The sequence below is a fragment of the Nostoc sp. C117 genome (genome assembly GCF_043099735.1).
GTDB lineage: Bacteria > Cyanobacteriota > Cyanobacteriia > Cyanobacteriales > Nostocaceae > Nostoc.
The window spans coordinates 172,401-230,071 of the sequence record NZ_CP170989.1; the positions used below are offsets into that span (position 1 = coordinate 172,401).

Here is a 57,671-nt window from a genome sequence, read left to right on the forward strand (position 1 = left end):
TGCTCAAATTCCGGCTTTAATCCGCTTCTGGTCAGTTGAACCATTGTTAGAAGATTTGGGTGATATCACTCACTACTTGAATGATGTTCAGTTAGTAATTGTTGGTGGTGAGTCTGGCCCAAATTCAAGACCATGCCACATCGAATGGATTAATTCAATTGTCCAACAATGCCAACAATCGAAAACACCCGTATTTGTGAAACAGTTGGGGGCAAATGCGAAATTTGGGGGACAGCGATTCAAAACCCGTGACAAAAAAGGGGGAAAAATTGAAGAGTTTCCTCTTCATCTGCAAGTTAGACAATTTCCGTTTGATGCGTGAATAAAGCAAAACCCCCGCCTGTAGCGCAGTGCGGGGGAAGAATAAACTCACAATTTTTGAGGAATGGAGATTATAACCATGATTTTAGCAGAAAACATGATTTTTGGAGGTCTAGAAAGATGAATTGGCTCTCTGATCAAAACAGTTTTCTAGCCTGGGAATCGCGTTCTAGGGACACGATAGAAGTCAAACGTTGTTATGTAGACGTGGCTGGTGGTGACTTAATCGCTGGAATTTTACTTAGTCAGATCATCTACTGGCATTTACCGGATCATGAAGGGCAATCCCGACTCAAAATTGAACGTGATGGGTACAATTGGCTGGCTAAAAAGCGTGATGATTGGTGGAAGGAGTGCAGAATTACACCCAGACAGTTTGATTTAGCTACTAAGCTTTTGCAGTCCAAAAATCTGATTAAAACTGCAACTTATAAATTTGGAAATAGCCCCATAAAACACATCCGCATTGACTGGGAAAACTTCTTGAATGAACTACAAGCTGTTGTACAAGCTCCTCCTAATGCTCCTGAGCGGATTAAGACAACATTTGCCCGTTCTGACCAAAATGGTAACTTAACAAAATGTCAAAGTCCAAGTTTACAAAATGGTGAGTTAGAACTTAACAAAATGTCAAATTTAAAATTAACATTTTGTCAAGATGATCTAATAGATACAGAGATTACTTCAAAGATTACTTCAGAGATTACACACAATGCGCCCCTGGCTTCGCCACCCGCGCCCCCCACCCAAGAAAGTGTATGTGAAAAAGAAGAACTTGATTTAACAACGAAAGAAGTTGAACTTGAAGAAGCAACTTCAAAAAAACCAAGCTTAGAAGAACCAACTCCAGAAAAACCAACCCCACAACAACCCACTTCGTTGTTAAAAAATTCCGGGTCTTTGCAACAAACTAATAACACCTCAAGAGGATCAACTATTGCGGCGGGGTTGTTCGATAAAAAAAACGAACAAGCAAACAAGAAACCAAGCAAACCAAAATTTCAGTCGATTGATGATTTGCTCAATCACATCTTGCTTGACCCCGGCATCTTGGCATCTGAGCCTTTACCCGCAGTTTACAGAAATGAAATCAAGCTCCGTTCTTGGCGTTTCCCCTGGCGTACTTCTTGCAGAGACAATATTTACCAAACTTGCGATCGCCGTTTGGTGGAGTTAATCGCCAAGGAGAGAGCCGAGTGGGACAAGGTTAATTGGCAGCAAAAAGTCCCCACTGTGATCAAATCAATCAGCAATTTGGAGGTGAGTAAAGCTGGTTTAGAAGAACTGTTGGTTTATTGGTCAAAAGTTCTTGAATTATCTACGCCACAAACTGAACAATCAAAAGCCAATGACCAACCCATCGGTTACTACTCAAATCGTTCTCTTGATTGGCATAAAGCGACCTTCAGTGAACTTCTAGACCGCATGGATGAAGTTGGTAAAGACAAAGCGATCGCTTCTTTCAGCAGCCGTTATGACCAACAAGATCCAGGTGCAACGCTCAAATGGTTAGATTGGTTAAAACTTACACATCCTCAAATGTATGTGTACTTACATCCGCAAGCTGCGTGAGCAATATGGAATCTAGATTTTCTAGAAATCAAAATTTTCAAATGAGGTGAACTATGGCACAAGACAAAACAAACTTCACATCCCAACAAGACCGCTTACCCCCACAAAGCATTGAGGCTGAAGAAGTGATACTCGGTGGCATCATGCTCGACCCAAGCGCCATGAGCCGAATCAGCGATCGCTTGGTGATAGATGCTTTTTACATCAATGCCCACAAAGACATTTATCAAGCAGCCCTACGACTGTACAGCCAAGGATTACCAACGGATTTGCTTTGCATCACCAACTGGTTGTCTGATAATGGTTTATTGTTCCGTATCGGTGGACGCAATAAACTGGCCAGTCTGGTTGACCGTACTGTTTCAGCTGTGAACATCGATGTTTTAGCTGACTTGGTAATGGAAAAATACCAAAGGCGGCAGTTAATCCTTGCTGGCACTGAGATTGTTCAACTCGGCTATGCCACCGAAACTGATTTACCTGTAATTCTCGACGAAGCCGAACAAAAAGTCTACTGCATTGCGTCTGAGCATTCTGCCTCTGACTTGGTTCATATTTCTCATGCCTTAGCCGACACTTTTACCGAAATTGAAGCGCGTCATACTGGTAAGGGATCACCAGCAGCAAGCAGTGGATTTTATGACCTGGACAGTATACTCGGCGGTGGTTTTCGCAAAGGACGGTTGTATGTACTGGCTGCTCGTCCTTCTGTTGGTAAATCTGCTTTGGCTGGTAATCTCGCTCTCAATGTTGCCAAAACTGGGAAGATGCCGATCTGCGTTTTCAGCTTGGAAATGTCTACTGATGAGTACGTACAGCGATTTTTAAGCAGTGAATCTGGCATTGAAAATAACTTCTTGGAAACTGGGAATGTCTCTGACAGCCAGTGGGAACCTTTGAGCGTGGCGATCGCGCAGTTAAGCGAACAACAGATTTTCATCAACGACGAATCTTGCCCTTCTCTTAATGAAATCCGTAGCCAAGTCCGCCGAATTTCATCCCATTACGGTGGTGTTGGGCTTGTGATCATTGACTACTTACAACTGATGGCTCTTGATACTGATTCACGGGTGAACATGGCTCAACGAGTCGGTGAAATCAGCCGAGGATTAAAAAGATTAGCCAAAGATTTGGATGTGCCTGTACTGGCTTTGTCCCAACTCAACCGCGAAGTTGAACATCGTAACGATAAACGCCCTGTACTAAGTGATTTAAAAGACAGTGGTGCTGTTGAGCAAGACAGTGATGTTGTGATCATGCTTTACCGCGAAGAAATGTATAACCCCGATACCCCAGATCGTGGCATTGCTGAGTTAGTTGTTCGCAAGCAACGCAATGGCCCCACTGGTACAGTCAAGCTTTTGTTTGACCATCAGTTCACCAGATTCAAGAATTTATCTCGTGGTCGTAGTTTTTAAGGAGCTACTGGAGGATAAACATTGTCTTTTATGCGGGAACTGAGAATGATTAAAACTTACCAACAGCTTTTACAACAGTGGGCGGCTCTTGCCCCTGATGAATGCTCTACCACTGACAGGGATTACAGGTTTAAGGTAAAAATGCTGCCCCAAGTTGAAAAATGTTCTTTCGATAACCCCTGGCGTTCGGTTACTTCCAAAAACCTTACTTGGCGACTTCATGTAGCTGAAGATGTAATTCTCAGACAGTTGAATTTTGTTCTTCTAACAGTTATACATCGCTGTTCTGGCCGTCAGTCCAATATTCATTTCACTTTCATAGAGCTTGGAACTATCGCCACAATCTGTAATGGGCTGAAGTCGCAAATACATCCACATCCAGCACTTGCAGCATTAGACGCATACATTCAACTACTGGAGTTTTAAAACAGATGAAAGCGCTATCCGTCCGTCAGCCTTGGGCATGGGCAATTATTTATGCTCTAAAGGATATTGAAAACCGTGGCTGGCCCATTCATTATCGCGGCGACATTCTGATTCACGCCGCAAAAACCTGCACCAGAAAAGAGTACCAGCTAGCCAGAGAATTTTGCCAAGGGATGGGGGTAGTAATCCCAGAGTTAATCTCTCTACGTCGCGGTCAAGTTATTGGCATTGTCACAATAGTAGATTGCAAGTTTTCACAAGTTGCATCTGGTTGGGGGATGCCTGGGCAATATCACTGGAAGCTGGAAAATCCACGCGAGATTACACCGATTCCTTACATTGGGCGGTTGGGAATTTTTGAAGTACCCGATGATTTGGTTATGGAGGTGGCTGCATGATTAAATCAGTTCCCATGATTCGCACACTACAACACCTTGGGGCAACCAGGGAAGATATTATCGCTTTTATCAAGAGAGCGAAAACCAAAAAGACATCATCAAAATTAGATGTCTGCAAAAATTTTGATAACACAAAATTAAAACCAGTTCTGCCAGATGATGCCCCGATCGCTGTAGTACTTTTCGCGGGTGGCGGTGGGATTGAAGCTGGGATGCTTCAAGCTGGTATTCGCCCAGTCATTGCAGTGGAGTTTGACCCAAGTAAACCAGACTTGAGCAGGGCGATCGCTCTCAATCATCACCGTAACTTTCATGAATATGGCTGTAGAATAATCCAGCTAACAGTCCAAGAAGTAGCGCAGTTAGGATTCATAGGTTTTCCCCGCCGCCCCGACTACCTTCATGCCTCCCCAGTGTGTGCCAACTTCAGCCAAGCTCACACAGCTAAGGCGGGAAAAGGCATGGAAACGGCTGATGATATGACGGCTGCGATCGCTATTACTGAAGCGATCCGACAGTTGCAGCCACGGGTGTTTACTCTCGAAAATGTGCTGCGTTATCAGAACAGTCAGAGTTTTGCCATCATTCTGAATGCTTTGGAGCAAGAGGGGTACTCAGTCGATTACAGCGTGGTCAACATGGCTGACTTTGGGCTACCCCAGGCGCGGCGGCGGTTAGTCCTGATTGCTTGCCGGGATTTGGCTATCTCACTACCACCTACATCTGACCCTATCGGTTGGTATGGGGCGATCGCTCATCTAATCCGCACGATGCCCGACTCTCAACTACTGCTCAAGCAACAGCAAGCTTTGGAGAAATTTTTAGCCGGGAATGCGCCAACACCATTGTTAATAGAAAGAGTTGGGGGGCGTACAGAGTCCAAGTATAAACCCGGACATTTACCTTGCAACACGATACTGCGATCGCATTTTACAGATCACAAAGGTTGCAACCGAAGCAAATTCGCTGATATCTGGTTGCCGGATGGTACGGTTAAGTCTTTGTCTATTGAGGGGGCTGCAATCTTGCAAGGGTTTCCCGGTTGGTACGAATTTCCCAACGAAACTGCTACGGCGGGGTCAATCATTGGGTATTCCGTGCCTCCCAGTTTCGCCGCGCAGTTATTTACTCACATACAGAAACAATTATCAGGAGCATTTTTATGACAAACCAAGAACAACTCACTTAAAATGTGTTGGTACAGGTAAGGAAGAGGACAACCAACAAGCAGGGGACAAAAAAGAAGAAGCACAGAGGTTGTGCGGTGGGAGCGAATTTCCGCCTGCTTCAATGGTTTTCTTTCCTTAGCGACAGTTCACATCTGGGTTCGCATAATTTTATTAGTGGGATAGATTCATAGCTGCCGCAAGCTCGAACTGCCCTCTGCCTTTCTCAATGAGTTATCTCCAAAAGATTAAAGGTAAGTAATTCAGATTAACTACCAACAGTTTTGAAATCATTTTAGTTAAAATGCCCTAATTAAAGTGCCTAGAGTTGGCGCACCTAAAACTGAAGAGGCTAAATTCCCTGGGATATTCCCATCAATTATCCAGCAGTCAATCCCTAAACTAGAAATAGTCAAAAACTCCTCAACTTTCTTAGCCATCCCGCCAGTAACATCTACTGATTTGCTCTTGCCCAAGAAAGGTTTAATCTGAGAATAGTTAGCTTGAGTAATATTGGAAACTACTTGCCCCTCTTGGTCATATACACCTGCATAATTTCCAACATTTATTAGTCGAATTTTAAACTTACCTTGAAGATAGAAGTATTTCGCTAGTTCTGCAAGCATTGTATCTGTCGAAAAGACAGTACCACCAATAGCCTGATCTAGAACTACATCACCGAAAACTAAAGGAATTAAACCTGCTTGTAGACTACTTTCTATCATACTAAAGTCACTCTTCAATAGTTTTTTGCTATGAGTGATTATCATAGTAATAGGTGGCAAACTTACCACTGGTAAACCTGCCTGTAAAAAATTTTTAGCTAGTAGAGAATTTAAATCTAAAGCATCTTGGTGAACTAAGCAGAACCCTAGTTTTTCTTCATCACCTGAAAAACCGTTAATTGTATTATATTTATTCGCTGATTGGTGGGCGAAAGAACCAGCACCGTTACCAATAATCAGTTTTAGATTAGGATTTTCACGTTTGATTAGGCTCACTTGCTCAACCAGTTGTGTTATAACTTCTCTTCGAGCAGTATAAGGTTTGTCCTTGTCAGTAATTAAGGAACCTCCTAGCTTCACTAATACTAATTCCATAATCAAATATTAAATGAGGAAAGATAAAAACTTATAAAAAACTAATCCTAGACAAAAAAATCAAAATTGCTAATCCAACGAGAATTCCCCAAGATGGTAACTCGCCTGCTCATTGCTAACATCGCTATGATTATCTGATTCAATTGCCGCATGGTCGTAGCATTTATTTGCGGTAGCCAGCATTGTAAAAGTGATAGGATGTCGAATATGGGCGAATTGTAACTTTTGACTTGTCGTTGTGGAAGACAATAACTCTACTACATCAGCCCTTTCCCTTCATACTCTTTTTTTGGCACAGGTATTGCCTGATGTGTTGGGTTTGTTCTAAACGTTTCCTAGAATAGCATCAGATGAGCGCCTGAACTCTCTGAATATCCCGTCTTATTCCTGCATTCGCGCCAATTTCTGCAAGTCAAGTTTTGATATGAATAATACTTACCCAATCACCTCCTTCAGAGCCATTTCCACTAAATCGCTCAGGAACACCAGGCCAAATATTGTTACCATCCAATGCCTGAATTTTGCTAACTGTTAATTTATTGTTATTTAGTTTAAGAATGTAAATTTGACCTGCATCGACTAACCGCCATTTTAAATTTTCTTTTTCCGTAAACAAAGTAATATTTGGGGACAGGGAAATTCGTTTTTGTTGAAATTGCTGACGTAATCCATCAGGAATCATCCCTTTATTTAAATCCCCTTGTAAATTAAACTTTTCGCTCTCAAACAATGGTTCTTCATTCATAATCCAGTCACCATGTAATGAGACAGTAAACTGATAGATATTACTTTGGTAAAAGACAGCTTTTTGCGACCAATCATCAGGTGTAATTAATCTAACAGCTTCTGTATAAGCATTATCTTCACTTGTCAAAGGTTCAACTTCTGTAATTAGATTGATATTACTATCTAATATATCATTGCCCATTGCCCAACGGATAGATTTTATTTCAGTTTTTGTAACTTGAACTGGCTCAACTTTCATTGGCAATATATAAAATACTTCACCTTTCAACACATTATCCGTATGAGCTAAAACAGATATACTACTCTTATGTAAACTATCAATTCTTACTGGTTTTTGAAATTGAATTACTAAACCTAGTTTAGTAAATAAATTTCTAAAATCCTGAGATTTTAAATTAAATAATTGATCCTCTGGGACATTGTTATAATTTTCCTGTGCTTCTGCAATAGTAGCTTCTAAAACTTGATCGTGATGCCAACTAGCATTGATTATGCGATTGAATTCTGTTATGGCTTCTGTAGTGATTTCTTTCTGATTAATAGGTGTTGCAGGATTTTCTTGATAATTCGCTACTACAGGATTATTATTTTTATTACTTATAGGTGGTATAGTGCTTTCTTGACTACCAATCTTTCTTCGGCAATCATAAACTGTTACATTATTAGGATTACCTAAAAATACTGCTAGAGGTGCATAATAATGCGCTATACCGTGCGGTAGTTGAGGTTGAGGCTCTAATTTTCCTTCTTTGTTTTTTTGTTTAGGCCATTCTACATTGCCAGTAGCTGTTCGGACAGGAATTAACCAATAATCACCTACCTGATAAAAGTTATTCTGAGTATCTGCTTTAAATTGAATCTCAATTCCATCTTCAAGGGGAAACCATTTATTCCCCTCTTCAGATAAATTTACTTTGACTTCTTTAGAGTCCCAACGGCGTAATAGAGGGTGCTTTTCTGGAAGCAATGTGTTACTCTTGCTATCTCCTGAGAGAATTACTTGATTCTCAATGCGATCCACTTGCTCAACTTTTAGTAGTTGGCGATCGCTATCTCCAAGTATATAATCATCATTGATGATTTCAACCCAATCACCTGCTGATAAACTAGAATTTTTGTCTTTTCCTAAATGTTCTAGCTTGAATACAAGTACTGAGGAATTTTTCTCAGTAGATGTCACAATAGGAAAAACAATTGAGCTATTCTCGCGTGACCAAACAAATGATAGTTGATTAGTGTTTTTAGCAGTAGAAACTCTAAAAATTTCCGCCCGATAAAGATGGTTTTCAGCACCACGAAATTTGGAATTAAACGGAATAACACATGGATCGTTTATTCCTGTAGAACTAGGCTTTGTAATTCTGGCAATAATTTCGCCTTTTCCAGGCTTCAATAATTCTTGACCTAGCACACTCTGAAAATAATCACGATCCTTACTAACTTGTTTGGCAACCGTTTCAATATCTTGATTATCTTTTAATTGTTTGAGCTTGACTTGCCAAACTAACTTAGAGCGAATTGCTGTATCTGCTCCCCCTAAAGCAACTTCACGAATATTAATTTTGCGATCGTCACGATCTTCAATCGGGGTTATCTGTCGTTCCCAAACATCAAGATAAGCAAGATATGCTGCTCCATTTAATTGAACTTTACAAGTATCTGTGGCTTCCGGCGTAAAATCTGGCTGATGAGGATAAGATACAAGTTCCTCATTTTCACAAAGTATACCATCTACATAATAGTTGCCTTTGCCAATTAAATACTTTTCAGATTGGAGTAGTTGCTTTAGTTCTTGTTTTTTTTCCTCACTGAGATTGTTAATATTATTAATTTGCTCGTCCGTGGCGATAAATTCAAAGCCACAATTCTGCTCTGGGCCACCTTGTAGTCCAAATATATCTTTGGCCAAATTTTGCAGGCGATTTAGTAAAATTGATGTCTGTTCGTTGAAGTCTGCATCTAATTGCACTCTACCTTGTTGCATCAATACTCGAAGGAAGTGCTTGCTTTTGTCGTAGGTATCACGAGTAAAATCGCCTCTAAATTCTCCTTGCATAAAATCCTCTTTAGCTAGCGTAAATAATGCCAATTTCAGTATTAGCGGGTGTATATTCATCTAAATGGATGCGTAGGTTAGCCTCTTTTTGAGGCTGATATAGATTGTGAAAAGCACCCATTTCTGATTCATCATCAGCGCCACGTTTAATTTCTTCAGCACAGGTTGACGCTAACTGACAATAAGTAGGTGTGCCATAATGTATACTGTTGAATTGAGGTTGTACGCGGTATCTAACGATAAGTTGTTCCGCCTCTATTTGTTCTGGCTGTAGTTCTGTTTTTTGTTTAACCATCTGCTCGACTAAATCAGGTTGACAATTATACCGACGTGGTGTGCGTGAGGTAGGCATCACGTAGCAGAAACGGATACAACCTTGTTGGCGACGAGCAACGAATATAATGCCGTTAAAAATACTGTTTTCTGCTAAATCAATTGTATGTACTTGAATCTGACCAAAGACTGTGCAACGTGCAATAGTCAACCGCACATGGGCTATGGAATAACCCACTGCACCGATCGCTTCACCTTCTATACTGATAGCATCTATAATGCTATCGCTAATATTTATGGGTAAAGGGTCAGTCTCTACCTCATCTTGGTTAACCTGAATGGAGCCAATAATACTGTGTGCGATCGTTACGCACGCATTGATATTAAATAACTCCAAACTTGGCTCGCTAGAACGTCGGGGTTCACAGTCACAATGTAATGACCAACCCGGCACTAATGTAGAATGACGGATAATAATCGCAGCTGGTTTTTGCATAATAGAGGTAGAATAATCTCCAAATTGAGTAGGATTACCTTCTATATGCACTCCCCGACCAGTAATCAATAAACCATCGAGAACAAAGCAACTTCCTGACTCTACTGTAACATTTAAAGCATCACCTAAAGAAGTTCTCCAATCGAGAATGCGTATCACCGGACGCTTGTGGTTAGCTGCACGTAATTGCAGACTTTGATTGTTTTCCAGTTCAATATTAATTCGTTCTACATAAACACCACTATCAATAATTTCAATCACAGCATTATGGGGTTTGTCTCGTTGCCACTGTGAGATTGCTTCAGTAATAGTTTGATAATACCCTTGTGAAGTTTGACTAACGCTGTAATGAGCATAATGCTTTCTGATTTGAGATGGAAAAGCTTCTTCTAATAGCAAACGATTACAGCGAATCAGTTCTTTGCCGTGGAGATTTTGCTGAACCAAACGTTTAGTTTTGGCACTCAAGGTGATAGATGCAAAACGTTGTTGATCGTAAAGGCTTTTACCTAAAAGTAGTTGATTTAGCTCTGGAAGCAAAGCTGCAATTAAAGCTGGTTCGGGAGGAGGACTGGTGTAGGCATCCAAAAGCCTTTGGGTATCACTGGAAAATTGCGATCGCAAAAACTCGGATAATGCAGAAGCATCTTGTTGTGAGCTAAAAATTGCTGGCTCTTGAATATCACCAACATCAAGTAAGAAATGTGCTGTAGAATCTAACAAAGTTCGGTCATATTCGCCACCACCAATATCAGCACTGAAACCATAATGATAAGAAACCCAAACACCATTTTTTGGTAACTGGCGGATCGGAAAAATCATTCGGCCTAATTCTGGATCAACTGCTATATAGTCTTGCTCTAGTTGATAATTCCAATCGCCCAGATCGGCAATAATAATTTGCTCTGGAGAGATTAGATGCAGTTTTGAGCCAACACCTTTCCAGACTTGCAAACTTTTGGTAAATTCTTCTGGATTTGGGTTTGAATCAAAATAATCGCTTTTGTGAGATTGCAAAACTTGCCGTTGAATGGGAATAGGTAAATTTAATTCGCAATCAATTTGGGTTCCATCTTTTGCTAATTGGGGACGAGTGTAAAGCGGAGTGTCGTTACCCGTAATACTAAATGTGTAGCAGTTAGAGCTAACTTCTTCCAAACAGAAAGCTGGTGTGACAGTCATAGAATAAGCTTTTAATCGCCAAACAAAAATACCAATATTTGGAGTATTATACTTTCCAGGTTGCTCTTGTGAAGAAATATGGTGGATATCTACTGTATGAGCTAATTCATCGAATGGGCTATTTAATTTTGTGATTCCATCCACCTGGCGCAGATTTAATGTTGTTGAGGTTGACGAACGCAGGTGATTGATATGCTGTGTTTTGCTAACTAGCCGATCAAATTCTACAACTCGTATCGGCCAGCCAGCTATTTTATCAGCCAGCAATTCCAACAAAGCTAGCGTTCCCTTGCGCCGTCGATAGCGAATAGTATTTGCTACTTCCCGACGAGGATTTAAAATCTTGTTATCTTGCTGTTTTGTACCAGAACTATGAACGCTTTGATAACCAATTAAATCACCAATGTATGGTACTACCCAATCTTGGCAAGTTTCAATAAACCAGTTCTCATAGAGTTGAGTAATATCTGCTTCAACAATATCTACTTGTTCAGCAATGACACGTAATAAATCCCGTAGGGGATAGCCAAGTTCTGCATCACGTATGCGGTAAACGGCTGGCAACAGTTCATAAAGACGGTCTGGGGAATTGCTCATGATTTCAACTCCTTCAGAATTAGTGTATCTGGTACTTTCGGGTTGAGAATAGCTAATTGAGCCGGGAAAAGTTGATTTGTTGTTGAATCAAAAACAGCTAAGTTTACAGGAATCCATTGTTTTGGTTGTCCATTTCCACGAGTGCTGCCTACTTTTGCCAATTCTTGAAGTTTTGCATTTAAAATGTCTGGATTTTTGGCTTCAGTTTCGGAAACGCTATCTAAAATATCTACATCCACGTAGTCTACCCCAGGTACTTGTTGAATCGTGCTGATAACTCCACTGAGGACAACATTTTCTCCTAGTTCCTGATTTTCAAAGCTAAATTTATCGAACAAAGCACTGCGAATTATCAATGCTACAGACTCCCATTGATAATTTGCTAAGATTCGCACATTGGCGCTGATAATTAACAGCATTAGTTCCCGCATATCTATTTTTAGTGACTGATAGGGGTCGCCAAACTGGTATAATGCTTGCACAAAACTGCGATATAAATCTGAATTTCTATCAATATAAATATCATCAGCCCCAGCGATGGTAATGTGCAGAATTTGCTCCGAACCATTTGAAAGACGTTGAGCATTTGATTTGCCAATTCCAGTAAAAGTACGCGCAAAATTGGCATAGTCCTGCACGGAAACTGCACGGTTGAGAGATGTTATGCCAACGGGTGCATTACGGCGTATTTCATAATCGCTTTCTGGGTCTGCGCCTCCTGTTGCTGCTATGGGGTTGAGTACGCCACTCAAACCTAGAGGTTGCATTGCCAGTTGCGTAATTTTTTCTGCTGCAACATTACCACTTTTGCCAGTGCCAGCGCGGTAGACTGCTTTGACATTTTCAATCCCACTAGGCAACCTAGCTCCATGTTCACCATTGCCAAAGATAATAGTTGTATTGCCATCACTATCAGTTTGGGTGACATAAGCGCGGTCTGTTGGACTTAACTCAATCAAATTTTCTACTTCTTGCCAACGGACATCATTAACATATACTTCTAAAGTGCTAGCAACGCCACTAGGGATAGGTGCTGGTAGATAGCTAAGGGGCGGTAGTGATAGAGTAAATTGTTGATTTGCTTTAGTACCATCACCACTGCCCAGTATTTCAGTATGAGTCTCGCCATGAGTGGCTTTGACTACGTTGCCATAGATAGTAACAGTCTCTCGTTTGTAAGAATAAGCTAAAGGTCTAGCAAATTTCAGGAATGTATGGGGTTTGTCATTGGATAAATTCGCAGATATATCTTGTCTCACCCCAGCTAACATAACAACTTCGCTAGCCCAGACACCGTTGACATCAGATATATCACTGCGTTCACCGGAGATAATTAACCAACGTCCAGGTTGGAGATTTTCGTAGAGATTGTCTAGTTCAATTTCCATCTGGTCAGATATATAATTTTGAGCGCTTGGTGCATCTTTCAGGTCAACTGGTTTTTCCACCAAATTCAAATCTTCACTCTTGAGATACACTGTGGTTTTACGCATAACATCTAAAGATATATCCTGTTCTTTTAACCAAGGCTTATCTAAAGTGAGTTGGGTAATTCTTCCTACTATGTTATAGGCGATTTTAGAGATATTTTCAACTTTTATTACTTGATAAATCTCAATTTCATTAATATCTACACGTTCAATCGCTAGGTAACTTCCAGGTATAATTCCATCATATTGAGCATCTAAGGCTAAGATATTTCGTAATTCTGATGGTAGTGTGCTAGAGGAGCTTGATATTGACTCATTTACATCTGCAATTTGCCATTCCTCATATTTTTCAATTCGCCCTTGCTGGTCAAAAATCGGCTTTAAAGCTACGTCATGTCCGAAAGGTGCAGCTTTGATTCCTAAAAACTCAATTCGGTTTAACTGATTAGCAGAATTAATTTTATTATTGGTTAAAATTTGATATATTGCTGTGTTTGAAGCGGGATTTAAAGTATTATTAATTAACCGAAAATTCATATCAATATTTTCGGGAGAGAAAATCTGTTGTTTTGTCCGCTCAAGTTCTAGAGCATTGGCAGGTTGTAAGGATGGCAGTTTTATTAATTGTTTTATTCTTTCTTCTATTGTATTTACTAAATTTTTATTAGTTAATTTTTGTGTAACTTTTGGTAGTAATTGTAATGTAATTTTTGTCCGGTTTTCCTCTAGTTGATGCTCAATAATTTGAATTTTGCGAATGAATTGTTTAGCATCACCAAAGATCAGTAAAAGTGGATCATTAGGTTTGAGATTCGCATTTATACCATCTAAATAAATCTTATCAATTTCGGTAACGGTTGTTGAATTAACTTGTTGTGGTTGACTCATCCGGGGCTTGAGTTGATTCAACTGGGCATAAGCTTGCAGTTTTTCGGATGTTTCAAAAAATTCCGGCGATTCGTTAGAATCAGGTATACTCTGGCTACTCAAACCAACAGGAATTTCCAAATTGTAACCATCTTCTAGGGTAAAAGCTAAATAAACGCTGGCGCTGACACCGGGACTATGTGCATAGTCTACTAATCGAGCTAATTCTACTAAGGAACGTCGCTCAATCGCTGTACGTAAGTAACCTTCATTGGCTATGCGTTCCTGATAAAATGTTAGAACGTCTGCGACAGTAGCCCAAGCATCTAGTAGAGCTAAAGACGTGTCTTGAGGATCGCGGGTTTTTAGATGTTTGAGTGAGGGAAACTTGCTTTCACCCAGACGCGCTTTCATTGTCTCGAAAAAGCTTGCATGGGTTCCAACTCGATAAGCTAGGGTAGAAAAACCAGGTTGATTTGCTACTGATGTGGGAGTGATAATTTCGACACCTTCACAGCAACCACAACTAGAGCGATCGCTTGGTTTATAGTTATGACAGTTACAGCTACAACTTAATTTCATCTGCCACCTCGCAAATCGAGTGTAAATTTACCGTTTTCGGGAAAGTTGGGGTTGTTGTCGAGTCGGGCAATTTCCGAAGAACCAATGGGTAAAAAACCTGCTTCAATCTCCTGATTGTCACCTGCAAAAAGACGTTCTAGCTTAGTTATAGAGACGCTTTCAACGCCTGGAACACTATAAGCTTGAGCTACAATCTGACTTAATGCAATTCCTTGCCCAAAAGTCAAGTTATTGGGATGGAAAAAACCACGCCGACCATCAGGTAAAATCCGGTTACTGAAAATATCCAGTAAAGTAGCTTTGACATGACCGCGCAAATAGTCAAATTTGACATCAACTCTCATCGCTATATCTAAACAGACGTATGCTGCTCGTTGAACGATGACATCATGACCAATGCGACGATATTTTTCTAGGTCTGTGGTAATATTTTCCAGTAATTTGCGATCTACCGTTTCTTTGTTGAAGGGATCTACTGTCACCCAGACTTCATACCCACTGCCCGTCCAGCGTAAGGTGGCTGTTGCTTGTTGAACTTTTGTTGGGAAATGTTGCATTACTAATTGTGCGTAGTCATCAGCAGTAATGGCACGCTCTAATTTTTTGTGAGATAGGTGCGGTGCATATAATTTCACCTGAGATAGAGGTTCGGGTGCTGTCCCACCTTGAGCGGGGAAGGGCTGGTGTGGCTGCAATGTCGAACCACTAATTGGTTCTTTGTGAAAAACAATATAAGAAATCGCTTCAGCACTAATATTACCTGCAAGTCCATTACCTACCCGGTAAGTTGCTTGGAAGTGAGTATTGGGTGCTGGTTTTATTCCTAATTCACCGTCTCCAAAACGCAAGTGAGCTTGTCCATCGTTGTCCATTTCCACAACAAAATGTTGATCTTCGTTGTTGCTGTCTATGAGATCGTATTGGGGAGTCCAAGTAGAGTGATTTCCAGTACTCCTAAGCTGGATTTGGGGTAATGCTTGCTGAGGGTCTTGAATTAAGAGACTTTTAGCATCTTGGGTGAGGTTTTTTCTAGACAGAGGTTGACTGAAAATTAAAGGCGTTTTTTGCAAAGTAGGACGGAAGCGATCGCCAACTACTAAAATTTCTCTAGGTTCGCCTTCCTCTTCGCACTCGTGAATTATCTCTTTTCCCGGTACAGTTCCTAAATCTTCCCGTTCAATAGTGCGTCCATGATCGACTAGAATCACATTGCCTCTGGCAACACTAATATCAACTAGCCGACAATCTGGTGGGACTATTGCCGAAATACAAAGGGGAAAAGGTAATGCGTCTTCTTCTGCCCATTCGATTTCGACAATTGGCTGATTGTAAAGTTCGTCTACACTTGCCTTGACATTTGTCAAGCGTACAGCATGGCGATGCTTCATATCTGCATCTTCTGGGATACCTGTTTTCGGACTTCTAATTTCTTCAAAAATTAGGATGTCACCAATTTTCAGATGCAATTTTCGCTGATGTTCAAGTTGGGAAGAGGAATTTGCCCTCTCTGGCTGTGTGGGATGTATAAATTCATCCAATAATGTAGCGGTTGTGGAACCAGGAGGAAGACAACAGGAGCGATCGCCCCAAGTATAAAATAGGATTTTGTTATGAGCGTTGTAGAGATGAATCGGTAAGGGCGTTAGCGGTTCAAAAACTTCATAACTGTTAGGAGGAACATCATCTAGATGGCGAGTATCTTCTAAGATAGTGCCAAAGGGAGGCGCGTTTTTATGATTAGTAATAAAGTAGAAATTTTTTGTTTCCAGGGAAATATCAATACTTGTCTCCAGCCATAACCAAGTACGTGCATTACAACCCTCATGCATGGGATAATCGATCAGACGGGCATGACGGCGAACAGAAATGCGTTGACGGGCAGTTTCTAGATAAGCTTCAGTGGCTACAGCGTCCTGATAGTAGCTGAGATAATCGCCAACATAAGCGAGGATTTCCACTAAAGTAATTCCTAAATCGGGAACATGACGTTCTTCCCAATCCGGCATTACTAGGGAGAGGCGGTCTAAAATCAACTGGCGAAAACTAGCATAATCTTTAGCCAAATAGTTGATAGCTGGTTCAACTAATTGTGTTGGCGGACAAGTTTGCTCTTGCTTGCAATCCATGTCAGTGTTACAGATCCCATCTCGGAATTTAAATTCTACTTGGGAGTAGCGCGGGTCAAAATTGGGATATGGTTGATCTGTGGGTTTGCCCTGTTCATCTAATGACACCAAGCGCAAAGTATACACAGAGAAATCGCCAGTTTGGTCAAGATTAACTGTTAAGTAACTCTCACAATTTTGAGGACTTTCTACCTGTAAATTAGTCACATGAAGATGGCGGATGCGCTGGCCGCCTTCAATCAAGAGATTCTCTTTTTTCAGGTTTTCTGGTACCGAACCTAAAAAGTAGACATATAGCGATGCTCCGAAGGAGCCGCTACGCGATCGCAAATCATCGCTAACTTCTACATAATCTAGCCCGTTTTTTCTTTGCCTACGGATTTCTTGGCGGCGCTGTTCGTTTTGGAAAGTAAGGGTGTGGCTGTTCATGGTATGGTCGTCCTAAAAGTAGCCGTTTGTGTTTCACCAGAACTTTGCACCAAATACTCCACCACTATGTAAAGACTGGAATCAATGCTTGTTACTTCCAAAGTTTGTAGATCGATTAAATCGCCCAACCATTGCTCAATAGATGCTTGAATAGTAATTTCCATAGCTTTTGCTAGTTCGGGGCTATTGGGTGCAAAAATTAAAGACAATACACCACTGCCGAAATCTGGGCGGTTGACTCGTTCGCCGGGAGTAGTAAAGAGTAGTTGTTCAATTAAGTCACGGATGTGTTTATTTTCATCGCTGGTGCTGGAGGTGTGATAGTTTCTATCGAAATGAAAGGGAAAATCGATGTTGATGACATTCCTTTGCCTGGGCAGATTTACGAGATATTCTGGCATTAAGTTACTTCCAAATCAAAATTGTTAATCGATACCTTATTACCATTCAGCTTCACGGTCGCACTGTTTCCATTGTTGATTTCAATTCCCGAATTATCCATGACTATTTTCATAGTTTGCTTACCGATTTTGGCTTCAATGGTGATGCTCTGCTTACCTTGTTTATCATTGATTTCAATCTTGCCAATGTCAGTTTTAAGTACCTTAGTTTCTGGGTCATAAGGATTAGCTGGTACTATATTGGGAACCTTTTCATCTGCCCAAAAGCAGCCAGTCCAAATTGGGTAGTCTGGATCTCCGTTTTCAAACTCCATCCACACTAAAGCACCTTTGGGTGGAATCAAGAATAACCCAACTCCAATGCCAGCATAAGGAACGCAGGGTAATGCCCAACCACTGGGATCATTGCCAAAAATTTCTTCCACTTTTGCCTGCACGCGACCAATCTTCCAGGGGTCATCATTGTTAAATACTACGCCTCGGTATTTGCCGTAAAAAGAAGGTCTTTGTTGATTTATACTTCCATAAGTATCAAGTTTTGATTGGTTCATACTTTTAACATCTGAATTGTTGCACCTTGTCCCTCACGTTTCAAGGTAAAACTTTGTTTATATTCGCCACGCTTGATGCGATGCGTTACTTGTTTGACGTAGTAATAACCGCCGTAAGTTTTTCCCACACCTCGCACTCCCACCAATTGACGCACTTCTAAGACATAACCGTAGCGAACAGTATCTACTTCCCCAGTAGCAGTTACGGCATTTTCCTGCGAACGGCTGGCTAATAATTCGGTTTCCTTTTGAGCTAGGATTTTTTCGAGTTTATTGGTGCTACGTAGCACTTCTGTTCGTAATGATTTAGCAGGCTTGTTAGCTAAAGCTTGACCGGGCGATTTAGGAACTTGAATCGAAATTGATGTTCCAGTTTTTTCATCGCTAATTGATGCTTGAGGTTTAATAGATTCTAGAGCATTAAAATTGAAACTTATAGATGAATTTACATTAGTAAACGCCCCCATGTTCATTGACAATGCTGGTTGATAAGGGGTAACTTTCTTTTTTTCCTCACCCCAATAAGCAATATTTTTTCCTGGAGTTTTATCGGGCTTGATTTCAAAAATAAAACTATTACGTAGAGCTAGTTTCTGAATAAACTGTAAGTCTGTACTTTGCTGAGTGGTAATTTGTTCTTCTTTTTTGGGTGAAAAATCTCTAGTAGTATCTTGTACATCTAATGTCAGCCCATATTTAACTTTATATTTTTGTAAAATTTGCTTAACAATTTGAGAATCAGATAAGTTTAGGTAAGTTTCATTTTTATCTTCCAGATCGAGCATAAGACTAATATCTTCACCAGTAACTATTAGCCTTGATTCCCCTGGTTGATTACTTGGGGCAATTTGATGATCGGTAATAATGCCATCAATTAATATAGGGCTTTGAAGACTACGGCTTACACCGACTTTTACATTAACTATGATTTGAATAACAACTCGATTGGGAGGATTCAAAATATCTTTTTGAAGTAACCAATAATCTGAAAAGTTTTTTAATTCTTTACTAAGACTAAAGGTCATTTGAAAGGCACTGCGATCGCGGTCTTGTTGAGTCACTTCTAAGTCTATCAGCGCGTCTATTACTTCATAAGGTGCAGGTGTTGGTATGGTGCTACCAATCATGAGTTTTAGGCGAATATCTGAGTCAGGCATAAGTTAACCTTTTTAGATCAGAGGAATACGTAGTCGCCGACCAATTTGGGCAGTCAATTCATCAGGGTGCATAGCGTTGTTAGCATCGCATAGATGCCAAAAAACTTCCGGGTCATGCAGATAATTTGCAGTGATATTATCTAGGCGATCGCCTTCGCTGACTTGATGTTCTTGAAGAATTTCAAACCTTTGTGATGACGGTAAAAATCTGCGTCTGAGGTAATTGATAGTTTGATTTGATGTTGTTTGCCACTTGGCAATTTCTATATCGTAGTAACGACTGCTTTCAGTAAACATTTTACTCTTTTTTATTTTACAACTAAAAACCTATATTTACCGAGATATTTTTGAGAAACTTACAGATGAAATAATTCATGATTAAAGATAGCCAACTTTATAAGAAAGAAGCAACTGTCTTGATAACAATCGCAGCCGTGTTTACCTTAGCTAGAAGCTCTTTTTGCTTGTGATAGACTCTGAACAAGCTGCTGCCTTTATGGTCAAATCTCAAATCATTTGTGCTTAATACTTGCATACCTAAACTGACTTTGGCACGAATGGGATTTAGTTTAGAATCGAATGCTTCTTCGGTAATGCTGAACTCAGAGAGGCGTACTGGCATTACACGATTTAAGCTCCATATAAATACACTTAAATCCGCCTCATTTGGTAAGATTTCTAAAACACCTGTGCGGGCGAGTTGATTGTTTGTCTGAATTTGGCTGCTTTTAGGATAGATCAGGGTTTCTAGGGCTGCTAATTGAGGGTATATGCCAAACAACACTGTATCTGGATTTTTTGCAGGAAACTCCAGTTGATCTGTGGCATCAATTTCCGCCTCTAGTTGAATTGTCTCTAGCGGTGGTGCAACTAGACGCAAAGCTTCTAGGCGATCGCTTCCTTCAGAACCCGCACCTCTTACCTGTAAAGTGCGTCTGAGTGTTTCAGGATTGTATTGCAGTATAATCAATCCTTTGGGTAAAAAGCTAACAGCATCAAGGACGGCGATCGTTGCTTTTAATGTTTTCGGCGCACGGGGGAAGCTGGACATAAAATTATTCCTAAATCATTTGTGCTTTTTGGTACTAATTTTAAGAAAGGCAAACTTTAAAAGAGTGTGATCGCATAGTCAATAAGAGTACAAAAAGTTGTGTCTCTACAAATTTTTATCAAGTACCTTTTGTTGTCATATTTGTAGTAGTAAAGTATCCCGTACCAGGATAGAAAGGAATGGGGTCTGGTATTGCTGGTGTTACTGGTGTTGGCGGTATTTGAGCTGGCACGATAACTTGAAATCTCGCTATGAAGGTAGTACCTTTGAGCAATACTGCTTTTCGGGTAGATTTAACTTTTCTAGCTTTTTGATTGATGGCTAAGGATTGAATGGAAAGTGTTCCTGTACCAGGGGTGATATTTGGCGGACTTATGTAAGAACAACCAGGTACAATAACTTTTTTCTCGTCACCAACAACGCAAATATTTTTTTTGTTAACTGTTGGTATGCCAGTACCTTTTAAGATGAAAGGACGCACTACAACTATTGCTTTGCCAAAGATGGGGTTGAATATGGCTTGATCGCTAGAAATGAGAATAAAGTCTAACATCAGTTTTTTGCTGAGAAAATAAAAGATTAGTCAGATTAGTTCGAGTTTGCTATGGGAGCGATTTACTTGACTTTTAAGACTATCGTTACAAGATTAGCGATCGCACGTTTATCAATATTTATGTGTGGGCGATCGCACTACGGACGAAGCGAGTGGACTGTTTGAGAGATATTAGGGAATGTTTCATTTTGATTGGGTGCGATCGCCTGGTGTCGTCCGTTAGTTGAGATGTTTTCTTGCAGACCATCGTGGTAGATATTGCAAAATGGCTCTTTGGTGCTACCTGTAAAGAGGTTGATAGATTTGCCTGGGATGTTTTGCATAATCAAAAATTCCTGAATGGCAGCCACACATTCGACGCATTCAAACAAATGAAAGCCGTTAGCGATCGCCGTAATTTACCAGCGTTGTTCATCATTGATCTTCAGGAAATCAATTAGTAGCGATCGCTACGCCAAACCCAGGCATCGTACTTTAAAAGCTTCTTGAGAATTGAGTTTACGGGTAGGGCTTGTTAAACCAGTTGTCATTTTTCCAATTCTCCTTATCGTAGTCTGCGTGGGTTAAAATGGCACTAATAAAAATGATTTTTGCTTCATAGTCAATTTATAGGAACACTTATCTACTTTGATATCTTTGATTTCCCTTACTTATCATCCCATAACGCCTTCATCATGTGCATGCCAATAATAGAGTTTCTTTTCACTTTCCTTATACTCGTAGATTATGTTCCCATATTTTGAATATCCTTTCGTTATTCCTTCTCCTATCTTCAATATATTATTACTACCTTCTTTTATGTCTGTTTGCTGTTGCTTCAAGTATTCAAGAGCTTTTTTAGGTTTTATGTGTTCTTTGTATCTGCTACCTCTGCCATACACTATGACTTGGTTTCCGTTTATTAAAACCTGTCCTACCTCTTTTAGGATTGAGCTATGCACAGAAGTTGCAGATCCTGTCGATGAAGTGACTGCGGGTTTCGATGAAATTACGTTTTCTTCCTGAGGCATTATTTTTTTCTCGGTTTTTAGATACGAAAATATCTCTTCATTATTTTTAAAATCTTTGGTTGTAGAGTCGTTAAGCGCTGTTCTAATTTCATCAAAATTATTGTTATTATAGAAATCCTTACTGACCTGCGTTGCTATCATAAAGTTACTTTTTTCCTCACCATTAATTTTTACTCGCTGTATGACTTCTGAATGTGATGTCAGTTTATGACTCCATTGCGTATTTTTTGTTGACACTTCTTTTGCAGCTAGCTGCTGCACTGGACTGCTATTCTGCTGCACTACATGCGTCAACTCATGGGCAATCAACTCCTGCCCACCTCGACTTCCAGGATTATATTCCCCCTGCCGAAAGAACAGATCCTGCCCTGTAGTGAAAGCACGAGCCTGAATTGATTGATTCAACTGGTCAGATTGAGTATCCGTGTGAACCTTTACTCTACTGAAATCAGTTCCAAATGCCTGTTCCATCGGTTCCCGGATATTGTTTGCTAGTGGTTGTCCACTACCCCTTGCCTGATTGATGGATGCTTCTATGTCTGGGGTAGCAGCCATCCCACCATCATTAGAACTATCCTGTAAGATTGTTGATCGCATCAGTCTTGCTTCATTATCTTTTGTCTCCATCTCCTCTCGCTGAACAGTTTCATCTTCACCTGACTGCACAGACGCAGGTGTATTTATTCGCTGCACCACCTGCGCCGCTACCCGATCCGCTTCCTGTTCGTATTTATCCCCGACAGGCCCAATCATCAACTTCGCCATAATCTGCTGTGGTTTAGTTGTGCTGATAGGCACTCGGCTAAAGTCTTTGGAAAAAGCTGAATCACTGAATGGCTGTACTTCTTGATCATCTGTTGATTGCACTTCTGACTGCGAAACAGAACGAACGGCTGCACGCTGTAAAATTCCACTTTCTTGGGATGCCTCAAGTTTACGCTGCTGATTAAATTGTGTAATTCTCTTATGATTCATCGTCAAATTCCTCAATTTGATTGATAAGCAACTTGGGCTGTTCGACAATTGATAGCTTACGAACCTTGACTTAAGTTACAAATTAGCGATCGCATTTAAAATCAGTTCTATACTCTATTAGCGATCGCCCGTTCATCAACCTTCATATATGAGCGATCGCATTTAAAATCAGTTTTATACTCTATTAGCAATCACACGTTTATCAATATTTATGCGTGGGCGATCGCTTTGTTTGAGGTTTGTTTGGTGTGTTACACATTCGCTAATGCACCTACTGGCGTGTCAAGGCTAAATTTGTGCATTAGATTCATACTCAACTTCTGCGCCAAAGTGCTACTACGAGTCTTTTCTATCGCATCATTTTAGTCTTGACACGCTACTACAAGATTAAGCGATCTCTAGGTTATTGATGAATACCTATCCTGCTGGGTGTATGAATGGTACACTTTCGCTCCTAATCCCTCGCTTGTCTTCATATCTTCCTCATTTGCGTCCATCCTCTCGTTTTTCTTCAAGTTAGTATTGAGCGGATGGACTTCCGACAGTCCTGTATCATATCGATTGTAAGCCTTGAAGCGTCCCACCACAGATACCACCTCACTCTCACTAATCTCTTTCAAGCTCAAGTCAAGAAAGTTTGTACATCCTTGTGCTCCACTACATGGCGTATGATTCTGGTTTATTTCTATCACCACCAATTGACTACTTACCACATATTGAGATTTCTCCAAAATCTCCTCCAGGTCAGGAACAACAGCATTCCAAAATTTCCTCTCAACGTGATTTTGTTTCCCTATCCCCGGGGTATATGGTCCGTATTGCTTGCTGTGTATATATTTTCCCTCATTATCCATAATAGTATATCCACCCAATAGTTCGTTGTGTAATACATTATCATTTAATACTGGGTGCTGAGGAACGGGAAAATTTCCCCATTTGATATTTAAATTGTCGCTCCAGACCCAGTCACTAAATCCTTCTTTTTTTACGATTTTGTTGTGCAACGCCCTTTGCACAACTTCCATGTTTCTATTTGCTTCGTTCTTTCTTATACCAATTTGCGATAGTGGCTGAACTAAGGGGTAGAGTCGAGGGGAGTGTTCCTTCGCTCCTTCCTTTCCACCTGCTTCTGCTGGTGCATTGATCCTTTGTACTACTTGTGATGCTACCCGATCCGCTTCCTGTTCGTAGCGATCGCCTGGTTCCCGGATAGTCAATTTTGCCTGGATAGGTCGTATCGAATGACTTTGGGGATTTCTTGCCTGAAATTGCTGTAGTTTAGTTGTGCTGATAGGTACTCGACTAAAGTCTTTAGATAAAGCTGAATTACTTAATGGTTGTGCTTCTCGATCATCTGTTGATTGCACCTCTGCGTCCGAAACAGAACGAACGCCAGCACGCTGTAAAATGCCACTCGCCTGGGGTTTCTCACTTTTTTGCCGCTGATTAGTTTGGGCAATTCTTTTACCAGTCATGGTTTCATTCCTTAATATTCAACATGCCGTTCATTGTGCTGCTCAGTCGCTTCAGAAATATCTCGTCAGATTTCATGCTATTGTCTCTTTAAACTTTTCAAACGATGCTTCATCAGGCCAAATCCATTTGGGACAATCAGTTCCGCCAGCCATTGTATCTACTGTACGGTGCGTATGAATGTGAGACTTTTGAATTTTGTACTTATCCACCAAATATCCAATGAGATTCAACGAACACTGTTGTTGCTCTTGTGTCATACCTAAATTATTTTTGTCAGCAACGTGTTCGATTCCGATAGAACGATGATTCATAGCTCTGTCACCTGCGTGCCAAGCGGTATGATCTTCTAACACCATTTGGATGCACGTACCGTCACGAGCAACAATGTAGTGTGCAGAAACTTTCGTTTCACGGTCTTGGAATGTGGCTATAGCAGCTTGTAATGAACAGTCGGTGTTGTGACACACAATAGAATCAATTGTCGATTCACGGTAATCAGTCTGATTTTTAGAGCTTGCAGGAATCCATTTTACGTCTGGTCTACTCATCATTTTTCTCCTAACATTTTGATAACTATTTCTTGTGCAATTTGTTGCCCCATTTGGCTGGGGTTAATTCCAGGCTTTACTTGAATAGCACCACCAGGCACTACCCCACCTGAAAGCAAGTTGTCTGGTAAACCTTCATTAGCCAGCAACTTCGCCAATTCACTCTCTACCTCTGCTTGCAATAACCGCGCCTGACTGGGAGAAATCGGCATTCCCTCTAAAATCAGCTTCTCTATATCAATATTGATATTCATACCCTTACCCCCGTAAGTATTGAAACCCGAAAATCTGTCTCATTCACTGGTCGATCCAATTTGCGAAATTCAGCCCGCGCCGCCGCTAACATCAACTGCATCGTTACAGGCGTACCAGCCCCAGCAGCCAGAAATGCTGCATTCAAAGCAATATTGTGGATACTGCCCCCTGTCATATTCAAACGTGCCAAGCGGTTAAAATCTAAATCCTGTATTGGTGTCTCTGGTGGAAACACCTTTTGCCACATCACCTGACGTTCAGCCACACCCGGAAAGGGAAAATTCACAATAAACCGCAAGCGACGCATAAAGGCATGGTCTAACGAACTCTTGAGATTCGTTGCCAGAATTGCCAAACCGCGATAAGCCTCCAATCGCTGCAACAGGTAATTCACCTCAATATTGGCGTAGCGGTCATGGCTATCCTTCACCTCAGAACGTTTACCAAATAAGGCATCCGCTTCATCAAAAAACAGAATCGCCCCCCCATCTTCCGCCGCATCAAACAAACGCCGCAGATTTTTCTCCGTTTCTCCTATATATTTGTTGACTACAGATGAAAGGTCAATGCGATAAAGATTTAGCTGCAAATCATTAGCTATCACCTCCGCCGCCATCGTCTTCCCTGTCCCACTTTCTCCCGCAAACAAGGCACTAATCCCCATACCCCGATTCATGCGGTTGTGAAAACCCCACTGTTGATAAACTAGGCTGCGCTGCCTGATTTGGTCAGCAATTTGGTGCAGCAAGTTTGTTTCTTCTGCTGGTAGGACAATATTATCCCAAGTTGCTTTCGGCTCGAGGCGTTGAGCTAAAGTATCTAACTGCGGACGAGTACTAGCAAGACAAGCTGACCAAAGCTTACCACGCAAGGTTTTTCTCCAAGCCGATTCGTTGAACCTCTCCCCCAACCCCTCTCCTACAAGGAGAGGGGAGTCCTCTTCCTCCCCCCTTCCCTTGCAGGGAAGGGGGGCTGGGGGGGTTAGGTCTTCTTCCTGCGACGGCATTTCCCCCAACACTTGCTGGGCAATCTGCTCAATCTTGACTAAATTCAGGTTAAACTGAGTCGCCAGAAGTTGCGGACTAGTATCTGCTACTCCTCCTAATGCCTCAGTCCAAGTTGCTTTTTGTTCCGTGAGTGTTGGCTTTTCAACATCTACGACAATTGTCGGCAGACCCAATTGCCTAACTTCACGAGTGCTAAGGAAAAGTAGACCACCACTGCGGGTAATAAATCGCTGCAAGGGAAGTGCTTGTCCTTCTGTAGTCGGTTTACCGTCAACCTCTTGGGCATCTAAATACAGCGCCAGCGGTAATAACAAGCTTTCCCGATGCCACAAACGAGCAACCGTCTCTAATTCTCCCGCTTGGGTGGGCAATAATTCCACTGCCAAACGATAGACATATTTATCTACTTGGGCTGCTACATGTTGGGCTATTAGTTGCTTGCTGAGGGAATCTGCCCCCACTAGCTGAATAATAGGTAAACGTTGTTCTCTCTGCGTTTGGTGCAGTTGCTGAATAATTGTTTCGACAACAGCGTTTTGAGATGGGGGTAATTTTACATTCCATTCAGCTGTTTCCATCGCCATCAGTAACGATACCAAGCGATCATCTAAAGAATTTAATCCTTTAACATAATTTAATATACGTTCATCTACCCGTAAACCACTCGTAGTCAGCGGTTGAACTCCTGACTGATGAATTTCAATTAATCGCCAGTAACGCAAAGGTCGTTCCCAACAAAGGGCATCCCAAGTAGGTTCATCGAATAATGATAAAGCTAAGGCAAAGGTAGGATAAGGCTGGTGAGAATTATCTGAAGCTTTGGCGCAAAGACGCGCTATACCTGGATCTAATTCCATTGCAATGCATAACAGTAAGACCTGTTGTTCAAAGTCAGATAAATCTAACTTTTGGCTTAATAGAACTAGTGCTGTGGATGGATTCATCCCTTCCACTATTGCCATTTCTGTGACTTTAGGCTTTTCAATATCAGGTAACTGTGCAAACTCAGACAAACGCCAGCGTAGCCAAGCCAGTTCATTTGCTAGGTATTCTTCATTGTTTGCTCTCCAAGAATCGAGGTTGTTCATAAAATCACCACCTTCTGGTTCTGGTCGAAAACAGGCGGTGTCACTGTGCGATCCACCAGCAAACTATCTACTCCATCAATCCGCACTCGTACAAAATACTCACCCGGTGTAACACCTGCAATCCGAAACTCCAGCCTATCTGTTTGATTTGGATGTGGTTGAGCTAGCACTTCGCGATCGCCTAACAATAACGCCACCCTTTGTCTTGGTCGCACTTGGGGGCTTAAAATCAAAGTGAGGGTTACTTCGCCATTAGCATCTGCTGTTGCCTGTCGTGGTATAATATATAAGATTTTTGGTGCTAAGGCAAAAGATAATTCATTGGTAGTCCGACTTGGTTCGTTAGTCCGCGTTACTTTGACTACCACGGTATAAAAACCCGCCGCCCAATTTACAGGCTCATCAGGTAATTGAACTCTAATATCTGTTGCTGTTATCTCTGCTAAAGGTGGCAATTCCAGAGAAATTTCTAACCGAATATTTGTCAAAGATATAACTACATTTTCAGCATCTAAGTGAAAACCATTAAGAATCAGAATATCGCCCAATCTGGCGCTAGCTTGCTGGTTAGGTAATTGCAGAGAAACTAATGTGGGTAAGGGTGACGATAGGTTTGATTGCAGAATTGAGCCGCGATCGCTAGACTGACGTTTAATAATTGGTAGTGGAGTTTTTGCAGGCAAGCTACTCTCAATCAGCACTACTGACACTTCATAAGCAGCTGAAACTCGATAGGGTACTTGAAAAGTTGACCAGAGATTAAACACCTCTTCCACAGATAGCGGTTGATAATCAATTCGCAACTGTTCTTCTTGTAAGTCAAGGTCGTATTCAGTCGGATCGGTAGTAGGCAAAGCTGCCCTAATATCCGCAGAAGTAATCATAGGATGGTCATTAAAAACACTCATAGCCACGCCTAATAACCGATGACTCGTAGGTTCTGGAAAGTCATCATTTTGGGCATAAGCAGTCAGTAGGTAGTAGAGGTTCAACGGCAAAAGCTGGTGTCCTGTTTCACCCGGCTTCACTTGAGAAGGAATATCCATATTCCGCCAACTCGCGTTGATCTGAGTATCGTAGAGAAATAAATTAACTTGATCGCCACTACTAACAGTATTATCTCGTACTTTATCCAATGGTCGTGTCGTCACAGTGATTCCCCCCGAACTCTCAACATCAAACCTTTGCTGTAGCAAGTGACGCAATGTAATTGTGACAGCCGCAATAGCTAAAGCGTTGCTCATCGCTTACCTCCTTCTGGCACGTCGCTGCAAGTATTCATTCAAACTCATCACAGATGGTTCTGTCCGGGGCTTTGGTCGAGGCGGAGGTGGTGCTGGGGCTGCGCTGCAAATTTCTAGCCGACCAATTGTGACTTGAATCGCAGGTGGTGTATCCAAACCCACTGGTGATGTCTGCGACGGGCTTCGCCAACGCTTCTGGGCTTTTTTGCTACTAGCTGCAACAACTGACAAATTTTTTACAGTGAGGTCATTGATAGGCTGAGATAGCGGTCTGAAATCAGATTCCTCTAGTTGCGTAAAGTACAAAGACTTCACTTCATCTTTACCTCTATCCGCAGACATAGACAAGTTAGGGGATGTATTCTGAGGTAATATTGAATTTTCAACTGGGCTGGTGAATATACCTTCATTGGGATTAATTTTCTGGCGTTGCATATTTGCGGGATGATGGGCGTAGTTAACGTTCATCTCTGCATCACCTTGTCTCAATTCATCCCACTGTTCGACAACACCAATTTTCTGGCTACCAATATGTTGGCGCTTTTTAAATCTATCCGCAGACATAGAGAGGTTAGGGGATGGGTTCTGGGGTAATATTAAGTTTTCAACTGGGCTGGTGAATATACCTTCATTGGGATTAATTTTCTGGCGTTGCATATTTGCGGGATGATAGGCGTAATTAACGTTCATCTCTGCCCCAGCTTGCCCCAATTCCTCCCACTGTTCGACAACACCAATTTTCTGGATATCAATATGTTTGCGATCGCTCTTATTATAGTTTTGTAAGCCGACTTCCTGAGCAGAAGCTTTTTCTCTACGGAAATCAGACAAGTGAGAGTCAGAAAAGTTGACTTGTGATTGTATGTCAATTCCTAGGGTTGAAGGATGTAAAGCAGGAGTTGGTATTATATCTGAATTAATAGCAGTTAGCTGAGTTATCGGTTGTGAAGCGATAGATGATGATAGATTATTTACGAATGGTGCAGTAGAACTGTTTGTCTCAAGCGAAGATAGTTTAGCAGAAGCATCTGCGACAATTGGCTGTATTGATGAAACATTTTTGTGGACAAACCTCTGCTGATTTTCTGGCACATTAGACGTAAGTTTTTCCTGGGGTTCGGCAATTGTTTCTGTAGCAATTGTAGGTGTTAAGCTCTGTTTGTGTGAATTCGCTAAGGTACTATCAATAGTAGATGCGTTAGCGGAGCTTACCGTACCCCTACGGGGAAGCAAGCTAGGCGTAGCGTCTCGTTGGCGCAGCCTCTCGTAGAGAAGAGAAGGTATCGCTCCATGTTGTACTTGTGGTTGAATTACAGGACTTAAGGCGGAAATGCTAGTGTCCATAGTTGGCACAGGTGTTAAAGATAGTACCCGCTCACTTGCAGATGCGTAGGCGTTGGCGTAGCCTCTCCAAGAGTTACCCGTCGTAGACATCGCCACAGGTTCTTCTAAAAACTGGTTGGAATCTAGTTGTGAATTAATGAGCTTTTTTACTTGCAAAGATAAAACATTTTCATTCCCAATTATTTGCGGTAATTGCTGTTGTACTAATTCACTTGCAGACTGTTTTTGGTGTTGAATTACAGGACTGAAGTCGGCAGTGCTAGTTTCTAGGGTCAACCCAGGTGTTAATGATTTTTGATTTGTGGGCAATATTTGATTAGCAACAGGTGCGCTGTCTACAGGTTTTTCTGGAATAGATGGCTGTAAATTTATCAACTTTTGCACTTGAGTAGATGAAACATTCCCATTTCTTTGTAGCGATCGCTTTTGTGATAATAATTCACTCACAAGTTGTTCTTGTGGTTGAATTACAGAATTTGAGGCGGGAGTGCTAGTTTCCACTGCTAGCATAGGTGTTAAAGGCAGAACTTGAGAAATAGTAGGTGCGTAGGCGTTGGTGTAGCCTCTCCAAGAGTTTCCCGTCGTAGATATCGCTGTTGATTCTGATTGGAGTTGAGGAGGAAAATTCTGAGAATTTTCGACCTGTGGTAACTGAGAATGGATAAATACTGAATTATTTTCTATAGGTTGCTTATGTAAATTTTCAATTGCAGATTTCCCCTGTTTTAGAACGCTAGTAATTGATAGAATAGTCCTGGTTTCTGCTTGCATTTCCGGGATATCTTGTCTCAAATACAATACTTTTAGTAAGGAATTAGGAGAAGCTGATTGATTAATTCCAATTGATTGGTTATTTAATGATTTAGTTGTAAATTTTCCTGATTCTTGCTCAAATAAATTTGAGACAGGAGTATTGTTTTCCTTTGCGATTGCAGTCCTTGAAATTGCGGGATTTAGATTTTGTAAAAAAAATATTTTTTCTTGAGGAGTAAAGGAAAACATTACTGTCTTTGTTGGGTTTTCGGAGAAATATGTTTGCAAATCTGACTTTAAAGGTGATTGCAAAGATAAACCCAGACGATTGATTGTAATTAGTTGCTGGGGGAAAGATTTAAGTGGAATCTGCCTCTGTTCAAAGATGGGGTTAGAGAGAGAAGTATTTGATTTTGTGTTGTGTACAGAAACGAGATGATTCGATAGGGAAGTCTTTGTTTGTGGCACAAGTGCAGACTTCCATAACTCTGTCTTGGGATTAGGTACTATTTGATTTATAGTCGGTGAAACTCTTTCTGATTCTACAAAACGTTGAGTTATCAATCGTTCCCAGTTTACTATATTTGAACTTTGGACAGAAGAAACAACAGGATTAATTTTAGTTAGTTGTTTCTGTGATAACTGACCAGAAACCAAATCTAGTGTGGTATTGCTTGTTTTTTGCTCTGAGTTTGAAGGTTGGATAGAAGAAACAACATGATTAATTTTACTTGATTGTTTCTGTGATAATTGAGCAGCAGGAAAAGTTAGTGGAGTAGTGCTTTTTTTTTGCTCTGGGTTTGAAGTAAATTGCTGATTATTAGTGCTGATTTGAGTTAGAACTGAATCTAAAAAAGGCCAATTAGAGGATAATTCTAAGTCAGGCTTTTGTGTTAAATTAGGAATTGACTTTAGTATTGGTTGAGAAGATTCAACAGGTGTTGAAGTTAAATTAGTTAACAGGGGGTTAGTTATCTCTTCAGATATTTGCCCTATTGTTGCAGGCGTTAGCGTTCGCGGAGCGTCTCGTAGAGAAGCTCGCCGCAGGCATCGCTTCTCCAACAACTGCACAATGTCAAAATTAGGAAATTTTTCCGCTTCTGATGTTGTTTCTAACTCAGTTGAGTCTGTGGTAATCGATGGCTCCCAGTCAAGGTTAGACTCTGGTAACGGTTCAAAGACTGATAAGACAAGAGGTTGAACTGTATCCATTAAGTTAAAGCTTTTAGCTACCAAATGAAAGAGATAATTGCTCATCAGTCCGTCACCATCTCTAAATACAATTGTCGCCGTCTGGGACTCATCGCCAAAATATCAGCTTCACGCCAACTGTAAGCAGCAGCCAAAGTATGTACCTCTCGCAACACTCGAAATCCCCAAGCGTTAATCTCAGCCCAGAAGAACGACACAATGTCAAATAATGATTGCCATTGGTGGTTGCAAGCGGAACAGGAAATATCAATTGGCACATTTGCTTGAGGATCAGCTTGAGCCATTTGGGTAATAATTGCATCTCTAGTATGAGATGGTAATTGCTGAAACAGCAGATATTCGCCGTTACACACTGCTTGCAAAATACAGCGTTCTAATAAAATCTCTTGAGCAATCTCTGGCTGTTTGTGTTCAGCGATCGCTATCATATCTAAACTGTTTGGTAGACGAAAACTCACCTGATAATCAGCAAGCTCAAGACAATATTTTTCAACTGGTTCAAGTGACAGTGGTGCTACACGAATATCTGCAATATCAAAATTGAGTTCCAAGACTTCACCACAGTTTGGACAGGTGACTTGACTAACCAGTTGTGAACCAAATGTCCACTCCCGCAATGTCAGCAGCATAGCATCACGCTGACCGAGACTGAATTGAGTAAGCATATCTATGGAGGTTTCAGGACAAGCACTAGCTAGTAGCTTGATTGCTTTAGACCAGGATGGCTGATTAAGTCCCCACTCCCAGACATTTAACAGTTCCGAGGCTGATAGCGATCGCATATAGGAATCGTATAGTTAATTTCCTGCTGGTTAAACAATTAAATCTTGATTAACTAAGCCGAGTTAATCATCAAGCACGTTCCCAACCTTCGTTCTCTATCTTTATGTACTCGATAGCGACAGCATTAGCACTAGCATCTAGGTCTGGTAATGCTTGATATTCTGAAACCCAGCAACCAAAAATGTTATATGAAGTCGCTTTTTGACCAGCTTCATCACGAACCTCAATAGTGATATCTTTACGGAAATCTGCCAGAGACACTTCTGGACTACCACCAAGCGCCCAGACTTTGTTTGCCCATTGTTCAAAATCAGGATCTTTGCTAACACCTCGTTCTAAGGTGATGGCATCGTACTTGCTTTGTCCTGGAGACTTATAGACAGTGCTAGGGTCGCCACCTGTACGGTGTTCTATGACCTCAGTGGTTCGCTTCAAACCACTGACTTTACTTACCCCAGCCACGTCTTTACCAGCGAATTTCACAACAAACTTAAAGTTTTTGTAGAGGTCTAAACGTTTACCTGAAATAGAAGGCATATATTTCTCCTTAAACTGCTATTTGTCCGGCTATTTGCTGAATCTTGAGAATGACAAATTCAGCAGGTTTGAGAGGAGCAAAACCAACAATGATATTCACAATTCCTAAGTTAATATCATTTTGGATTGTTGTTTCCTTATCACACTTCACAAAGTAAGCATCTTCCGGCTTACGACCTTGAAAGGCTCCTTGAAGGAAGAGAGTGTGCATAAAAGCTCCAAGATTCAAGCGAATTTGCGCCCACAACGGCTCGTCATTTGGCTCAAAGACAACCCATTGCGTACCGCGATAAAGACTTTCTTCCAAGAAAAGCGCGAAACGGCGAACCGGAATATACTTCCATTCATCCGTCAGACGGTCATCTCCATTCCGCGTCCGCGATCCCCAAATCACACGACCATAAGCTGGTAAAGTTCGCAAACAATTGATTCCTAGAGGATTCAATTCTCCATTTTCTGGATCTGTTAGAGGTACACTCAATTGTGGTACACCTGTCAATGTTGCTTCTGTGCCTGCTGGAGCTTTCCACACACCGCGTTGAACATCAGTACGAGCAAATACGCCTGCGATCGCACCACAGGGAACAAATTCTTCTATTTGATTTTCCCGTAAAGGATTTGGTTGCTTGATTCGAGGAAAGAAAACAGCAGCATAACTAGTTGGTTCACCAAGATCGTTCTGAATACCAGCTTTGGCCTTATCCTTATCAGTCCAAGTACTGGGCGGATCGATGATGAAAAACGCGCGACGCTCTTTACAAAATTCTGCTGCTTGATCGACTAAAGAATCATAATTTATATTGCCATCGTTTTTATAAGGCGGAATACAAAGCATATTAAACAGGTCGGCTTTATTTAAAGCGTAAAGACCCTGTTTATTTGCTTCCTTATTTGTCCCTGTGAAGTCGTTCACATCTAGATCGTCACCATCCGCACCGCTGTTTGGTTCCGCTTTGGTATTTGTATCGTTATTATCATCCCACAATCTTTTATCAGGTGCGGGTTGAGCATGAGCAGCTGGTCTGTCTGTTGGCAGAGATTCATCTCTAAATCGAACGAAATAAGATTCATTCAACAAAACTTTATCTACTCGTCTTGGATGATTTGGCAGCACCGATACGTTGCGAAATACTTCTAATTGACTTGTCTTTTGATCCAGAACTGTAATGTTGAATAGTTTTTGCTCATTTGCGTCACGTCTGACATTAGTATCTACATATTCAATCCGCACTTTCAAAGCATTTCCCCAACTGCCTTCATTGGCTGCTTCTAAGTTAAGACCATTCACATTTAGTTGTGCTTTCTTAGCTGTGGGTTCAGTTTCCCCTGAAGTTTGACCTTCTGCTGGAGCTTGCCCTTCTGCCTGTTTCAACTTGGAGTGAGTGAGTCGGACAATAATTGCTTGGCTACCACCGTTGAGATAAAAATCTCGTACAGCATAGCCAAGGGTACTATTCAGCCACAATCCGCCAAAAATGCGTTCAAAGTCGCCATAACTGTTAATAGTAATCGGCTCGTCTACAGGGCCTCGTAAGGCGCGACCAATAAAGGCAGTAATAGAAGTAGATACGCCTGTAATCGTGCGTACTCCACTCGGAATTTCTTCTACGTAAACGCCTGGATAAGTTGGTTGTATGGGCATTGTTCGTTCTCTGACTAAGAATTAAAACCTACAAATTGACAAAATAGTCAACTTTTAAATAAAAAAATTAAGATAGATTGTAAATTTTAATATCAGTAATAAGTTATTCGAGCAAGTAAGCCAAATTCGTATTAGATATAACATTGCAGCGAATTACTTTTAATATTAGTTGTCTCATCGACTCTGAAACTCATAAAACTCATCCCATAACTCATAGTAAAACTCATGAAAAATAACATCTTTAAATAGGAATAGTACTAAAATAACTTGTAACTAAGTACCTTGACTCTTAACAATTGCGTAGGGTCAGAAATAGAAGTGAGTTCTAAACCAAAAGCTTGAGCTTTTTTCTTCAGGTTATTAAGTAGGCGCTCTTAATACTGTTACTCATAAAGATTTGTTTACTTTCTAAAAGCTTATTGTCACTCTTTAGGAACAGACCAGAGTTTGATGGTTTTGTCGGCACTGCTGCTGGCTATCATGTTTCCATGCGGTCTGAAAACTACTGACCGCACGCCTCGCTCATGCCCGATCAAATTCTCCAAGAGTTTGCCTTCAGGCAACCCCCATAACTTGATAGTGCTATCATTGCTACCACTAGCTAATCTCTTGCCATCGGGACTGAAAGCCACTGACCACACAACTCCTGAATGTCCGATTAGGGAGTGCAACAATTTACCAGTGGGCATTTGCCAGAGTTTGACTGTCCTATCAGCACTGCCACTCGCTAAAGTCCATCCATCAGGGCTAAAAGTCACTGAGCGCACAGCTTGTGAATGAGCATTCAAGGTTTTTAGAACAGCACCATCCATAAGTCGCCAAATTTTGAGTGTACCACCCTCATTGCCACTAGCTAAGGTCTGCCCATCCGGACTAAAAGCAACAGTTCTTACCCACAATCCATCCGATAACTGATGAACTTGTACGCCAGTCTGCACGTTCCAGATGCGGATGGTTGTGTCAGCACTACCACTGGCTAACCACTTTCCGTTGGGGCTGATGGCTACAGCTTCTACATCATCTGTATGGCCATCTAGGGTACGAAGCAGTTGCCCCGTCTCTAAATTCCAGAGTTTAATCCGGTTATCCCAACTGCCACTAGCGAGCAGCTTGCTATCTGGACTGATGGCAAGGCTTACTACTGCATCGCCGTGTCCTTCTAAAGTATAGAGTAAGGTGTTATTAGGCAGATCCCAAATTTTAATTTTTTTATCGTAACTGCCACTGGCGAGGAAGCGTCCATCAGGGCTGATTGCCAATGCGTAAACCCAAGTTGAATTTCCTTGGACAGAACGTAAGGGTTGAGTGGTTGCAACAGAGATAGTAGCAACACTAGCGTTTCGGAAGTGGAAGAATACGCTAGCACAACTGCTACTACCAACCAAGATCGTTAGGGTGCTGATTGCCAATGCTGCTGTTGATTTCCAGGTAGTTTGTTTTGATCTCATAACAGGACATTCCTTGTGCGAGTGGGAGAATAATCTGACTTGTACCCACTGCGTAATGGTGTCGGAGACTAACGGTACTAGAGAGTAATTTTTTCTGGAATTTGAGATGAGAACCCTTTTCCTTTCGCTTTTTGTTGTTTATTCCGATGTTCAATCCAGCGTCGCATTAAAAATAAAAGGGTTGTCGTGACAATCCCTACTAGCCCAATCGGGGTTAAATAGCTCCAATGCTCTAACATTTTGTCCCAAACGTGCCAAGTGAGCAGGAACATAGCTAAGTAAGTCAGCGTATGTAATCGCTTCCAATTTTTTTTCAGTCTTTTGACACTCCAATCATTAGAAGTAATTGCCAATAGAGTAAAAATTATGAAGGTAGATACACCTTGAATATAAATCCAATAGGTATTGGGATCTAAAAAATCAAGGTCTCTCTTTTTCACTAAGAGGAAAGCGTGAAGCAAAGCCAAGCAGAAAGCTAGAATACCGATAAGTCGCCGATATTTTAACAGCCATTTGGGAAGGTTCGCTTGTTTAGTTTGAGGAAAAATTATTCTGAGATTCGTGGGCATTAAGGTGAGAATATAAGCTCCTAAAGCTAGAAATCCCAGGCTGTTTTCTAAGGGTGCTGTATCGATTGCTGCCATGACCAATTTTCCTTAGTTTTTCAATAAAAGCTACTTTTTTATAAGTTAAATATTTCCTACACCCACATCAGCGAAGAAGGTCAAAGCTTGCCAGCGTAAGAGGTTGTTTGAAAAGTTTTTAGAGGTTAAAAATTCTGCTAATCGCTGAACCATAATGCGTATCATGGCAAGATAAATAAAAGTCTCGGATGTTGCGGGCAATAACTCATAGTCTCGAACTAATCATAGTCTCTAACTAATCGGCGACATCCCATCAACCAACCAAAAGTCCGCTCTACAACCCAACGTTTTTTGAGCAAGACAAAACCTTTAGCCTCTTGCGATCGCAGCACTACTTGTACAATCCAACGGCAAAAATTCATCACCCACTGCATGAAAGGTTCTCCATCAAAACCACCATCTACCCAGATAGTAGTCAAACGAGAGATCTTTTGATTGGACTGTTTGACTCGTTTTAGAACTCGTTTTCCTCCTTCTCGTTCACCAACATTGGCTGCGGTGACTAAAACCCTTAAAACCAACCCCAAGGTATCGACGGTCATAAATCTCTTACGTCCTTTGATCTTTTTACCTGCATCAAAACCAACTGACTGACTCACCATTGCTGCGCTTTTAACACTTTGACTGTCAATTATTGCCTCGGATGGGCTGGGATGACGTTGATGTTCGTTTGCGTTCCCATTCTCGGAGATTATCGTGGATTTTTAGCCAAGTCCCGTCTTTACGCCAATTGCGGAAGTATGTATAGACCGTTTGCCAGGCAGGAAAATCTCCTGGGAGCGTAAGCGTAGCTCGCCGCAGGCATCGCCATCTGACTCCTTCTACCAAAATGTAGAAAATCGCGTTGAGAACCTCCCACATATCAACTTCACGCTTTCGACCACCCGGTTTTGGCTCTGGAATCATGTCACTCAGAAATTTATATTGTGCCAAGGTTAGGTTGCTCTTGTATGCTTTACTCATACCACTCTCTCGGTGCTGTTTAGTATCTATTCACAGCGTATACTGAGAGAGCTTTTTTACAACATTCCCAACTTTTCAAACAACCTCTAACATTGCAGTGAATTACTTTTAATATTATTTGTCTTATAGACTCTGAAACTCATAAAACTCATTCCATAACTCATAGTAAAACTCATGAAAAATAACATCCCTAAATAGCAATGTTATTAAAATAAATTGTAACTAAGTACAACATCTCATTAATTTATAGCGAAATCTCTGCGTGCCTCTGCGCTTACCTCTACGCCTTTACCCTGCGGGAAGGCGAAGCGCCTATGTGTTTAAATTTAAACCCTCAATTCGCCATGATTTTACGCAAATCTGTACTAAGCACCTGTACTCTCAACAATTGCGTAGGGTCAGAAAGAGAAGTGAGTTTTAAACCAAAGGCTTGAGCTTTTTTCTTCAGGTTATTAAGTAGACGCTCTCAATATTATTACTCATAAATCAATACTTCAATTAAGCCTGAAAGTCAGGTAAACTAACTATTATTCCCAAGCATGAAAATTAACTGTGGTACATCTCAAGGATTTATCACTATTGTGTCTAACAATACAAAGTAGTTATTTTGTTTACTATTTTTGCCAATGCGGATTAATGCACATCTTAGACATTCTATAGCAATCGCACTAGTTCATATTTTTATTCTGCAACACAAAATGCTGCTCTTTTTTCCTAAAAAATCGCCGATACAATTCACAACTTGCCATCGCTTCAGATCCAGAAAGTTTAATCAACCCCATACTGCTTAACTTATGAGTAAGGATGGGATCTAAGAGAATAGCTTTATTGGCATTCAGAACCTTATCAAAAGCTTGTGCTAACTCAGGCTGTTTTTGCAAGGTTGCCCAGTGACGCTGCAAGTGATTTGAATAAATTTTGCTAGCAGTGGGAGCAGTTTCTAGTAGTTGCGACAGAGTTACCTCGTTTCGACTCAGATGATAGAGAGCTAAATTTACTAGTGCCGGATGTCCCCCGACCATTGCCATTAATTGTCTAGCTCCTTCTCCATCTGTCCAATTGAGTCCATAGCGTTGGGCTAACTGTTGTACCTCTTCTTGGCTAAAGTTGTCTAACTGAATCGGTAATCCTACATTGAAAGGAGACTGATTAAGTTCAAGAGGAACATAAATATCTGTTGAGTGAACAACGACTAAACGAAGCTTTTGCCAAATGGGCAGTCTTTTTGCTTCTTCGTACCAAGAACGCAACAGAGGTAAAAAATCCTTCGCTACTTGGGGATGCTCGAAAATATGGTTCACTTCATCCAACGCCAAGATCAGGGGAGTATTAATTGACTCTAGTAGATATTCTTGAAAGTAGACGGTGCAGCTAACTTTACTTCCCAAATCTTCATCCCAATACTCGTCTAACATTGGTTGAAGCTGAAGCTGGCGGGCGATATTGGCACACAACCAGCGCAAAAATTGATTCAAGTCGCTCAGAATTGTCTGCTCGACTTGTTCTAGATTCAAGCTGATAGTGCAGTAACCCTGGTGCTTGGCATAGTCAAGAATCCTCAGCGACAGTGAAGTTTTGCCCATTTCTCTGGGAGCTTTGATCCTGATTAACGCTCCTGGTTTCTTAATTTCTTGATAGATTTGCTCCTCAAGGTAAGAACGTTTGAGGTAAAAGGGAGAGGCGAGAGGAACTGAGCCACTGGGGTAGGAAGGTGACGTATCCTGATTAACTGTGGGGGAAAATTGTGTCAGGTCTTGTTTCAAAAGTTTTGTATTTGGAGCTGCTTCAACGATGGCATAAGATTCCAGCAGCACCTGACAGTTTTTCTTGGTCACGCGCTGGCCAATGACCTCAGAGAGTCGCCCAAATAACTCTGGAGCAACAACATTGGTAAAGTACCCAGGACTATAACCTGCCTCTATAGCTATTTGGTTATAAGTTTTATACTGCCAAATCCCACGCAGAATCAGATTTTCGGGGGAATTAAGGGGGCGATTGTGGCTCTCAATTAGCAGGCGATCAACAATCTCAAACAGACTATCAAGGTTCATAGAGATTACAGGCTAATGCTACTAATAAAGATAACAGTCAAGACAACAGGAGTTACGCAAGTAACACAATATCTGCCATTTATTAGTACAATAGTATTGTTTAGACAAATTAAATTATCTAGAAGTATAGACCTCTTCTTTCACTTTCCAGATTAAACAAAAGTTTCGTAAATCAAACAAAAATAGATTCATAAATACGGTTCTGAACTCTCAATTTTCCCTGTTGCTTGACTACTAGCCCTGACAAAAGCAATTCTCTTTCCTCTGAACTATCAACTGCAATAATCTCTCCTTGATGCAAAATTTGACGGTAGAGTTCTAGCAACCGAACGGATTGTTTACTTTTGAGAAGGCGATTGCGGATGGTTCTTAAATGCTCTGGTTCATCCTGTGATTCCCAATTTTGTATTACCGACCTTTGCACCAAATTTTCAATCCATTCAGCTTCTCTATTGTTAGGGATAGGAGATGAAGAATTGCGGATAAATCTACAGAGCTTTTGAGTCAAAAAGGGCTGCCCATTAGTCCAGGCTAACACTTCTTTTAAAACTGTTTGAGGATTGCTTATATTCTCGGTCAATCCTTGAAGTAGAGGTTGCGCTTCATGCTCTTTAAACCCTTCTAATTCAATGGTCTGACCGATGTTAAAAGGCGTTCTTTGGTGGTCATTAATTAAGTCACCAAGGGTAGTTACTCCAAAAAGAGCAAAGGTTAAACGTCGATACTCTAGATTAATACTACGCTGATTATAGCAAGAGCGAATTAGCGCAAAAAAGTCATTAACTGGGAATTTTAAACTTAAGAAACTATCAATTTCATCGATAAAAACTATCAACTTTTTATGTATAGTATCATTTTCTTGAGCAACTTCAACTAGCAAAACTTCTTCAATAAATTGACTCAACCTCTGAACCGGAGAAATATCTCCTTGCTCTTGCCACCAAGTTTTTAAATTAACCTTTTTTAACAAACCAAAACTTCGCCATAGCTCTACTGTTAAGCCTTTGTACCATTGGTCAGGCGTGACGTTTTCACTACCAATACGGGTCAGATCGATCGCCCCGCAGCTAAATCCCTCATGCCGGAGGTGATGTATCATGCGTACCATCAGACTTGACTTGCCCATCTGCCGAGGATTGAGAATGTAACAAAATTCCCCGCGCTTCAATGCCTTATAGAGATAACGGTCTGCTGAACGCACAACATAAGTAGGGGAATCCATCGGCAAACTTCCTCCCACTTGATAGTCAAAGGTAGAAGGTTGTTCACTACTTTTGAGTAACTCGTTTTCAAAGAGTAGTTTGGCTTGTGTGGCTTTGAGATTTTCTAGGGTTAGTGAGTTTAAAAATCTATGCCTATTCCTATTATTCAAATAGGCTTCGGTAGCTTTGAGAATTTCTAGGGTTTTTGAGAGTTCTTGAGTGCGCTCGTCTACTCTCATCTCTAGATTTCGGTTATCATCTTCTAACTGTGCGTACAGACGGGCATTTTCTATGGAGATAGCAGCTTGAGCCGAAAGAATTCTTAAAACCTCAATGCGATCGCTGGTAAATGCATCTGTGGTTAAATTGTTTTCTAGATATAAAATACCGCTTAGTTTGCCTTGATTTAACAAAGGAGTACAGAGAATCGATTTTGGTTGAGTGGCGACGATGTAGGGATCGCGGATAAACTGTTCTTCAACGGTTGCGTTATTAAGAACTACATTTTCTTGAGTACGGACAACATAGTTCACGATCGCAACTGGTAGGATAGGTGTCTGGCGATCGCCATCTACAGAGTCTATGGGAAGCGATGGGAGTAAAGTAACATCATCAGAATCTACTGTACTTTCAGCTGCGATCGCCCATTTACTATCTTTTTCCAATATCAGAAAGCCTTTTTGAGCACCGCCATTTTCAATTACAGTTTTCATTAACTTAGCCAGCAGTTGATCCAATTTAATTTCGCTAGCTAATACTTGAGAGGCTTTGGTAACTGTCATCAGATCGAGTACTTGAGGATTTGTACTACCAGTAGATTCAGTTGTATTAATGCTTTGATCTTCTTTTCGGTTGTTTATATCCATTAGAAACTGTGGGTACTCCAATTCTAGGGCTTTAACTTTGGCTTTTGCACCCCAGCGACTATAACAATGATGGGCATTTTTCATGTATAGTTGTCCAATCACCTTCGTCTGCTACTTGAATTTGCAGAGACTCAAGCACAGCAATCAGGTCTTAAGCAGCAACCGAACCTAATGCTTTTACTGCTACTTTAGTCGATCGCAATCCTTGATGGGCTACTGTGGGAGCAATATTAAGATGATGACAGAAGATGTCTAAGTGCGATGCCAGAGAGTTATCTTCTTGAAGAATATAGCCCTTTTGTTGCATTTGTAATAAAGCATATTGGGCTTGAATACTCACCATTTACCAACTACTTTTGACACACCCAAAATACTGGGAGTTGATACTGCAATTGTTTCACCTGTACTAATTTTCTGCGTTTATTCTGGCAACTGAGAAGCTTTAATTTCTTCACAGAGATGGCGATCGCTCTCACCTGAACCTAGTTGTTGGGATTTGCAGCAGTTGGTGATACATCGTCACACAGATGGCGATCGCTTTTATCTCAATCTACTTTAGGACTTACGCACGGACTACGATTTTACGTGATTACGAGCGAAGCGAAGTAATCGCAAAGGCTTAGTTTTTCGTCACGAGTGCGTAAATCCTATACTTGTTGGGATTTGCAGGGGTCGATGGTACATTGTTACAGAGATAGCGATCGCTCACTTACCAACTACTTTTGACACACTTAAACTACTGGTAGCTGATACTGCAATTGTTTCACCTGTACTAGTTTTCTGCGTTTGTTCTAGCAACTGAGAAGCTTTAATTCCTTCACAGAGATAGCGATCGCTCTCACCTAAACCTAGTTGTTGGGATTAGCAGCAGTTGGTGGTACATCGTCACACAGATGGCGATCGCTATCACTGACTTTGGGGTTATTCTCCAGATAGTCCCGTGCCCAATCACAACTCTGTGCTAAAAGTTGGTCTAAATCTAGGTTCCACAAGACAATAGTACCATCCTCACTTGCCGATGCCAGTGTCTTACCGTCGGGGCTAAAGTCAAGGCTCTTGACAGCAAAGTTGTTCTGTCCTTGAATGGTGGCTAGTTCCTCACCATCGGCACTCCACAATTTAATGTCGCCATTTTCATCACTCCCGATAGCAAGCATCTTGCCATCAGGGTTAAAACTAGCTATATTTCCCTCAAAGCTTCTCAATTTTGCGTGGTCGGAAATCCTGAAGAATTTTATTTTATTCCCATCAGGATCATGATCGACAACCAGGCTCTTGCCATCAGGGCTAAATCTGGCCGTCTCAGATAAGCCGGGACCTGTATAAGCTTGAAACGCTTTCTCCGGCTGGCTGACACTTTTATTTAGGTTCCAAAGTTTAATCCACCCGTCTTTACCAGAGGAAACCAACATCTTACCATCACGACTGAAACTGACACTATTTACTAAATTTTTAAGCACTGGAATTGGTGGTCTAGCTGAACTTCCATCCAATCTCCAAAATTTGATGCTACCGTCGTTACTAGCAGAAGCTAGCATCTTACCGTCTGAGCTAAAACTGATATCATTCGTTCCATTTTCCACATTAAGGATCTTAGGTTCCTTGCCCTCTAAACTCCAAAGTGTAATAGATCTATTACCGCTATCATTTGCAGATGCTAAAGTCTTGCCGTCTGGACTAAAGCTGAGGATAGAAACACTATTACTATCGCTAGTATCTTCCTGGAGTGTTTTAAGTTTCTTACCCTCCAAACTCCAAATTTTTATCATCTTGTCATTACCTGCTGAAGCCAGAGTCTTTCCGTCCGGGCTGAAGCGAACACTATTTACCGAAGAATTATAAGCTTTAAATTTTTTCATTTGTATGCCTTCCACGCTCCACAATTTAATCGTTCCGTCTGTACTTACGGAAGCAAACATCTGTCCATCGGGGCTAAAACAGACACAAGAAATCCCATCGGAATGTCCACCAGCATACGCCTGGACTGTCCATTTTCTATAATTATCTCGCTGTGAAAGTGTAATAAAACCCTCGTCATCCCAACTAACTTGTAATTTTTGATCTGGGCTGAGAATATTTCTAGTAAAACCATTTTTTGATGTGGAACTCTCTATAATTGTAGGTTCACAGTCTCCCAATCTAGAGTTATTAATATCATTGGGTGCCGATATTTCCTTACCCTGTAAGCTAAAGTATTGAATTTCTTCACCTTCAGTCTTTGAAATTAGAGTGCTGCCATCGAGACTGAAGCTGAATCCTAATAAGTGGCGGAATGGCTGTCTTTGAAAAAAACGATTACGCTCTTTAAGATTGGAAAGTGTCTGAAGTAGGGCAGCCACAACCTTATAAGTCGCTTCTTTATTTGCTCCAGGCACTCCTCGCAGTGTCTTACCCGATTTGATAGCTTGTACTAACGCATCTAACTGTTGCTCGAAGGGAGAGCGTACTCTTGAAGATGCAGCCAAGTTCATGCTTTGAGCCTCTTGGTTTTGTTTCCATTGCACATAAGCAACTACAGACACAGCGGCTGTGAACAAAATTACAGAACCCCGAACCAAGTAGAGATTCCAGCGTCTTTTCCAAACGCTTTGCTGCACGAACTCTGTTTCTACCTGGTTAAACCAGTTGTCATCGGAATTGAGTTCTTTATCCAATACTTCGAGATAAGGATTCGCATTCCACAGAAACTGTACTGGTTTCTCTCTCGATTGCCCTTGCTGATTCTGCGGTTGCCGTCGAAGTCGGGAAAATTGAGCAGGAATTTTACTCAATTTGTTTTCGATTGGGAATAATAGTCGTTGATTTAACCAATCCAAAATAGGATCGGCTTTGTCTAGAATCCCTTTTGGCTGTTCTTTGTCCTTATTTTTAATGCTATTCCACTCCGTCGCCGCAGGAGTTAATCGCTGTTGCAGCACTAAACTTTCTTGCTCCTCTTGTTTCCACATCAACAGCTTTTGCCATCCCCGCACCAAAGCATCATGGGCAGGTTCTACATAGGGATTCCCATCAGTATCCTCTCCTTTCACCAGTAACCGTGCTTTGGTAAAGCGTTCAATTACTTCTTTAACCAAAGAGTTTTTCTCTGGCGGATATTCTAGTTCCGATAGCGGTACTCGTCTGCGTGCTAACTCGCCTCCCCCAAGGGCTATCATCCGCAGCATCACATGGCGGATGATTTGGGCATAAGCCGGATTTTCTTTAACTAACGTCTCATATTCTTCATCAGCCCTTTGAGTCAGTGATTGGATGACTCCTCCCAAATCTTGATAATCTTCTTGCGTCAGCGCCCGGTCAATCGTTATACTTCTGTTTTGTGCATCCCGTTGTCGCTTTAAATACTTGAGATAAAGTTCGCTCAAGGCAAAAGAAAGCAGGGGCAATGCTCCCGGCATATTTGCTACTTCATTAATCAATTGTTCTACTAGTTCATGGGGCTGAAAATACATCACCTGTGTTTCTGCGGGTTTCTCAATCGCTTGCCGCAGTTCTCCTCGTGTCATGGCTGGTATAATAAATCGTCCACTGTACCAACGATTTTTCAGTTCCGTATTTTCTAAGTTATTGACTGTGCGGTCAACAAACTTTAAGCCAGCATCTCTGAGTTGGGGTTCAAAGTCAGAGCGTAGGGATAATACTACCCGCAATCTATCACGATGGACATTGATTGCTTTGAGTATCTGTTGAAAAAACTCTTTGCGCTCATCTTCATTTTGACAGAGGGTGATAATTTCTTCGCTTTGGTCGATAAACAGTAATAACTTGGAGTTGGGGTGATTTTTTCCCAAAGCATGAATGCTCATCGCCAGGCTCTGTTGTAGGTTTTGGGCTACTACCTCTGGTAATTGGGCATTTTTCAAAGCATTATTTAACGCAAGCATAGGAGTCTCACCCGGACGCATGAGTGGCAGAATATACCATTGTTCAGTATTATCTTGCCGCAGTTGGGGAATTAATCCTGCCTTGACTAAACTAGATTTACCCGAACCCGAAGCACCCAACACCACTGTTAAGGGATGAGTTTTGACAAAATTATGTAACTTTTCTACCAGTTCAGTTCTCCCGAAAAACAGTTGGCTGTGTTCCTCGTTATAAGATTCTAAACCTCGGTAGGGATTTTTTGAAGCATCCAGAGGTGGTGCTGGCGGTAAGTTGAGTGGATGTCCGGGGGAAAGAAAAATATACTCCCCTTTATCATGCTTCTTCAGAGGCCAAATACCAGGGGTTTGCCGTTGGCGATTTCCTTGAGTGGCTGGTTCAACTGTATCCCGTATATATAAGTAGAGTTCGGTAGCAGTGATGACCCCATCTCCTGAGGGTTTGCCATTGGTAGCAGGAGGATAGATATCAGCTTTACCTACAAGTGCTTCGATTAATGCCGCAGCAAAAGGGGAATGGCTGCCATATGAGCCGCGTTCTGAGTTAAGTGCAAAGGCATCTAAGGCTTTTTGGTCAGAAGCTGCGCTAGTTATCACCTGCCAAGCTGGGTCACTAATAAAACGGTCATAACGCTCTTTGTGGATGACTTCTGGCGCAGTTAATAAATCTCTGTTGCTTGACCAGCGAAACGCTCCAGCAAAACAGCAGTCGAGGATTCCCAAAAAATGACGGCACGGTAATTTACTCAAGGATTCCTGCAACTTAGTCATCGGTAGATAGGTTTGAACATCTCCCAGTTTGGCATCTTGGGGAATCAGATAACCTTCTGGACCATCATCGCCATTCTGGGCTATCCCATGACCGGCAAAGTAAAATAGCAAGCGGTCATTTTCACTTACTTGTTCTGGTAGTATTTTTTCTAAAAGTTCATTGAAATTTTTCAGGCTAGCTTCTTCGTTCAAACACACCCATACTTTATATTCATGCTTTTGTTGCAGTATTTCAACTAGCTCTTTGGCATCATTAACAGCATTGTGTAGAGGGCAAATACCGTTTGTATAATTATTAATGCCAATGATACATGCTATGTTTCTAGAAAATTCAGACATAAAAACAGTTCCTTTAGGGATAATTCAAAAACACAGATGAGGGTTTTAAAATTAGCGTTATGGTTTGGGGCGCACTGTAGTAATGTTGATTTGACTAGTAATCCAGTCATCATACAGTTGCTCTGGTGCGGCTCTGAGATCGCGGGATTGCACACGCTTCATCAAACGGTTTAGGGTTCCCCGCCCTCTGTTTACTTCTCTTTCTGGGAAGAAAGGCAAGTCCAGCTCATTTTGTCTTAGCAAGGTAGCATCAAACTCAGCAGTACTAACAATTAGTTTGAGAATATCTTGGCTCTGAGTTATTCCCTGTTTCCAAAGTTTTTCTGGCACTGTCGGATAGATATTTTCACCTCCCAATGCCCAAGCTGACTCCCCTGGTTTGAGCCAAACACCTCCGGTTTCTAATAATTCTGGACTAACTGCATAGCTATCTGTCAAATCCAGGAGAGCGCAAAAAAGTTCTTGATTGCTAGTATTGTTGAGTTTTACTTTAAAAGTCGGACTTTTCCACAAACCATTTTGCTGTTGATACTGCAAGTTAATCTGAGCATCTTTAACCTCTTGCCCCTCCTGATAAATTACCATTTGGACTGCATCGTCTTGAATGCTACTGGTAGCAGGGCTAGAGAGTTCAGCAATATTTGTCCAACGGGTAATATGCTCCAATCGCTCGATCGCTTGCAAGGCATTTTTTTCTGTATAACCCTGGATTTGAGCCACTATTGGACGGTCATCGGCTGGGCGAGTAATTAAATATTGCCCATTGTGAGCCAGTAATTTAAATTCGGCATTTTCAGTCTTTGCAACTTCCTGAAGGTATAGTGAGGGCTGATTTCCAGTTCCAATGGTCAGCAGTGCGGCGCGAGCTAATTTTACTCCTGCTTCTTCACCAGTAATCAAAACACCCTTAGGCGGTAGAGGTAGACTAGTGACAACTGCTTTAAAAGTCATCCCTGATTCTAAAGTTTCAATACCACTAATCTGGACTAGACTCATTTGGGGCATAACTGCAATGACTTTAGCTTCACCTATGGCTGTTGATAATTCGTGCATCCTTTCGGGGAAACTGTCAAAGGGGAATAATGCAAGTTCGGTTGTTTCATCAAGAGAAGGTTGAGGAATTCCATGAACCGCACCTCCATCAACTATCCACTCATGATCTTTGTGATAACTGACAGTCAGGTAGGGTTTGCGTCCGGCGATCGCTCCTCCCAAAAACGGTTGTTCTAAATCATCTAGTACTGTTGCTTCTAATTGGGGGGATTGATTTGCAACTTTACTGCGAATTAAAGCATTAGTGCGTTTGAATAAATCTCTATAAGTTAAACTGCCATTAGCTTTTTTCAAGGTATCGAGTAAGAAATAAGAAAATGCTCCCCGACTTTGCCCACCTCCGTTATATTCTTTCGCTGTTTCGCGATCGCGGCAAGCTGCTAGAAAAATATGTTTTCCGCGTGGGAAAGTCCAGCTAGTGGTATTTTTTGTCAGACTGCGCTCAGTTAATAGTTGCTCGGCATCTTTATTGGAAAAGATAAAGCTTTCTAAGGGGCGTTTTCTTTTATCAATAGGAGCCAGACGCTCTGCGGTGTCCGCTTCCATATCACCACGGGTGCCAGAGCTGGAGTGGCAGCAGTCCATAATGATTGTAATTTGAGGGTTTTTCTGGGCTATCTCTGCAATCAGCTTTGCTAATTCTTTATCTGCCAAGTCCCAACCCCCTGGACTGCGGCTGTCGTAACAAACGAGAGTTTCATTGAGTCGGTCTGGTTCTATAGTCCAAAACTCTTCCGGGGCTTCCTCTTGAGAACCATGTCCTGCGTAGTAGAAAAATACTATATCTTCACTATTAGCTTGGCACAGGTGTTGACGAAAACCATCAATGACTGCTTGTCGGGTAGCATCTTTGTTCAATAGTGTACGTAGATGTAATTGGTATCCATCAGTATCAACCCGCCCTTCTAAGTATTCTTTGATTGCAGTTACATCATTTATACAGCCCTGCAATGGAGAAACATTTAGATATTCATCAATACCAACTAGTAATGCGTAGATATTCAGATTCATATAGATAGCAACCCTAATTTTTGACGATAAACGGCAAATCAGCGTAGATGTTCATATTTGGCATTCACCTCTGCACCCTTAAGGTCGTTCGGTAGCGAAGGTAGGTCTTTTCTGGCAAATCATCGATATTAATCGGTTTAGTCCCCAATTTTAACTTTGAAATCAGGAAAAGTTAGCTCTTCTCGAGCGATAAATGCGGAGCTTGTATCCGGATTTATCCCTGGACAAGTCTAGCTACCGATTGTTATCGAGTTATTTCGGGAAATATCACATCAAAATTTTAATCGCTGCAACCAAAGCTTCTAAGCCAACTGTGGTAGGTTCACTCAGGAAGTAACTCAGGTGATCGCAAGGTACTTCTTGAATGTTGGGAGGGTGCGATCGCCCTTTGGGAATACTCATGATACTATCCACAATGACTGCTATATCATTCGGTGTGCCAAAAAAGGGCAATTCTACAACTTTCTTAAATAAACGTTGTTGTAGCCGTTCTATGATCGATGCTCTCTCTACTTCTTGTTCTAATGCTGCGGGAATAATAGAGGTATTACCAGCGATAATTGAGTAGGGAATGCCAGGGTCGTCACTCTCAGCGAGAGATTTGATAAACTCAGAAGTTGGGTTCATTTGGGCTAGGGCTACCCGAATATTTTTTTCTAATGTACCCATCAATATAGCTACCACTTTTGCTGGCCAAACAACTGTAGAAAGACCGTTGAGTGCAATACCCAGAGTCAATTTTACCCAATCTTCCACCACAGCCCAAGGAGAACCTGCATTTGGTGTACCCAACATAATCAGGTGTTGGACAACTTTATTACCTCCTTCTCGCTCAATAAACCAGCGAGATACCAAACCACCCATTGAATGAGCAATAATGTGTAATTCTTTCCCGTGATTTTCTGATAAACCCACATCTTTTAGTCGTCGTTTTAAATGTTGGGCATTCTGTTCAATATTAGTATTCAGATTTTCGTAATCAAAAGTGAGAACTACATCATAAAGTTCGCTGATGGAAGACTTTTGCCCATCCGATTGCAATACAGGTTGTTTGATTGTAGACACTAAACTTTCAGTATCGCCGATAATCCCGTGGATGTAGAGGGCAATTCGTTTTGCTTGCGCTATCTGCTGCTTAACATAATTCTCATCGTGGTTATAGGTTACTTTCTTGTCCTCTCCCACGGAGGCTACTGCTAAAATCGGATATTCAAATTCTCGTCCCAAACCCTGGCTGATCACTTTTTGAAAAAAGATGCGAATAGAACCTTCTAAACTACGTTCTCCCTCGCTAACGGGGGCTGGTAATCTTTCTAACTCAATTTCGATGCCATCTCCGGTTGCTTTTCCGCGACCTAAAGGTAAAAAAAATTCACCATCATAACCCACAGGAAGCAGGTATTCATTGTTTGCTAATTGTCCATCAACTAATAATTTTAAAGGTGCATCTGGGGTGACAACTTCGTGGTCTTTAACGTTGCTCAGTTCCAGTACACTTAATCCTGGGTCTGTACCGCGACTGGTAGTAAATTGGAAGGGTCGAATAACTTCTGGATTTTCTCGTAAAATCGGGGGGACAATTTTATTACCTAAATCTCGGCTGACTTGTGGTGTAGTTGTAAGGCGAACATTTGCTACTAAGCTGGGATGGGGTTGTAACTTCACCCCTCCCGCTAATTGTTGTTCTTGTTCCTGAGAAACTGGGCTAGAATCTAAAGGACGGACTGTAGTGATTGTGATTTCCTCAGCGTACCAATCATCAAACCTCTTAGCCGCTCCCATTTCGCGTTCGCGATCTTGCGTGCGAGTCATTAAACGCTCAAGACTACTTTGATTTGGGGATTCTATATCTCTAGTTATAGGTCGAGGAGCATCAAGTTTATCCTGATTTAGCAATCTGACATTAAATTCCTCCTTGGTCACAATCAATTTAAGAATGTCTTTGTACTCGGTAATTAAGAGTTTCCAATACTCATCAGGGACTTCGAGTTCCACCAATTCCTGTCCATTTATTAGAGCATAAGCTTCTTCTCCTGCTTCCAGCCTAATACTACCTGCTTCAAAAAACGGGGTGCTAATAGCAAAACTATCTGAAAGGTTGACCAAAGCACAGTAAAGTGGCTTTCTAGTTGTATTGGTAAGTTTAAGTTTAAATTCCGGTTTTTGCCATTCACCATTTTTATACTTGTACTGCAAACGTATCTGCTTTGATTGTGATAAATCCTCATCAACAAAGATGAGTTCCATCCTCACGTCACCAGGTTTAATTTGAGTCGCCGCAGTATTTGCAAGTTGAGCAATTGTTATCCAACGAGCAATATGTTCTAAGCGTTTAATTGCCTTGTCTGCATTGTCTGGAGTGTAATCATCAATTTGAGCTACTAGGGGTCGGTCATCTGTTGGTTTGCTTACTATATACTGATTATTGCGACACAACAGGCGAAAATCGGCTTTGCCAACTTCTTGTGACTCGCAGACATAGGCTGATGGTTTACCATTAAGTCCGGCTGTTTTGAGCTTTTTAAGCGCCAGATTTACACCTGCTTCATCTCCCTCAAAGTAAACCCCTAAAGGCGGTAGTGGTAAACTGGTAACAACTGCTTTAAAAGTGCGATCGCTTTCGCTTTTCAGGTTTTGCACTCCTTCGATATCTATCTTGCTCTTAGTTGGCAATACCTGAGTCACTTTTGCTCTACCCACAGACTTTGAGGGGTCGCGCAAATCATCCATAGTGGCATCAAAAGGAAACAGTGCCAGTAAAGTAGTTTCGCTATCTTTGGGTGGTTGCACTCCGTGGACAGCACCACCTTCAATCACCCAGCCAGAGGTTTGATCTTGCAGAACAATAAAGTAGGGTTCAATTTCAGCGATCGCACCATCGAGGAAAAATTTGTTATCATCCTCAATGTGATTTACTTCCAATTGTGGAGACTGATCTGACCTTTCACTGCGAACAATGGCATTTGTACGTGCAAATAAATCCCGATAAGTCAGCTTTCCGTTGGCTTTGGAAAGTGTATCCATCAAAAAATAAGAGAAATAACCCCGACATTTACCAGGATATTCCTTTGCTGTTTCGTAGTCTCGACAAGCTGCTAAAAGAACATGACGACCTGTGGGTATCTTCCAGCCAGTCGGGTGTTTTTCGGGGTCACGGTCACGAAAATCTGATAGTTTCTCTAAATCTTCCAGCTTAAAAATAAAGCTATTCAGTGGACGTTCTCGCTTGTCTGTGTTTAAGCGTCGTTCTTTAGCTTCTTGCATTGGGTCTCTGGTGCCGGAACCAGAGTGGCAACAATCTAGAATAATGGTCAGATGCGGCTTTTTTTCTGCTACTTCCGCAATTAGTAGTGCCAATTCTTTATTTGCCAAATCCCAGCCGTTCTCGGTACGGCTGTCGTAGCATACTAAAGTTTCATCCTGATGGTCTGGTTCTATGTGCCAAAATTCCTTTGGTGCTAATTCTTGGGAACCATGACCACTGTAATAGAACAAAACTACATCGTTTTCTCCAGCTTGACAAAGATGGTTGCGAAAGCCATCAATAACACCCTCACGGGTTGCTTGTTCATCTTTAAGTGTTTGTAAATACAGTTGGTATTCTTGTTTGTCAAATCGTTCGTTTAGATATTCTTCTATTGCTGTAATATCGTTTACACACCCTTGGAGGCGATGATTAGGGTTGGGATAGTTGTCGATTCCCACAAGCAAAGCATATAGTTTCCGACTTCCGATTCCTCGCGCCGGAGTCAACACCGCAGTAACAATACTAAGGATTCCATCAATTGCCTCTGTAATTTTAGCTATACTATTAGCTGCTTCAATTTCGCGGTTTAAGTTGTCTATTCCTTTTTGAAACGAAGGTTCATTTAATCGTAGGTCTGCTGAAAGTCTTTCTAATATTCTATTTTCTAATTTCCCAATTTCAGTAGCAAGTTTATCTCGTTTATTGATAAAAGCTAATCTCTTCCCTGGTTCGACATCGTTAATATTTATGTTATTAAGTTTTCTGTAGATTATTTTTAATTCTTTAAGTGCTGCTTCAGAATCAGTAGACATAAATTAAATCCTCCTAATTAATGACTATTTTTTTCGGGAATAAATACCAAGAAGAAATTAGTTTCCTGTATAAAATTATTTAGTTGTTTACTAGTTAATTGTCCTTCAATAGAAGCAATAAAAAGCTCTTTAAATTGATTTAAATTATTACTTGCTTTATCTATTGCTAATATTATCTGAGCATTCTGTGTTAGAACAGTTAATCTTGTCTCGCTCCATTCATTTTCATCTATATTTTCTGACTTAAGAGGTTCAATTAGAAGGCGTTGTTCTTGTAAATCTTGCAGTGTGACGACATCTTGTTCCACTAATTCACTGATGAATTTTAGGACTTTTTCTTGTATTGTTATTTCTCGATAAATTGTGTATTTTCGTTTTTCTAATTCTCTTCTAAGTGAGCCATTAATCCGAGAATCAAGATCTATCTTAGTGACTAATGACAACTGATCAACTTTGATGGGACTTAAATTTATAAGTTTGCTACCACTTCCCTCTAACTGAGCAGTTATATTTCCAACTGCTTTCTCAGTTCTAACTGGAGAGTCAGAATCAGCTAGCTCTATAAGTTTACTAAAGTATGCTTGCAATAACTCATTATGCTTACGAAGTTCATTGAGAAGTGAAAGCCGTTTTTTATCTTGTTCTGACAAGTTATTATAGGTATTAACAATTCCGTCAGCAGGTTTATTACCATTAACTTGTGCCCTATCTCTTCTGCTCTTTAATACTTGTTCAGATGTTGTCTTGATTTTAATCTGACCAGCAGTGTCTAATAGAGAATTAGTAGCTTCAGCAAAAACTTTTCCAGATTCGGCAAATTTTTTATACTCATCTGTAGACCTACAGCCACTTGTGAAAGTTGCTATAATCACTATTACCGCCAATGTTTTATGAAAATTTTTCATCATAAGTATTTGACATTACAATTGTGGCAGGCGTTGCATAAATGTGGGATGAATCAGTTAGGAATGTGGATTAAATAAAATCCAGAATTATGACATCTGTGGTTTAGCAGTGTAATGCCATTGCGGCAAATAATCATCAAACACAATTTCCATCGTTTGCTTGAAATCCTCTGTAACTTGATGACCAGTTTTGTATACTTGATCTAAGACAGTTGTGAACACTCTAAGACCAGTATGAGTCTTTGCCTTGGCCATCAAGTCCTTGACAATTTTGACCGAATCGAAAATTACACCCTGACAAACACGAGTCAGATGGGGAAATAAGCGATGCTCAAACTGTTAATAGTAATCGGCTCGTCTATAGGACTTCGTAAGGCGCGACCAATAAAGGCAGTAATAGAGGTAGATACGCCTGTAATCGTGCCTACTCCACTCGGAATTTCTTCTACGTAAACGCCTGGATAAGTTGGTTGTATGGGCATTGTTCGTTCTCTGACTAAGAATTAAAACCTACAAATTGACAAAATAGTCAACTTTTAAATAAAAAAATTAAGATAGATTGTAAATTTTAATATCAGTAATAAGTTATTTGAGCAAGTAAGCTAAATTCGTATTAGATATAACATTGCAACGAATTACTTTTAATATTAGTTGTCTTATCGGCTCTGAAACTCATAAAACTCATCCCATAACTCATAGTAAAACTCATGAAAAATAACATCTTTAAATAGGAATGGTACTAAAATAACTTATAACTAACAATACCTCTGCCAATTTACAAGGGTTCAACACCCGTAGAAACGGTATGAATACGTCCTAAAGAAGTAAGCTTGGCAAAAATCTGGGTTAATAAAATAGGCTCAGGCATTTCCGGAAGCATTTTTAACATTTCACGAACATATCGAAAACCACGATAATAAGCCTTAAGATCAATAATGCTCGAATCGAGATTGTGGTGGCGAAAATCAGCCAGAAGATGGTGGGATAAATTGACCATGAAAAATGCGTGTTTTAGCAGCATTAGTCACCGCAGTTTGGCTCAAGTTCATGAAATCTTCTAATCCCCAAAACTGCTTGGCATCTCGAAAGTTGAATTCGATTTGAAAGCGCAGTTTATAATAGTCAATTATTTTCTCAGATGACAATTTTAGGTCACTAGAAAAATAGAGCAAGTCATGAACAAAAAATGGGCTGTCAAACGAATCACAATAAATCTTGCATCTGCTGAAAGCGAAAAACTTGAAAAATATTGTGCAAGTACAGGTAGACTTTCAACTGATGTGATTCGGGAGTTAATTCGCTCTCTCTCCATAACCGAGTTATCAGCGTCTGAAAAGACTACACCTACCCTAAAATATGATGTTCCCATTCTGAAATAGTGGCAGTTGAATGACTTGAGTCTGTTTGGCGTTATCCAATTTAGACAAGGAAATTCCCAACAACCTAATACTGCGGTTTTCCAGATCAATCAACTCAAACAGCGCTTTGGCTATCTCAAAAATCGTAGATAATTCACTGATAGGAGCAAGCATTGTCTTACTACGGGTTATCTGATGATAGTCAGAGAATTTAACTTTCAATGTTAATGTGCGGCCTCGCGTTTCATGCTGCTCCAACCGTTGCTCGACAATTTGGGCAATCTGTTCGAGTTCTTGTAACATCAGGCTGATATCGCTTAAGTCTTGTGCAAACGAGGTTTCTGCACCAATCGATTTGCGAACTCGATTTGCTTCAACTGGGCGGTCATCTTCTGCCCTGGCAATTCTGTAGTAATATTGCCCTGCTTTACCAAAGTGGTGTGTTAACTCAGAAAGAGTCTGCACTTTTAAATCTGCGCCAGTATGAATGCCGAGCGAGTGCATTTTCGCTGCCGTCACCTCTCCTATGCCGTGAAACTTTTCAATCGGCAGCTGTTCTACAAAGGCGATCGCATCCTCCGGTAAAATAACCGTCAGTCCATTGGGTTTATTTTGACCTGATGCCATTTTTGCAAGAAACTTGTTAATTGACACACCTGCGGTTGCCGTCAACTGAGTTTCCTGGAAAATTGCAGTTTTGATGTGTCTTGCGATAGTAGAAGCGTAGGGGATGTTTTGCTTATTCTCAGTAACGTCCAAATATGCTTCATCTAGCGCAACCCCTTCCACTAAATCACTGTAGTGTTTGAATATGGCGTGGATTGAAGTGGAAATCTCTCGATAGACATCGAATCTTGGTCTGACAAATATCAGTCCGGGGCATTTTGCAATTGCTGTTACTGACGGCATCGCAGAATAAATTCCAAACTTACGAGCTTCATAACTGGCGGCTGCAACTACACCTCGCTGATTCGGGCTACCACCGACGACTAACGGTTTACCTCGGTAGCTAGGGTTGTCTCGCTGTTCCACCGATGCGTAGAAGGCATCCATATCAACGTGAATTATTTTTCTCACTTGCAAGCAGAGTGAAGCATTAGAAAGTTAGGCTAATCGGTGCTTAGTAAAATACTATATTACCAGCCTTATAGTACATTAGCACTACTTGGTTCAAATACCATATCTGCATTATTCCCCAACGAATTTCTGTTCTAACTCTTCAATTCGAGCCACAAGGGGAGCCATCATAGCTTCAACCTCGGTAGCAGAATAGCGGATAGGTATGTGTTGAGAACAATTTTCACTCAAAGCTTCGACATGAAATAGAATAGCTCGCTCAACTTTTGCTGGATAGCCAGGGATGCGGAGTCGCTCAATTAAAGCACTATCCCCTTCAACATATTCTGCCTTACCCCAAACTTTGATACGTCTGCGTTGGCGGTAATCCATCAGGAACAGAAATGCTTTTGCTTCTCCTTCAAGGTTGCCTACGGTAATGTACTGCACATTCCCAGAAAAATCGGCGAATCCCAGCGTTTTCTCATTCAACACTTTCAGGAAACCGGGCGCTCCTCCACGAAACTGGATATAGGGATAGCCATTGGAACTGACTGTTCCCAAATAAAACCCATCCAAATGAGCAATAAATTCGGCAATTTCTAGTGTAATTGAATCATTGGCAGGCCCGTTGGCAATGTAGCGTTCATAGGTTTGCCGTGATCCCCGTTGTGACTGGGCGGCTTCAACTTCAGGAGTAAAAGCAATTTCTCCAAATTTGCGTGGCATAGTGCGCTCCTAAACTCTAGCAGGTTCTTCAATACCAATCATTCCAATAAAACCGGGGAGATGCTTGAGCCGTTCAATCCAGGCTTGAACATGAGCATAGGGTTCGAGAGAAATCTTACCATCGTTGGCGAGGGCGATGTATGGAAATACAGCAACATCGGCAATCGTAGGATGTCCCAACTCTAGCCATTCACCTTCTGCTAGATGATTATTAAGTTGTGTAAGGATAAACTCTGATTTTTGATTTACTCGTTCTAGATTGATGTCAGTAGCTTTAAACAGGTGATATAAACGTGCCGATTCAGGGCCAAGCCGAACTTCTCCCGCAGTTGTAGATAACCAGCGAATTACACGACTCATCGGCTCTGGCTCCAGAGGCAACCACCCTTCTGTGCCATACTGTCGAGCTAAATAAACTAGAATTGCTTGAGCATCTGCCAATATAGTATTTCCATCAACCAAAACTGGCACTTGACCAAAAGAATTGAGTGCTAAAAATTCTGGCTGTTTGTGCGCTCCTCTAGGCAAATCAACTTTTACCCATTCGTAATCTAAGCCTAATAGC

General features: G+C 41.2%; 43 protein-coding genes and 4 pseudogenes (2 of these 47 cut by a window edge). 8 read left to right on the forward strand and 39 right to left on the reverse strand.

Features of this window, described 5'->3' with window-relative positions; genetic code table 11:
* From ACFG4S_RS00820 to ACFG4S_RS00845, 6 genes are all read left to right on the forward strand, one after another.
* Positions 1 to 322, forward strand: partial view of a DUF5131 family protein gene (locus ACFG4S_RS00820; RefSeq protein ID WP_392529952.1) — the end only. It extends 479 nt beyond the left edge of the window; the window shows 322 of its 801 coding nt (coding positions 480-801); the start codon falls outside the window, past its left edge; its stop codon occupies positions 320 to 322.
* Between the two features lie 119 nt (positions 323 to 441).
* Positions 442 to 1,893, forward strand: coding sequence for a hypothetical protein (locus ACFG4S_RS00825; RefSeq protein ID WP_392529953.1), 1,452 nt, complete (start codon positions 442 to 444; stop codon positions 1,891 to 1,893).
* 53 nt (positions 1,894 to 1,946) lie between these two features.
* Complete coding sequence (gene dnaB / locus ACFG4S_RS00830; protein ID WP_392529954.1) at positions 1,947 to 3,311, forward strand: replicative DNA helicase; 1,365 nt, start codon at positions 1,947 to 1,949, stop codon at positions 3,309 to 3,311.
* 45 nt (positions 3,312 to 3,356) lie between these two features.
* On the forward strand, positions 3,357 to 3,737 hold the full coding sequence (locus ACFG4S_RS00835; RefSeq protein ID WP_392529955.1) for a hypothetical protein: 381 nt from the start codon (positions 3,357 to 3,359) through the stop codon (positions 3,735 to 3,737).
* A 5-nt stretch (positions 3,738 to 3,742) separates the two neighbouring features.
* On the forward strand, positions 3,743 to 4,135 hold the full coding sequence (locus ACFG4S_RS00840; RefSeq protein ID WP_392529956.1) for an ASCH domain-containing protein: 393 nt from the start codon (positions 3,743 to 3,745) through the stop codon (positions 4,133 to 4,135).
* Entirely contained in the window at positions 4,132 to 5,301 is a 1,170-nt protein-coding gene (locus ACFG4S_RS00845; RefSeq protein WP_392529957.1) for a DNA cytosine methyltransferase, read from the forward strand. Before ACFG4S_RS00840 ends, ACFG4S_RS00845 begins: the two co-directional genes overlap by 4 nt.
* A 299-nt stretch (positions 5,302 to 5,600) precedes the next feature.
* Here ACFG4S_RS00845 and ACFG4S_RS00850 read toward each other — a convergent pair whose 3' ends face one another.
* The 13 genes and pseudogenes from ACFG4S_RS00850 to ACFG4S_RS00910 form a co-directional block, all read right to left on the reverse strand.
* The gene (locus tag ACFG4S_RS00850) at positions 5,601 to 6,401 is read right to left on the reverse strand and encodes an isopentenyl phosphate kinase (protein ID WP_392529958.1); all 801 of its coding nucleotides are present in this window, start codon (positions 6,399 to 6,401) and stop codon (positions 5,601 to 5,603) included.
* A 74-nt stretch (positions 6,402 to 6,475) separates the two neighbouring features.
* Positions 6,476 to 6,610, reverse strand: a pseudogene (locus ACFG4S_RS00855) (IS4 family transposase); the annotation flags it as partial.
* Positions 6,611 to 6,813: 203 nt separating this feature from the next.
* Entirely contained in the window at positions 6,814 to 9,204 is a 2,391-nt protein-coding gene (locus ACFG4S_RS00860) for a DUF6519 domain-containing protein (protein ID WP_392529959.1), read from the reverse strand.
* 10 nt (positions 9,205 to 9,214) lie between these two features.
* Positions 9,215 to 11,752: a hypothetical protein gene (locus ACFG4S_RS00865; protein ID WP_392529960.1), complete on the reverse strand. Its 2,538-nt coding sequence runs from the start codon at positions 11,750 to 11,752 to the stop codon at positions 9,215 to 9,217.
* Positions 11,749 to 14,631 carry a putative baseplate assembly protein gene (locus ACFG4S_RS00870; protein ID WP_392529961.1) on the reverse strand — a complete coding sequence of 961 codons (2,883 nt, stop codon included), beginning with the start codon at positions 14,629 to 14,631 and terminating at the stop codon, positions 11,749 to 11,751. The genes ACFG4S_RS00865 and ACFG4S_RS00870 overlap by 4 nt, the downstream gene beginning before the upstream one ends.
* Positions 14,628 to 17,186, reverse strand: a complete 2,559-nt coding sequence (locus ACFG4S_RS00875) for a putative baseplate assembly protein (RefSeq protein ID WP_392529962.1) — start codon at positions 17,184 to 17,186, stop codon at positions 14,628 to 14,630. Before ACFG4S_RS00875 ends, ACFG4S_RS00870 begins: the two co-directional genes overlap by 4 nt.
* Positions 17,183 to 17,587 carry a GPW/gp25 family protein gene (locus ACFG4S_RS00880; protein WP_392529963.1) on the reverse strand — a complete coding sequence of 135 codons (405 nt, stop codon included), beginning with the start codon at positions 17,585 to 17,587 and terminating at the stop codon, positions 17,183 to 17,185. Before ACFG4S_RS00880 ends, ACFG4S_RS00875 begins: the two co-directional genes overlap by 4 nt.
* Positions 17,587 to 18,138 (reverse strand): phage baseplate assembly protein V, encoded by a 552-nt coding sequence (locus tag ACFG4S_RS00885; protein ID WP_335100255.1) that lies wholly within the window; start codon positions 18,136 to 18,138, stop codon positions 17,587 to 17,589. The genes ACFG4S_RS00880 and ACFG4S_RS00885 overlap by 1 nt, the downstream gene beginning before the upstream one ends.
* Positions 18,135 to 19,295, reverse strand: a complete 1,161-nt coding sequence (locus tag ACFG4S_RS00890; protein ID WP_392529964.1) for a hypothetical protein — start codon at positions 19,293 to 19,295, stop codon at positions 18,135 to 18,137. Before ACFG4S_RS00890 ends, ACFG4S_RS00885 begins: the two co-directional genes overlap by 4 nt.
* A 12-nt stretch (positions 19,296 to 19,307) precedes the next feature.
* Positions 19,308 to 19,592 carry a LysM domain-containing protein gene (locus tag ACFG4S_RS00895; protein ID WP_392529965.1) on the reverse strand — a complete coding sequence of 95 codons (285 nt, stop codon included), beginning with the start codon at positions 19,590 to 19,592 and terminating at the stop codon, positions 19,308 to 19,310.
* Positions 19,593 to 19,689: 97 nt separating this feature from the next.
* Entirely contained in the window at positions 19,690 to 20,346 is a 657-nt protein-coding gene (locus ACFG4S_RS00900; protein ID WP_392529966.1) for a hypothetical protein, read from the reverse strand.
* A gap of 118 nt (positions 20,347 to 20,464) precedes the next feature.
* Entirely contained in the window at positions 20,465 to 20,899 is a 435-nt protein-coding gene (locus tag ACFG4S_RS00905; protein ID WP_392529967.1) for a hypothetical protein, read from the reverse strand.
* Between the two features lie 137 nt (positions 20,900 to 21,036).
* On the reverse strand, positions 21,037 to 21,249 hold the full coding sequence (locus ACFG4S_RS00910) for a papain fold toxin domain-containing protein (protein ID WP_392529968.1): 213 nt from the start codon (positions 21,247 to 21,249) through the stop codon (positions 21,037 to 21,039).
* Between ACFG4S_RS00910 and ACFG4S_RS00915 the strand changes: the two genes are divergently transcribed.
* Positions 21,217 to 21,339 carry a hypothetical protein gene (locus tag ACFG4S_RS00915; RefSeq protein ID WP_392530143.1) on the forward strand — a complete coding sequence of 41 codons (123 nt, stop codon included), beginning with the start codon at positions 21,217 to 21,219 and terminating at the stop codon, positions 21,337 to 21,339. The genes ACFG4S_RS00910 and ACFG4S_RS00915 overlap by 33 nt on opposite strands.
* A gap of 213 nt (positions 21,340 to 21,552) precedes the next feature.
* Here the strand turns inward: ACFG4S_RS00915 and ACFG4S_RS00920 are convergent, their stop codons facing one another.
* From ACFG4S_RS00920 to ACFG4S_RS01030, 23 genes and pseudogenes are all read right to left on the reverse strand, one after another.
* On the reverse strand, positions 21,553 to 22,884 hold the full coding sequence (locus ACFG4S_RS00920; RefSeq protein ID WP_392529969.1) for a DUF4157 domain-containing protein: 1,332 nt from the start codon (positions 22,882 to 22,884) through the stop codon (positions 21,553 to 21,555).
* A gap of 398 nt (positions 22,885 to 23,282) precedes the next feature.
* Entirely contained in the window at positions 23,283 to 24,359 is a 1,077-nt protein-coding gene (locus tag ACFG4S_RS00925) for a hypothetical protein (protein ID WP_392529970.1), read from the reverse strand.
* Positions 24,360 to 24,431: 72 nt separating this feature from the next.
* On the reverse strand, positions 24,432 to 24,911 hold the full coding sequence (locus ACFG4S_RS00930) for an N-acetylmuramoyl-L-alanine amidase (RefSeq protein WP_392529971.1): 480 nt from the start codon (positions 24,909 to 24,911) through the stop codon (positions 24,432 to 24,434).
* Entirely contained in the window at positions 24,908 to 25,162 is a 255-nt protein-coding gene (locus ACFG4S_RS00935; RefSeq protein ID WP_392529972.1) for a hypothetical protein, read from the reverse strand. Before ACFG4S_RS00935 ends, ACFG4S_RS00930 begins: the two co-directional genes overlap by 4 nt.
* Positions 25,159 to 27,258 (reverse strand): ATP-binding protein, encoded by a 2,100-nt coding sequence (locus tag ACFG4S_RS00940; RefSeq protein ID WP_392529973.1) that lies wholly within the window; start codon positions 27,256 to 27,258, stop codon positions 25,159 to 25,161. Before ACFG4S_RS00940 ends, ACFG4S_RS00935 begins: the two co-directional genes overlap by 4 nt.
* On the reverse strand, positions 27,255 to 28,502 hold the full coding sequence (locus ACFG4S_RS00945; RefSeq protein ID WP_392529974.1) for a DUF4255 domain-containing protein: 1,248 nt from the start codon (positions 28,500 to 28,502) through the stop codon (positions 27,255 to 27,257). The genes ACFG4S_RS00940 and ACFG4S_RS00945 overlap by 4 nt, the downstream gene beginning before the upstream one ends.
* A 3-nt stretch (positions 28,503 to 28,505) precedes the next feature.
* Complete coding sequence (locus ACFG4S_RS00950) at positions 28,506 to 31,856, reverse strand: hypothetical protein (RefSeq protein ID WP_392529975.1); 3,351 nt, start codon at positions 31,854 to 31,856, stop codon at positions 28,506 to 28,508.
* A complete protein-coding gene (locus ACFG4S_RS00955; RefSeq protein ID WP_392529976.1) occupies positions 31,856 to 32,593 on the reverse strand; it encodes a phage baseplate protein in 738 nt (245 codons plus the stop codon). Before ACFG4S_RS00955 ends, ACFG4S_RS00950 begins: the two co-directional genes overlap by 1 nt.
* Positions 32,594 to 32,663: 70 nt before the next feature.
* On the reverse strand, positions 32,664 to 33,131 hold the full coding sequence (locus ACFG4S_RS00960) for a phage tail protein (protein WP_334732402.1): 468 nt from the start codon (positions 33,129 to 33,131) through the stop codon (positions 32,664 to 32,666).
* 10 nt (positions 33,132 to 33,141) lie between these two features.
* Positions 33,142 to 34,773 carry a phage tail sheath family protein gene (locus ACFG4S_RS00965; RefSeq protein ID WP_392529977.1) on the reverse strand — a complete coding sequence of 544 codons (1,632 nt, stop codon included), beginning with the start codon at positions 34,771 to 34,773 and terminating at the stop codon, positions 33,142 to 33,144.
* 422 nt (positions 34,774 to 35,195) lie between these two features.
* Complete coding sequence (locus ACFG4S_RS00970) at positions 35,196 to 36,221, reverse strand: WD40 repeat domain-containing protein (protein WP_392529978.1); 1,026 nt, start codon at positions 36,219 to 36,221, stop codon at positions 35,196 to 35,198.
* A 77-nt stretch (positions 36,222 to 36,298) separates the two neighbouring features.
* Entirely contained in the window at positions 36,299 to 36,865 is a 567-nt protein-coding gene (locus ACFG4S_RS00975; protein ID WP_392529979.1) for a ferric reductase-like transmembrane domain-containing protein, read from the reverse strand.
* 135 nt (positions 36,866 to 37,000) lie between these two features.
* Positions 37,001 to 37,828: pseudogene (locus ACFG4S_RS00980) on the reverse strand (IS5 family transposase); the annotation flags it as partial.
* Between the two features lie 668 nt (positions 37,829 to 38,496).
* Entirely contained in the window at positions 38,497 to 39,879 is a 1,383-nt protein-coding gene (locus ACFG4S_RS00985) for an AAA-like domain-containing protein (protein WP_392529980.1), read from the reverse strand.
* Positions 39,880 to 40,051: 172 nt separating this feature from the next.
* Positions 40,052 to 42,046: pseudogene (locus tag ACFG4S_RS00990) on the reverse strand (AAA-like domain-containing protein); the annotation flags it as partial.
* A 52-nt stretch (positions 42,047 to 42,098) separates the two neighbouring features.
* Complete coding sequence (locus tag ACFG4S_RS00995) at positions 42,099 to 42,290, reverse strand: hypothetical protein (RefSeq protein ID WP_392529981.1); 192 nt, start codon at positions 42,288 to 42,290, stop codon at positions 42,099 to 42,101.
* Between the two features lie 505 nt (positions 42,291 to 42,795).
* Entirely contained in the window at positions 42,796 to 46,935 is a 4,140-nt protein-coding gene (locus ACFG4S_RS01000; RefSeq protein ID WP_392529982.1) for a caspase family protein, read from the reverse strand.
* 57 nt (positions 46,936 to 46,992) lie between these two features.
* On the reverse strand, positions 46,993 to 48,999 hold the full coding sequence (locus tag ACFG4S_RS01005; protein WP_392529983.1) for a caspase domain-containing protein: 2,007 nt from the start codon (positions 48,997 to 48,999) through the stop codon (positions 46,993 to 46,995).
* Between the two features lie 267 nt (positions 49,000 to 49,266).
* Complete coding sequence (locus ACFG4S_RS01010; protein WP_392529984.1) at positions 49,267 to 53,058, reverse strand: caspase family protein; 3,792 nt, start codon at positions 53,056 to 53,058, stop codon at positions 49,267 to 49,269.
* 17 nt (positions 53,059 to 53,075) lie between these two features.
* A complete protein-coding gene (locus ACFG4S_RS01015; protein WP_392529985.1) occupies positions 53,076 to 53,966 on the reverse strand; it encodes a hypothetical protein in 891 nt (296 codons plus the stop codon).
* Between the two features lie 84 nt (positions 53,967 to 54,050).
* A complete protein-coding gene (locus ACFG4S_RS01020) occupies positions 54,051 to 54,275 on the reverse strand; it encodes a hypothetical protein (protein WP_392530141.1) in 225 nt (74 codons plus the stop codon).
* The gene (locus ACFG4S_RS01025) at positions 54,272 to 54,445 is read right to left on the reverse strand and encodes a hypothetical protein (RefSeq protein WP_392530144.1); all 174 of its coding nucleotides are present in this window, start codon (positions 54,443 to 54,445) and stop codon (positions 54,272 to 54,274) included. The genes ACFG4S_RS01020 and ACFG4S_RS01025 overlap by 4 nt, the downstream gene beginning before the upstream one ends.
* A 293-nt stretch (positions 54,446 to 54,738) precedes the next feature.
* A pseudogene (locus ACFG4S_RS01030) lies at positions 54,739 to 55,144 on the reverse strand (transposase); the annotation flags it as partial.
* Here ACFG4S_RS01030 and ACFG4S_RS01035 point away from each other — a divergent pair.
* Positions 55,139 to 55,342 carry a CopG family transcriptional regulator gene (locus tag ACFG4S_RS01035; RefSeq protein WP_392529986.1) on the forward strand — a complete coding sequence of 68 codons (204 nt, stop codon included), beginning with the start codon at positions 55,139 to 55,141 and terminating at the stop codon, positions 55,340 to 55,342. The pseudogene ACFG4S_RS01030 and the gene ACFG4S_RS01035 sit on opposite strands and share 6 nt — an antisense overlap.
* Here the strand turns inward: ACFG4S_RS01035 and dinB are convergent.
* From dinB to ACFG4S_RS01050, 3 genes are all read right to left on the reverse strand, one after another.
* Positions 55,313 to 56,404, reverse strand: a complete 1,092-nt coding sequence (gene dinB / locus ACFG4S_RS01040) for a DNA polymerase IV (protein WP_392529987.1) — start codon at positions 56,402 to 56,404, stop codon at positions 55,313 to 55,315. The genes ACFG4S_RS01035 and dinB overlap by 30 nt on opposite strands.
* A 105-nt stretch (positions 56,405 to 56,509) precedes the next feature.
* Positions 56,510 to 57,106: a pyridoxamine 5'-phosphate oxidase family protein gene (locus tag ACFG4S_RS01045; RefSeq protein ID WP_094344690.1), complete on the reverse strand. Its 597-nt coding sequence runs from the start codon at positions 57,104 to 57,106 to the stop codon at positions 56,510 to 56,512.
* 9 nt (positions 57,107 to 57,115) lie between these two features.
* On the reverse strand, positions 57,116 to 57,671 hold the 3' portion of the coding sequence (locus ACFG4S_RS01050; protein WP_094344691.1) for a glutathione S-transferase family protein. Its footprint extends 62 nt past the window's final position; 556 of the gene's 618 nt are visible here — the last part of the coding sequence; its start codon lies beyond the right edge, outside the window; it ends in the stop codon at positions 57,116 to 57,118.

Coding starts and splice junctions, on each gene's coding strand:
- ACFG4S_RS00825 (WP_392529953.1), top strand. CDS start 442: ATGAATTGGCTCTCTGATCAAAACAGTTTTCTAGCCTGGGAATCGCGT.
- dnaB (WP_392529954.1), top strand. CDS start 1,947: ATGGCACAAGACAAAACAAACTTCACATCCCAACAAGACCGCTTACCC.
- ACFG4S_RS00835 (WP_392529955.1), top strand. CDS start 3,357: ATGATTAAAACTTACCAACAGCTTTTACAACAGTGGGCGGCTCTTGCC.
- ACFG4S_RS00840 (WP_392529956.1), top strand. CDS start 3,743: ATGAAAGCGCTATCCGTCCGTCAGCCTTGGGCATGGGCAATTATTTAT.
- ACFG4S_RS00845 (WP_392529957.1), top strand. CDS start 4,132: ATGATTAAATCAGTTCCCATGATTCGCACACTACAACACCTTGGGGCA.
- ACFG4S_RS00850 (WP_392529958.1), bottom strand. CDS start 6,401: ATGGAATTAGTATTAGTGAAGCTAGGAGGTTCCTTAATTACTGACAAG.
- ACFG4S_RS00860 (WP_392529959.1), bottom strand. CDS start 9,204: ATGCAAGGAGAATTTAGAGGCGATTTTACTCGTGATACCTACGACAAA.
- ACFG4S_RS00865 (WP_392529960.1), bottom strand. CDS start 11,752: ATGAGCAATTCCCCAGACCGTCTTTATGAACTGTTGCCAGCCGTTTAC.
- ACFG4S_RS00870 (WP_392529961.1), bottom strand. CDS start 14,631: ATGAAATTAAGTTGTAGCTGTAACTGTCATAACTATAAACCAAGCGAT.
- ACFG4S_RS00875 (WP_392529962.1), bottom strand. CDS start 17,186: ATGAACAGCCACACCCTTACTTTCCAAAACGAACAGCGCCGCCAAGAA.
- ACFG4S_RS00880 (WP_392529963.1), bottom strand. CDS start 17,587: ATGCCAGAATATCTCGTAAATCTGCCCAGGCAAAGGAATGTCATCAAC.
- ACFG4S_RS00885 (WP_335100255.1), bottom strand. CDS start 18,138: ATGAACCAATCAAAACTTGATACTTATGGAAGTATAAATCAACAAAGA.
- ACFG4S_RS00890 (WP_392529964.1), bottom strand. CDS start 19,295: ATGCCTGACTCAGATATTCGCCTAAAACTCATGATTGGTAGCACCATA.
- ACFG4S_RS00895 (WP_392529965.1), bottom strand. CDS start 19,592: ATGTTTACTGAAAGCAGTCGTTACTACGATATAGAAATTGCCAAGTGG.
- ACFG4S_RS00900 (WP_392529966.1), bottom strand. CDS start 20,346: ATGTCCAGCTTCCCCCGTGCGCCGAAAACATTAAAAGCAACGATCGCC.
- ACFG4S_RS00905 (WP_392529967.1), bottom strand. CDS start 20,899: ATGTTAGACTTTATTCTCATTTCTAGCGATCAAGCCATATTCAACCCC.
- ACFG4S_RS00920 (WP_392529969.1), bottom strand. CDS start 22,884: ATGAATCATAAGAGAATTACACAATTTAATCAGCAGCGTAAACTTGAG.
- ACFG4S_RS00925 (WP_392529970.1), bottom strand. CDS start 24,359: ATGACTGGTAAAAGAATTGCCCAAACTAATCAGCGGCAAAAAAGTGAG.
- ACFG4S_RS00930 (WP_392529971.1), bottom strand. CDS start 24,911: ATGATGAGTAGACCAGACGTAAAATGGATTCCTGCAAGCTCTAAAAAT.
- ACFG4S_RS00935 (WP_392529972.1), bottom strand. CDS start 25,162: ATGAATATCAATATTGATATAGAGAAGCTGATTTTAGAGGGAATGCCG.
- ACFG4S_RS00940 (WP_392529973.1), bottom strand. CDS start 27,258: ATGAACAACCTCGATTCTTGGAGAGCAAACAATGAAGAATACCTAGCA.
- ACFG4S_RS00945 (WP_392529974.1), bottom strand. CDS start 28,502: ATGAGCAACGCTTTAGCTATTGCGGCTGTCACAATTACATTGCGTCAC.
- ACFG4S_RS00950 (WP_392529975.1), bottom strand. CDS start 31,856: ATGAGCAATTATCTCTTTCATTTGGTAGCTAAAAGCTTTAACTTAATG.
- ACFG4S_RS00955 (WP_392529976.1), bottom strand. CDS start 32,593: ATGCGATCGCTATCAGCCTCGGAACTGTTAAATGTCTGGGAGTGGGGA.
- ACFG4S_RS00960 (WP_334732402.1), bottom strand. CDS start 33,131: ATGCCTTCTATTTCAGGTAAACGTTTAGACCTCTACAAAAACTTTAAG.
- ACFG4S_RS00965 (WP_392529977.1), bottom strand. CDS start 34,773: ATGCCCATACAACCAACTTATCCAGGCGTTTACGTAGAAGAAATTCCG.
- ACFG4S_RS00970 (WP_392529978.1), bottom strand. CDS start 36,221: ATGAGATCAAAACAAACTACCTGGAAATCAACAGCAGCATTGGCAATC.
- ACFG4S_RS00975 (WP_392529979.1), bottom strand. CDS start 36,865: ATGGCAGCAATCGATACAGCACCCTTAGAAAACAGCCTGGGATTTCTA.
- ACFG4S_RS00985 (WP_392529980.1), bottom strand. CDS start 39,879: ATGAACCTTGATAGTCTGTTTGAGATTGTTGATCGCCTGCTAATTGAG.
- ACFG4S_RS00995 (WP_392529981.1), bottom strand. CDS start 42,290: ATGGTGAGTATTCAAGCCCAATATGCTTTATTACAAATGCAACAAAAG.
- ACFG4S_RS01000 (WP_392529982.1), bottom strand. CDS start 46,935: ATGTCTGAATTTTCTAGAAACATAGCATGTATCATTGGCATTAATAAT.
- ACFG4S_RS01005 (WP_392529983.1), bottom strand. CDS start 48,999: ATGAATCTGAATATCTACGCATTACTAGTTGGTATTGATGAATATCTA.
- ACFG4S_RS01010 (WP_392529984.1), bottom strand. CDS start 53,058: ATGTCTACTGATTCTGAAGCAGCACTTAAAGAATTAAAAATAATCTAC.
- ACFG4S_RS01015 (WP_392529985.1), bottom strand. CDS start 53,966: ATGATGAAAAATTTTCATAAAACATTGGCGGTAATAGTGATTATAGCA.
- ACFG4S_RS01025 (WP_392530144.1), bottom strand. CDS start 54,445: ATGCCCATACAACCAACTTATCCAGGCGTTTACGTAGAAGAAATTCCG.
- ACFG4S_RS01035 (WP_392529986.1), top strand. CDS start 55,139: ATGAACAAAAAATGGGCTGTCAAACGAATCACAATAAATCTTGCATCT.
- ACFG4S_RS01045 (WP_094344690.1), bottom strand. CDS start 57,106: ATGCCACGCAAATTTGGAGAAATTGCTTTTACTCCTGAAGTTGAAGCC.